36 protein-coding genes and 8 tRNA genes are annotated in these 43,471 nt (G+C 44.7%); 24 read left to right on the forward strand and 20 right to left on the reverse strand.

Features of this window, described 5'->3' with window-relative positions; genetic code table 11:
- Window positions 1–187 precede the first annotated feature (187 nt).
- The 13 genes from BGK61_RS12555 to BGK61_RS12615 all read left to right on the forward strand — a co-directional run bounded on the left by BGK61_RS12555 (window position 188) and on the right by BGK61_RS12615 (window position 6,367).
- On the forward strand, window positions 188–820 hold the full coding sequence (locus BGK61_RS12555) for a 50S ribosomal protein L25/general stress protein Ctc (RefSeq protein ID WP_014976150.1): 633 nt from the start codon (window positions 188–190) through the stop codon (window positions 818–820).
- 5 nt (window positions 821–825) lie between these two features.
- Window positions 826–1,407 carry an aminoacyl-tRNA hydrolase gene (gene pth / locus BGK61_RS12560; RefSeq protein ID WP_014976149.1) on the forward strand — a complete coding sequence of 194 codons (582 nt, stop codon included), beginning with the start codon at window positions 826–828 and terminating at the stop codon, window positions 1,405–1,407.
- A 41-nt stretch (window positions 1,408–1,448) separates the two neighbouring features.
- A complete protein-coding gene (gene ychF, locus BGK61_RS12565; RefSeq protein WP_014949009.1) occupies window positions 1,449–2,540 on the forward strand; it encodes a redox-regulated ATPase YchF in 1,092 nt (363 codons plus the stop codon).
- A 124-nt stretch (window positions 2,541–2,664) separates the two neighbouring features.
- Complete coding sequence (locus BGK61_RS12570; protein ID WP_076011868.1) at window positions 2,665–3,666, forward strand: peptidylprolyl isomerase; 1,002 nt, start codon at window positions 2,665–2,667, stop codon at window positions 3,664–3,666.
- A 171-nt stretch (window positions 3,667–3,837) separates the two neighbouring features.
- Window positions 3,838–3,914, forward strand: a tRNA-Met gene (locus BGK61_RS12575).
- 35 nt (window positions 3,915–3,949) lie between these two features.
- Window positions 3,950–4,034: transfer RNA gene (locus BGK61_RS12580), tRNA-Leu, on the forward strand.
- Between the two features lie 4 nt (window positions 4,035–4,038).
- Window positions 4,039–4,114: transfer RNA gene (locus BGK61_RS12585), tRNA-Gln, on the forward strand.
- 35 nt (window positions 4,115–4,149) lie between these two features.
- Window positions 4,150–4,234 (forward strand) — tRNA-Leu (locus BGK61_RS12590).
- 2 nt (window positions 4,235–4,236) lie between these two features.
- A tRNA-Gln gene (locus BGK61_RS12595) sits at window positions 4,237–4,312 on the forward strand.
- Between the two features lie 52 nt (window positions 4,313–4,364).
- Window positions 4,365–4,441, forward strand: a tRNA-Met gene (locus tag BGK61_RS12600).
- A gap of 34 nt (window positions 4,442–4,475) precedes the next feature.
- A tRNA-Leu gene (locus BGK61_RS12605) sits at window positions 4,476–4,560 on the forward strand.
- A 4-nt stretch (window positions 4,561–4,564) separates the two neighbouring features.
- Window positions 4,565–4,640: transfer RNA gene (locus BGK61_RS12610), tRNA-Gln, on the forward strand.
- 320 nt (window positions 4,641–4,960) lie between these two features.
- A complete protein-coding gene (locus BGK61_RS12615; protein ID WP_076011869.1) occupies window positions 4,961–6,367 on the forward strand; it encodes an alanine/glycine:cation symporter family protein in 1,407 nt (468 codons plus the stop codon).
- 183 nt (window positions 6,368–6,550) lie between these two features.
- Here BGK61_RS12615 and BGK61_RS12620 read toward each other — a convergent pair whose 3' ends face one another.
- Both BGK61_RS12620 and BGK61_RS12625 read right to left on the reverse strand, forming a co-directional pair.
- Complete coding sequence (locus BGK61_RS12620) at window positions 6,551–7,207, reverse strand: cupin domain-containing protein (RefSeq protein WP_076011870.1); 657 nt, start codon at window positions 7,205–7,207, stop codon at window positions 6,551–6,553.
- A gap of 49 nt (window positions 7,208–7,256) precedes the next feature.
- Window positions 7,257–7,877 (reverse strand): flavin reductase family protein, encoded by a 621-nt coding sequence (locus BGK61_RS12625; RefSeq protein ID WP_014997964.1) that lies wholly within the window; start codon window positions 7,875–7,877, stop codon window positions 7,257–7,259.
- A gap of 91 nt (window positions 7,878–7,968) precedes the next feature.
- On the opposite strand from BGK61_RS12625, the gene BGK61_RS12630 reads away from it, so the two are divergent.
- Window positions 7,969–8,526, forward strand: coding sequence for an acyl-CoA thioesterase (locus BGK61_RS12630; protein ID WP_076011871.1), 558 nt, complete (start codon window positions 7,969–7,971; stop codon window positions 8,524–8,526).
- 68 nt (window positions 8,527–8,594) lie between these two features.
- Here the strand turns inward: BGK61_RS12630 and BGK61_RS12635 are convergent, their stop codons facing one another.
- Both BGK61_RS12635 and BGK61_RS19610 read right to left on the reverse strand, forming a co-directional pair.
- Window positions 8,595–11,156, reverse strand: a complete 2,562-nt coding sequence (locus BGK61_RS12635) for a TonB-dependent receptor plug domain-containing protein (RefSeq protein ID WP_076011872.1) — start codon at window positions 11,154–11,156, stop codon at window positions 8,595–8,597.
- A gap of 577 nt (window positions 11,157–11,733) precedes the next feature.
- Complete coding sequence (locus tag BGK61_RS19610) at window positions 11,734–11,931, reverse strand: hypothetical protein (RefSeq protein WP_014997961.1); 198 nt, start codon at window positions 11,929–11,931, stop codon at window positions 11,734–11,736.
- A 181-nt stretch (window positions 11,932–12,112) separates the two neighbouring features.
- On the opposite strand from BGK61_RS19610, the gene BGK61_RS12645 reads away from it, so the two are divergent.
- Window positions 12,113–12,295 carry a hypothetical protein gene (locus tag BGK61_RS12645; RefSeq protein WP_014997960.1) on the forward strand — a complete coding sequence of 61 codons (183 nt, stop codon included), beginning with the start codon at window positions 12,113–12,115 and terminating at the stop codon, window positions 12,293–12,295.
- A gap of 159 nt (window positions 12,296–12,454) precedes the next feature.
- Here the strand turns inward: BGK61_RS12645 and BGK61_RS12650 are convergent, their stop codons facing one another.
- On the reverse strand, window positions 12,455–13,006 hold the full coding sequence (locus BGK61_RS12650; RefSeq protein WP_014997959.1) for a carboxymuconolactone decarboxylase family protein: 552 nt from the start codon (window positions 13,004–13,006) through the stop codon (window positions 12,455–12,457).
- Between the two features lie 148 nt (window positions 13,007–13,154).
- Here BGK61_RS12650 and BGK61_RS12655 point away from each other — a divergent pair, with 148 nt between their 5' ends.
- Complete coding sequence (locus BGK61_RS12655; RefSeq protein ID WP_076011873.1) at window positions 13,155–13,745, forward strand: TetR/AcrR family transcriptional regulator; 591 nt, start codon at window positions 13,155–13,157, stop codon at window positions 13,743–13,745.
- Window positions 13,746–13,756: 11 nt separating this feature from the next.
- Here BGK61_RS12655 and BGK61_RS19615 read toward each other — a convergent pair whose 3' ends face one another.
- A complete protein-coding gene (locus BGK61_RS19615; RefSeq protein ID WP_014997957.1) occupies window positions 13,757–13,933 on the reverse strand; it encodes a hypothetical protein in 177 nt (58 codons plus the stop codon).
- Complete coding sequence (locus tag BGK61_RS12660; protein WP_076011874.1) at window positions 13,933–15,129, reverse strand: FAD-dependent monooxygenase; 1,197 nt, start codon at window positions 15,127–15,129, stop codon at window positions 13,933–13,935. The genes BGK61_RS19615 and BGK61_RS12660 overlap by 1 nt, the downstream gene beginning before the upstream one ends.
- Window positions 15,130–15,436: 307 nt before the next feature.
- On the opposite strand from BGK61_RS12660, the gene miaB reads away from it, so the two are divergent.
- From miaB to BGK61_RS12690, 6 genes are all read left to right on the forward strand, one after another.
- Complete coding sequence (miaB, locus tag BGK61_RS12665) at window positions 15,437–16,870, forward strand: tRNA (N6-isopentenyl adenosine(37)-C2)-methylthiotransferase MiaB (RefSeq protein WP_014948994.1); 1,434 nt, start codon at window positions 15,437–15,439, stop codon at window positions 16,868–16,870.
- A gap of 29 nt (window positions 16,871–16,899) precedes the next feature.
- Entirely contained in the window at window positions 16,900–17,982 is a 1,083-nt protein-coding gene (locus BGK61_RS12670) for a PhoH family protein (RefSeq protein WP_076011875.1), read from the forward strand.
- On the forward strand, window positions 17,979–18,455 hold the full coding sequence (gene ybeY / locus BGK61_RS12675) for an rRNA maturation RNase YbeY (RefSeq protein ID WP_076011876.1): 477 nt from the start codon (window positions 17,979–17,981) through the stop codon (window positions 18,453–18,455). Before BGK61_RS12670 ends, ybeY begins: the two co-directional genes overlap by 4 nt.
- 116 nt (window positions 18,456–18,571) lie before the next feature.
- Window positions 18,572–19,429: a CNNM family magnesium/cobalt transport protein CorC gene (gene corC, locus BGK61_RS12680; RefSeq protein ID WP_014997952.1), complete on the forward strand. Its 858-nt coding sequence runs from the start codon at window positions 18,572–18,574 to the stop codon at window positions 19,427–19,429.
- Window positions 19,430–19,535: 106 nt separating this feature from the next.
- Window positions 19,536–21,047 (forward strand): apolipoprotein N-acyltransferase, encoded by a 1,512-nt coding sequence (lnt, locus tag BGK61_RS12685; protein WP_076011877.1) that lies wholly within the window; start codon window positions 19,536–19,538, stop codon window positions 21,045–21,047.
- A 112-nt stretch (window positions 21,048–21,159) separates the two neighbouring features.
- Window positions 21,160–22,458 (forward strand): Xaa-Pro dipeptidase, encoded by a 1,299-nt coding sequence (locus BGK61_RS12690; RefSeq protein WP_083653883.1) that lies wholly within the window; start codon window positions 21,160–21,162, stop codon window positions 22,456–22,458.
- 219 nt (window positions 22,459–22,677) lie between these two features.
- On the opposite strand, the gene pta is transcribed toward BGK61_RS12690, so the two are convergent.
- Both pta and BGK61_RS12700 read right to left on the reverse strand, forming a co-directional pair.
- Window positions 22,678–24,819, reverse strand: a complete 2,142-nt coding sequence (gene pta / locus BGK61_RS12695) for a phosphate acetyltransferase (RefSeq protein ID WP_014997949.1) — start codon at window positions 24,817–24,819, stop codon at window positions 22,678–22,680.
- Between the two features lie 43 nt (window positions 24,820–24,862).
- The gene (locus BGK61_RS12700) at window positions 24,863–26,044 is read right to left on the reverse strand and encodes an acetate/propionate family kinase (RefSeq protein WP_014997948.1); all 1,182 of its coding nucleotides are present in this window, start codon (window positions 26,042–26,044) and stop codon (window positions 24,863–24,865) included.
- Between the two features lie 394 nt (window positions 26,045–26,438).
- Between BGK61_RS12700 and BGK61_RS12705 the strand changes: the two genes are divergently transcribed.
- The gene (locus BGK61_RS12705) at window positions 26,439–26,888 is read left to right on the forward strand and encodes an Hsp20 family protein (RefSeq protein WP_076012433.1); all 450 of its coding nucleotides are present in this window, start codon (window positions 26,439–26,441) and stop codon (window positions 26,886–26,888) included.
- 101 nt (window positions 26,889–26,989) lie between these two features.
- Here BGK61_RS12705 and BGK61_RS12710 read toward each other — a convergent pair whose 3' ends face one another.
- The 7 genes from BGK61_RS12710 to dapB all read right to left on the reverse strand — a co-directional run bounded on the left by BGK61_RS12710 (window position 26,990) and on the right by dapB (window position 36,227).
- Window positions 26,990–27,382 carry a DUF3224 domain-containing protein gene (locus tag BGK61_RS12710; RefSeq protein ID WP_014997946.1) on the reverse strand — a complete coding sequence of 131 codons (393 nt, stop codon included), beginning with the start codon at window positions 27,380–27,382 and terminating at the stop codon, window positions 26,990–26,992.
- Window positions 27,383–27,473: 91 nt separating this feature from the next.
- Window positions 27,474–28,013: an NUDIX domain-containing protein gene (locus tag BGK61_RS12715; RefSeq protein ID WP_014997945.1), complete on the reverse strand. Its 540-nt coding sequence runs from the start codon at window positions 28,011–28,013 to the stop codon at window positions 27,474–27,476.
- A 9-nt stretch (window positions 28,014–28,022) separates the two neighbouring features.
- Entirely contained in the window at window positions 28,023–29,873 is a 1,851-nt protein-coding gene (locus tag BGK61_RS12720) for a hypothetical protein (RefSeq protein ID WP_014997944.1), read from the reverse strand.
- 220 nt (window positions 29,874–30,093) lie between these two features.
- Window positions 30,094–30,570, reverse strand: coding sequence for a transcription elongation factor GreA (gene greA / locus BGK61_RS12725; RefSeq protein WP_014997943.1), 477 nt, complete (start codon window positions 30,568–30,570; stop codon window positions 30,094–30,096).
- A gap of 116 nt (window positions 30,571–30,686) precedes the next feature.
- Entirely contained in the window at window positions 30,687–33,908 is a 3,222-nt protein-coding gene (carB, locus tag BGK61_RS12730) for a carbamoyl-phosphate synthase large subunit (RefSeq protein WP_076012434.1), read from the reverse strand.
- A 13-nt stretch (window positions 33,909–33,921) separates the two neighbouring features.
- Window positions 33,922–35,052, reverse strand: coding sequence for a glutamine-hydrolyzing carbamoyl-phosphate synthase small subunit (gene carA / locus BGK61_RS12735; protein WP_014997941.1), 1,131 nt, complete (start codon window positions 35,050–35,052; stop codon window positions 33,922–33,924).
- A 371-nt stretch (window positions 35,053–35,423) separates the two neighbouring features.
- Window positions 35,424–36,227, reverse strand: a complete 804-nt coding sequence (gene dapB / locus BGK61_RS12740) for a 4-hydroxy-tetrahydrodipicolinate reductase (protein ID WP_014997940.1) — start codon at window positions 36,225–36,227, stop codon at window positions 35,424–35,426.
- A 316-nt stretch (window positions 36,228–36,543) separates the two neighbouring features.
- Between dapB and BGK61_RS12745 the strand changes: the two genes are divergently transcribed.
- On the forward strand, window positions 36,544–37,227 hold the full coding sequence (locus tag BGK61_RS12745) for a cytochrome b/b6 domain-containing protein (protein ID WP_014997939.1): 684 nt from the start codon (window positions 36,544–36,546) through the stop codon (window positions 37,225–37,227).
- Window positions 37,228–37,350: 123 nt separating this feature from the next.
- On the opposite strand, the gene BGK61_RS12750 is transcribed toward BGK61_RS12745, so the two are convergent.
- From BGK61_RS12750 to BGK61_RS12765, 4 genes are all read right to left on the reverse strand, one after another.
- Window positions 37,351–39,255, reverse strand: a complete 1,905-nt coding sequence (locus BGK61_RS12750) for a propionyl-CoA synthetase (RefSeq protein ID WP_076012435.1) — start codon at window positions 39,253–39,255, stop codon at window positions 37,351–37,353.
- 192 nt (window positions 39,256–39,447) lie between these two features.
- A complete protein-coding gene (locus BGK61_RS12755) occupies window positions 39,448–42,033 on the reverse strand; it encodes a bifunctional diguanylate cyclase/phosphodiesterase (RefSeq protein ID WP_076012436.1) in 2,586 nt (861 codons plus the stop codon).
- A gap of 490 nt (window positions 42,034–42,523) precedes the next feature.
- Window positions 42,524–43,009 (reverse strand): c-type cytochrome, encoded by a 486-nt coding sequence (locus BGK61_RS12760; protein WP_076012437.1) that lies wholly within the window; start codon window positions 43,007–43,009, stop codon window positions 42,524–42,526.
- 249 nt (window positions 43,010–43,258) lie between these two features.
- A partial coding sequence (locus BGK61_RS12765) for an integrase core domain-containing protein (protein WP_157888796.1) occupies window positions 43,259–43,471 on the reverse strand: 213 nt, incomplete at its 5' end.

Genomic DNA, 43,471 nt, shown 5'->3' on the forward strand with positions numbered 1-43,471 from the left:
TGGATATTTTATCTGCCTTTGTAATTGTATGTTTTGGTAGGTGGTGTTAGAATTCGCCGCCCTTGAATTTTGGGTTGGTGTTTTATTGCGCATAGAAAGTTATTTTTAAACGTAATTCACATCATTTTACCGTGGGTTTTGGTCGCAAAAATCCACATCATTAGACTTATATTTTTGGAGACAGACAATGTCTGAAGCAAATTTCAAACTAGACGCTTCTGTTCGTACAGACCTAGGGAAAGGTGCGAGCCGCCGCCTACGTCGCGAAGATAAGCTTCCTGGTATCATCTACGGTGGTGAAGAAGCACCAGTTTCTATCACACTAGATCATAACAAAGTAAACAACTCTGCTGACTTTGAAGCGTTTTATTCTCACGTTCTTGAGATTAACCTTGACGGTAAAGTTGTTGAAGTTCTAGTTAAAGATATGCAACGTCACCCGTTCAAGCCAAAGATCACACATATTGACTTCCAACGTGTAATCGCTGGTCAAGACGTTCACACTAACGTACCACTTCACTTCGTAAATGAAGAGAAATCTGCTGCTGTTAAAGCTGGCGGTATTGCTGAGCACCACGTAACTGAAATCGAAGTTACTTGTCTACCTAAGAACCTTCCTGAGTTCATCGAAGTAGACATGGCTGGTGTTGAAATGGGTCAAACGCTACACCTTTCTGACCTAACTCTTCCAGCTGGCGTTTCTTCAGTTGAACTTGCGAAGAACGACGAAGCTCACGACCTAGCGGTTGTAACTGTTAAGCCTGCTCCTAAAGCGGCTGACGCAGAAGAAGACGGCGAAGAAGCAGCTTCTGAGGAATAATCCTCTTGGCTGATATCCGCCTTATCGTGGGTCTGGGTAATCCAGGCCCCGAATATGAAAATACCCGACACAATGCCGGTGAATGGTTTCTCAACCAACTAGCCGACGCCTACAACGCCCCGCTAAAACCAGAAACCAAATTCTTCGGTAAAACTGCTCGCATTACCATTGCAGGCAAAGATATCCGTTTGCTCTACCCCACTACCTTTATGAATAAAAGTGGACAAGCCGTAGCAGCACTGGCTAACTTTTACCGAATAGAACCAGAACAAATATTAGTAGCGTTTGACGAGTTAGATTTACCCCCAGGTGTTGCAAAATACAAAGTGGGCGGAAGCTCTAGTCAAAATGGCGTACGTGACATTGTGGCTAAAATGGGTAACAACAAGAATTTTTTGCGTTTGCGCATAGGTATTGGTCATCCAGGTCATAAAAGCCGCGTTACCGGCCATGTTCTTGGAAAACCACCAGCAGAAGAAAAAGCAGCCATTGAAAGTGCCATCGATGAAGCGGTACGCTGTACAGAAATTTTGCTGAAAGAAGACCTTAAGCAAGCACAAAACAGGTTACACTCGCACAAAGGGTAAACCTAGCCAGTTATCACTTTTCCAAACTAAGGATCCATACCATGGGTTTTAAATGCGGTATTGTTGGCCTACCAAACGTAGGTAAATCAACACTTTTCAATGCATTAACTAAAGCAGGTATTGAAGCGGCAAACTTCCCGTTTTGTACTATCGAGCCAAACACAGGTGTTGTTCCTGTGCCAGATCTTCGTTTGGACAAGTTGGCTGAAATCGTAAAACCTCAGCGCGTTATTCCTACTACCATGGAATTCGTAGATATTGCTGGCTTGGTTGAAGGTGCTTCTAAAGGTGAAGGTTTAGGAAACAAATTCCTTGCTAACATCCGTGAGACTGACGCTATTGGTCACGTAGTACGCTGTTTTGATGATGAGAACATTGTTCACGTTGCAGGTCGCGTTAGCCCTAAAGACGATATCGATGTTATCAACACCGAGCTTGCACTTGCCGACTTAGAAACAACAGAAAAAGCACTTCACCGTGTTGCTAAGCGCGCAAAAGGTGGCGATGCTGAAGCTAAGTACGAAATGAAAGTGCTTGAGAAGATTAAGCCGCACCTAGACGAAGGCTTGTTACTACGTTCACTTGAGCTGACTAAAGAAGAGCTTGCGGCAATCAGCTACATGAACATGCTTACCCTTAAGCCAACCATGTACATTGCAAACGTGAATGAAGACGGTTTTGAAAACAACCCGTACCTTGATCAGGTTAAAGAAATTGCAGCAGGCGAAAATGCCACTGTAGTTGCAGTGTGCGCGGCAATCGAGTCTGATATTGCTGAGCTTGAAGACGACGAACGCGAAGAGTTTATGCAAGACATGGGTCTAGAAGAACCAGGTCTTAACCGCGTAATTCGAGCGGGTTACAGCCTTCTTACGCTACAAACCTATTTTACTGCAGGCGTAAAAGAAGTACGTGCGTGGACCTTCCCTGAAGGCTCAACTGCACCACAAGCGGCAGGTAAAATTCACACCGACTTCGAAAAAGGCTTTATTCGCGCTGAAATCGTAGGCTACGAGCACTTCGTTGAGTTCAATGGCGAGCAAGGTGCGAAAGACGCAGGTAAATGGCGTTTAGAAGGTAAAGACTATATTGTTAAAGACGGTGACGTTATTCACTTCCGCTTTAACGTGTAATTTCTAAAGTAGAAATTAGCACTGTTTACGAAAGCCACCGCAAGGTGGCTTTTTTGTTTCTTGCGAATAATTGTGAAGCGCACATAGGCCTGATATAACTAGAAAAAAACTAACGGCCTTTGCAATGACTTTTAATCAGTTTACCTCATCGCACTCTTTTACTTTGGCTTGCGGCAAATCACAGCGAGCCAAACGATTTTCAGTACTAAGAACCTCAATTAAAGCGTTATGCTTGTTAAGCCTGGCTAATTTTTCTTTTGCCAGTGAACCTCAAACTAATCCAGTGAATTCACAAATCGGTAGCGATGCTGTTGAAAAAGCACCTGCAATAGCGAGTAACACTGCCAGTTGGTATCAAGTTCCTCAGAGTAATACTGTGACGTTTAAAACTGCATATGGCGATGTGGTTATTGCGCTTCACCCTACCCTTGCACCAAAACATGTGGCCCGGTTTAAAAGTTTAATAGACGCAGGCTTTTACAACGAACAAGCATTTTATCGTGTAGTAGACGGGTTTGTGGCACAGGCAGGCAGCAACGATACTCACGACGCCTCACAATTTTCGCCGACTCTGCTTAAGCCTATTAACGCTGAATTTACCCAACCGCTTAATAGCAATGTAAACGTGGTTGAGAATAAGGATATGTTTGCGCCTAACACCGGATTTTTAGATGGCTTTCCAGTAGGCATTGATAAAAGCCGTAAAGAAATGTGGGGACTTCACTGCCCAGGAGTGGTGGCGTTTGCTCGCAATAGCGAGAAAGATACAGCCAGTACGGAGTTTTATATTGTGATTGGGCAAGCACCACGACACTTAGACAGAAATATGTCGGTCGTTGGTCGCGTACTGCACGGTATGGATGTGCTTCAAAAGTTGCCGCGAGGAAATATGGACAGAGGTGGCGTTCTAGATGATATAACGCAAGAAAGCAAAATTGAGCAGGCTTTTGTGCATGCAGACAACGCGGCACCTTATTTCTTACAAACGCCGCATCATGAAGAATATAAAAAACGAGCGAACACAGGAAGAAACTTAGATAACCCGTTTTTTCATGACAATACCTATGGCCCGCGCCCTATTGACGTATGTTATTACCAAACAAAAACCAGTAACAAAGCGTGGTAAATAGCTAACTTATTTCGTGCAAGTTGTTCAATTTCACGGCTTTTTGCTCGTATTTCGCCCTAATGCGCACACTTAATGAGCATTTAAAAAAAGTTAGTAAAAAAGGGGTTGACGGTTGCCAGTCATATACGCATAATACGCGCCACTTCCTGAGAGGGAAGAGAATAGCAAGGCTACGTAGCTCAGTTGGTTAGAGCACATCACTCATAATGATGGGGTCGCAAGTTCGAATCTCGCCGTAGCCACCAATTCTCACTTATCTCTTTTAGGAAAGTCTAGCTGCGCGGAAGTGGTGGAATTGGTAGACACGCTGGATTTAGGTTCCAGTGCTTCACGGCGTGAGAGTTCAAGTCTCTCCTTCCGCACCACGACTGGGGTATAGCCAAGTTGGTAAGGCAGCGGGTTTTGATCCCGCCATTCATAGGTTCGAGTCCTGTTACCCCAGCCATTCTTTTTTGAATGACTATTATAGCTAGCGTCTACGCGGAAGTGGTGGAATTGGTAGACACGCTGGATTTAGGTTCCAGTGCTTCACGGCGTGAGAGTTCAAGTCTCTCCTTCCGCACCATTTGGGGTATAGCCAAGTTGGTAAGGCAGCGGGTTTTGATCCCGCCATTCATAGGTTCGAGTCCTGTTACCCCAGCCAAATTCTTGAGAAGCCGCTCATTGAGCGGCTTTTTATTGAAGATAAAAGTTTAGGCTACGTAGCTCAGTTGGTTAGAGCACATCACTCATAATGATGGGGTCGCAAGTTCGAATCTCGCCGTAGCCACCAACTTTTACTTATTCCTTAATTGGAAGTCTACATTGCGGAAGTGGTGGAATTGGTAGACACGCTGGATTTAGGTTCCAGTGCTTCACGGCGTGAGAGTTCAAGTCTCTCCTTCCGCACCAATATTGGGGTATAGCCAAGTTGGTAAGGCAGCGGGTTTTGATCCCGCCATTCATAGGTTCGAGTCCTGTTACCCCAGCCATATTCTTGAAAAAGCCGCTCTTTTGAGCGGCTTTTTCGTTTGTACTCATTTTCTGTACTACAAACGCTTTCCCCTTCCCCGTGATTGAATAAATTTGCTATATGCGAGCATAAAACGTCATAGCTTCAGCACGTTTTCATTGTCCAATCATTTAATTGTCGTGCTAGTATTGGTTTTTTATCGATATAGCTCGGCTTATTCTAAGGTTTAGCAAATACGAGTTTGCTTAAGCCGAAGCGTTTGTTCTGACAACGCACCTGTCATGTTCAGTTCATTTCTACACGTCGAGCAACTATTAAAACAATAACGAAGGAAAGTGCGTGATAAACGAATTCGTTTCATTAGTTAACAATATTCTTTGGGGAGACGGTCAGGTACTTATCATTATGCTGCTTGCATGTGGTATTTGGTTTACCGTTAAACTTGGCGGTGTGCAACTTAGGCACTTCGGCCATATGTTCAGCCTATTAAAGGGCAGTAACACTTCTACTAAGGATGGGATCAGTTCATTCCAAGCATTGTGTACCAGCTTATCCGCTCGTGTAGGCACGGGTAACTTAGCGGGCGTAGCGGTTGCTATATCGCTAGGTGGCTCTGGTGCTATTTTTTGGATGTGGATGATTGCTCTTCTAGGTATGGCTACCGGCTTTGCCGAAAGTGTATTAGGTCAGCTTTATAAAGTGCGCGACGAGAACGGTGAGTTTCGTGGTGGCCCAGCTTATTATATCAAGCAGGGTTTGAACAAGACCTGGCTTGCAGTCGCATTTTCTTTATGTTTATTTTTTGGCTACGGCTTTGTGTTTAGCGCCGTTCAAGCCAACACCATTACCGATGCATTAAACAACGCATACTCGTTTCCTAGCGAATACGTGGGCTTAGCTATTATCGCACTTGCAGCGTTAATTGTTATTGGTGGGCTTAGAGGCATTGCCCGCTTTGCCGAGTTTGTTGTGCCATTTATGGGAATCGGCTACGTGCTTGTGGCACTTGCTATAACCTTTATCAATATTTCTGAGCTGCCAGCCATGTTGCTTGATATTGTGAAGTCGGCATTTGGTTTACAAGAAGCTGGCGCTGGTGCACTAGGGGCAGCGATTAAAAATGGTATTCAGCGCGGCCTTTATTCAAACGAAGCGGGCAGCGGCTCTGTACCGCACGCAGCAGCGAGTGCGGTTCCAAACCCTAATCATCCTGTATCACAGGGTTACATTCAGATGCTAGGTGTTTTCTTAGATACTCTCGTCCTGTGTACGTCTACTGCCTTTATCATCTTACTTGCTGGCGGTTCAAGCTCTGACCAAATGGAAGGCATACGCTTAACGCAAGACGCCATGAGCAGTCATTTAGGCGAAGGCGGTACTGACTTCGTGGCAGCCGCTATCAGTTTGTTTGCGTTTACGTCTGTGGTAGCAAACTACGCGTATGGTGAAAGTAACCTACACATGTTCAAGCTAGATAATAAAATAGGCCGTGCGGTTTACACGATTGGTTACTTAGGCATGATTTACTGGGGCGCACAGGCGGCACTACCTCAAGTATGGGCAATGGCCGATATGGCATTAGGCCTAATGACGGTTATAAATATTATCGCTATTGTGTGGATGACCCCAACCATCGTATCTATCAGTAAAGACTACTTTAAGAAAAAAGACAGTGGCGAAAAGGTGGAATACAAAGTTGGCGATTGTGAAATTCAAGGTAGGTCTGAAGATGGTGTGTGGGATTAAGCCCGGCTTTTACTAGGTTAGTGTTTTAAAGTTAGGTGTTTCCACGCTAACTTTGACCAAGTAAGTTCTGGCGTAAGTTTTAGAAAAAGAAAGGCTAACCTCGGGTTAGCCTTTTTCGCTTGTAACAATTGACCGCAAGTAAACCGCTGGTTTTGGTTTACCTGCAACAAACTTAATGGCGGCCTACAACGCCACTGGCAAATGCCCTGTCTTAACCCAAATCACTGTTTCTTCATCAACGTAGGGATGATGCTGGCTCATATGTGGGCTTCTTATCCACGTGCTTTTTGGGTATTCACCATGCTCATCTTTGAATGTACCCGACAGTACGAAAATCTCTTCACCACCAAAGTGCTTATGAGGCTTGAATACCTCACCCACGGGCCACTTAACTAGCGCCACATGTTCGTGCTCAAAGCTGTGAAGCGGCATCACTTGTAAACCGCCCTGCCCTTGCAGCCATTGTGCTTTATTTGTATTTACCCGTACTTCACTCAAATCGCGCTTATCAAACTGATTCAGCTTAACCAGAATCACACAGCCTTCTTTACTGAACGGGCTATGTTTACTGCCTGGCGGGTTACGCAAATAAGTGCCTGCAGGGTAATCACCGTGTTCATCGGAAAACACACCTTCAAGCACCAGAATTTCTTCACCATAGGGATGACTGTGCTGCTTAAAACTCGCTCCTGCTTCGTACTTTACAACGCTAGTTGTATGACCTGACTCTTTTGCTTCACGCTCTAAGGGTTTACGCCATACCGTAGAAGACGGTGACGCTTGCCACTCTTGCATTTGCGTATTAATCGCCAAGCGTTCATCAAAGTTCATATTTAACATTTAGGACACCGATTGATATTCAAGCTTTCTTGCTACTCTACAAAGACCATTACTCTGGTCTTAACATTTCAAAGAAGTTTTCCTGAGAAATTTTGTAATAATCTCCGCGCCCACCACCACGACTAACTGGCGCACTTTTCAGCGTGCTGTAAACGCCGTTTTCTATAAGCGACTTATCAATGTGTACACCCACGACTTCGCCCATAATAAACCAACTGTCCACCGACTCACCTGAGGCCGATTTAAGCTGTACCACATCAGTAAGCTTACACTCCATGCTCACCTTACTCGCTTTTACGCGGGGAACGTTTACTATTTCACTGTCTACAGTGTGAAGTCCAGCGTGGTCGAACTCGCTTTCTTCTGGTGCTAAAGGTTTGCTTGTTGTGTTCATCGCATCAACTAAATCTTCCGATACCAGATTCCAACAAAACTCACCGGTTTCCTGCACGTTTACCAGCGAATCTTTCCTACTGCCTACTACTGAGAAACCAATGATAGGTGGCGTGTAATTTAGAGCATTGAAGAAGCTGTAAGGGGCGAGGTTTAGCACACCCGCTTTTGATTTTGTAGAGATCCATCCGATTGGGCGCGGTGCGATAATCGCATTAAACGGATCGTGAGCCAGACCGTGGCCTTCTTTTGGTTGATAAAAATGCGTTTGTGACAAAACCATTCCTTACTATTTGTGGTAGGGTGAATTATTACTGATATGAACGCTCACATGGCGCTTTTCAAGTGCTAAACATTAAAGGTTGTTTATGACTGCACGTAGTGTCGCTTTTTCAAGAACAAGACTTACTGAGTTGATGGTGCCTTCTTTCGCTAATTTCGGCGGTAAGGTGCATGGTGGAGTCATTCTATCGTTAATGGATAAGGTCGCCTATGCCTGTGCGAGTAAGCACGCGGGGGCATATTGTGTCACCGTTACTGTTGATGGTGTTGAGTTCTTACAGCCCGTGGAAGTCGGTGACCTGCTTCATCTTGATGCTACCGTCCACTATGTCGGCAATACATCCTTAGTGGTAGGGATAAAAGTCACAACGGAAAATATTAAAACCAATGAGGTTAAGCATACCAACAACAGTTTCTTTACCATGGTAGCCAAAGATGACAGAGGCACTCCTGTTACCGTACCTGAACTGGAGCTATCTACTCACCATGAAATGCGCAATTTTATGACCGCTATCCGCCGTAGTAAAATTCGTAAGGAAGCACAAGTTAAGCTACAACGTGATTACGACGCGTTCATTCCCAAGGAAGACGTCGCGCTTTTAGACGAACACCGCTGTGTAGTTACCTTTGAGAAAAATGACTAAGTAACAGGTACAAAAAAGCCAGTTGATTATTAATCAACTGGCCTTCAGCACTCAAGAACCGATGCTACCTAGAAGCGATACGAGACTTTTCCGTAAACAAAACGGCCTGTAAAACCGTAAGGCGAAAAGCCTGAATACGGGAATAAGCGCGAGAACGTAGTTACATCATCCACAAGCTCACGCGTCGTTTCAGGGTACACATCAAAGAGGTTGTTAGCTCCCACAGAAACGGTTAACCCTTCCGTTAACGCAATGCGGACGTCAAGGTCTGTGATCCACTCTGATGGAATGATTTCATTGCGTGCTTCAACTGACGATGGATCTTCCACTTCACCATAACGAGTAGTGCGTAACGTCGTTGTATACCGGTCGTAATTCCACGTAACACCCAAGTTCAGTTTGCTATCAGGCGATGCAGTCTCAAAGCGACGTAGCTCTACGTCATCAAACAAATTGTCTTGATCAAAGCCTGCATTTTGCAATACCTCAGGAGCATCAATAACACTGGTTACTTCGTTATCGTTAAAGTTAGCCCCTGCGTTGAAGTTAAATGCCCCATAATCAGCCGTATTAAGCGTATAGGTAGAAACGATATCAACACCTTGTGTGCGCGAATCTATCGCGTTTAAGAAGAAGCGTGCTTGATTCGCTCCCGTACCTGCAAGTAGCGCTTCTATCCCCTCTCCAGATAAGTTGTTAGACAGCACGATACGATCGTCGATATCAATGCGGTAGAAGTCTACTGTCAGGTTGAAATCTGCTGTTGGCGAGTAGGTAAAACCTGCGCTGTAGTTGTTAGATTCTTCTGCATCTAAGCCTGGGCTACCCAGTGCTTGCGCAACATCGCTTGATGGGGCAAACGTACCAGTCTCTGTCGGTTCGCCATCAACGAATACCGTTGCGATAGACGTAAAGAATTGCTGCTGTAGCGACGGTGCTCTAAATCCGGTTGATACTGACGCTCGAAAAGCAAATGCATCGCTTAACGTTACGCGGTGAGACATTTTCCAATTAAATGTACTGCCAAAATCAGAATAGTCTTCGAAACGCCCTGCTATTGCCACATTCCAGTTCTCAATCACATCCGCTTCTACATCCACGTAAAGGCTATAGTTGTGACGGCTGTTTTCACCTGCAGATTCTGGGGTGAAGCCTGGGAATACTTGCGAGCCAGCGGCACCAAACGGGCCGTCTGCCGGGTCAGTCACTACGCCACCTGGACCAAACGTACCTTGAATGTAGGACCCTTCTTCGCCTGCTGTAATTTCGTAGCTTTCATGACGATATTCGGCGCCCATTGCGAAGTTCATCTCGCTAAAGAAATAGCCTGTGTCTACCAAGCGTGACGCATCGGCGTTCACTATTGTCGTGTTGTATTCAAGCGTACCAGCGTTAAATTCGGTTGGGCTCGTAGGGCCAAGAGAGGTATTTAGTGTATTGATTACGCCGTACTCTAGCTCGTTTCCACCATGGGTTACAGACAAGTCGTAATTCCACACCTCACCATAGCCCTTAATACCCGCTAACAACGACATATCGGTTATGTCTGTTTGAATAGAGGGTAGGAAACCGTCTGGATAAATTTCTACAACGTTTCGCGAATCTTGAGCGCGACGATAAAAACCACCACCTACAGAATCACGGGTGCTGTAGCCTGCGGTGGTATAGAACTCAACACTATCGGTAAGTGCTTTGCCCGCATTGATGAATAAGGCATAGTCTTCCACTTCACCATTGCCGTAAACGTGATTGTAGCGATTAAAAGTAAGCTCACGTGGGTCTAAATTGCCGTCAACGTCACGAGCATAGTTTTCTCGCTGGTCGTAGTCTGAGCGGTTCGCCTGGCCGCGGTCGCGGTATTCACCAGATACATTAACAAAACCATCATCGCCCCATTCGAAGCCTACGTTGCCGCGAAGCGTAAAAGTTTGCCCGTCGGTTACGTCTCTGTCGCTGCCTTCTGTGAATGATAAGTTGCCGTCAGCACCAATGCTCACACTTCCAAGGTTGGGTACACCATCCATTGTGGTAACGTTTGCGCCATACGTTGCCGACACTTCACCGCCTTCTGCAGCATCCTTTAAAACAATATTAATAACACCAGCAATGGCGTCTGAACCGTACTGCGCCGCGGCACCGTCACGCAATACTTCAATACGTTTTATTGCGTTAGCGGGAATAGCATTTAAATCTACTGCCGAAGAACCACGACCCACCGAACCGTTTAGGTTAAGTAGTGCTGATGTATGACGGCGCTTACCGTTAACTAACACCAGTGTATGGTCAGGCGCTAAGCCACGAAGCTGAGCTGGACGTACGTGGTCGGTACCATCGGTAATAGAAGGCTGAGGAAAGTTAAAGCTAGGCAGTAACTGATTTAAGATCATGTTGGTTTCAGTCAGACCCGTCGCTTCTATCGATGAGGCATCAATAATATCGATAGGAACGGGAGAATCGTTAATAGTACGGCCAACGCGACGTGAACCTACAATTTGGATTTGTTCAACATCTTGCTCATCAACTGAGGTTTGCTCCTGTGCAAGCACCGATGAAGAAAAAGACATTCCAGCAATTGCAGAAGCAATTAAGGAAAGCTTGAAAGCAGAAGCGTTAAATTTTGCCTGTTGCATTGTGTTGTTCCTGAATTCTTTTAAATTTTACTTTTCGAAGTGTGTAGTTTTGTATTTTGGCGAAATGAAAACGCTTTAAAATACAATATCTTCTTTCTGAAGTTGGGGTACTGCTAAACGCCAGATTGTCTGATCAGACTTATTATTATTAGAGATGGTAAGCACGCGATGCTTATGGGCTGAGTAAATCACAAAAAGATTCGCTCGCACAATACTAAAGTTGTAATAATTTCTTAATATCGACGACAGGCTGAATTTTAAGGATGAAGCGACGGAATTATCTATTGCAGCGAATTTTGAGGTCTGTTTTGAGAAGCGTTACTCACCGATTTTCAACCTGGTACATCAGCCATAAAAAAACGTTCCTTGAGGAACGCCTCTTACAAACAACTCTACAACGCTACAACTTATGCTTTTTTAAGTTTCTTCTTGAGCTTTTTTAACTTTCCTTCTTGCTTTGAAATCTTAGCCTTAGTTGCTTTAATTTCTTTTTTAAGCTCTTTTTTCTTAGACATAATAGTAATCCTTATCTTGTTTCGTCGCGTTGGCTTCACTCAATTCAAGTATAGCAAAGCCGTTATTGTTCGCCGTGTTTGGCGATAAAATCTCGAATAAAATGCCTAACTTCGCGAGCGGCAGACGTGTCTAATTCTTCACATAAAGTAATAAATTGAGCGCGCTCTTCATCATTTATACGAATAATCATCTGACTATTCTTCTTTTTCTTTTTTTTGTTTTTTTCAGACACGTTGGTTCCTTGCAAACCCACACTCATCCTTTACCTAATCACAAAATGTATAGCTTATGTATATACTGTTCAAGATGTTTTGAACTTTTCACTGCCGTTATTCATAAAAGTATCATGCTGGCGTCATATTAATGCCTTTTGGCTGAGCCAAAGTAATTGCCAGGCAAACAGAATAAACGCATTACGTTTAAATAAAGTGAAGTAAACCATGACACAAACACAATCTATAGCGCATCTATCGTGTTTTATTGAAGCGGTAGCTATCGCAAAACAGAATAAGTGCAGCAATCGTGAAGACTTGAAAGTACTGTTGCAGCAAAAGGGCTATGAAGAGCTAGTTGCCATAGAAACCGTAGAAGAATTGAGTCCTCAGCTGCCTTTAGCATCCTAAAAACTGAATTTTACCTGGATTAGAATAATGTTGGCTGCGCTATTAATTTACACGCTATTTAGCGTTCTGCTGCTCAGTATCTGTGAACTTGCGCGCTTACGCGTGAGCCCGAAGGAAAAAACGGAAGCTTAGCTTCCGTTTGAAAAAATGGGTTAATGCTTATTTCGGCGACCACTCAAACTTCTTGAAAGGCTCGTCAACCGGTGTTTCGGCCAAGTGGTTGGTGTAATTACTCATCACTTTTTGCGCCAAAATAAGAATGATCTCTAAAAGCTGCTGATGCCTGTAACCCGCACTGTAAAATGCATCTAGCTGTGCACTATCAACATTTCCTCGCCCGCGAGTTAAAGCAAGAACGGTGTCTTTTAGTGTATTCAATTTGCTATCAGACAGTGCTTCATCATTACGTAACTCTTCAATCAAGTCATCGCGCACTTTCATACTTTTAGCAATACCCGTGTGCGCAGGCACGCAGTAATGACAGGCATGCTCAACATTCACGGTCTGCCATACAACCGTCAACTCTTCTGCGTTAAACGATGTTTCTTGCGCTAGCTTGTGTAGCACCTGATAACCTTCCAATAGCGTCGGCGCTTCTGCCATTACTGCATGTAGATTTGGAATCATACCAAACGCCGCTTTTGAATTATCAAGTAGAGGCTTCGCTGCTGCTGGCGCCGTCTCTTTCGTATGTAAAGTAAAATCGCTCATATGACTCTCCTATTGATGTGAACTGAAACTGTGAGTATTGCTATGCGCCCCTCACCTCGTGTTAGTAACAATAATAGGTTTACTTGAACGATCGTTCAAGCGACAATTGAACACATGTTCAAAATATTGACATATAAGGTATGCAGCAATGAAATATGACCACGATGACATTATAGAGAGAGCAACAACGCTTTTTTGGCAGCGGGGCTTTCAGGCTGCAGGTATGCGCGATATCCAGCAAGCTTTGGACATGCGCCCCGGAAGTATTTACGCCCGCTTCCAGAGTAAAGAAGGTTTATTCAAACTTGTTGTTGAACATTATGCTGAAAACAGTGCGAGGCGCCTAAAACAAGTGGCGCAGGCTGATTCCCCCTTTACTGCGCTAAGAAGCTTTTTCGAAGCTGCCTTAACTGGGCCTGATGAGCAGCGCTATATGCGCCAGTGCTTGCTAGTTAAGTCTATTGCAGAATTAGAACTCATTGGTGATATTGCCAAAAAAGCGGTACTTGAGAGCATGCAAACCCTCAAGGCTGGTTTTAACAATATTATTGAAGCCTGTATCGAAAAAGGTGAGCTGCCAGAATATACGCCAACGTCAACAGCCGCAGAGTGGCTTCAAAATCAGTTCGTTGGCTTACGAGCGTTTGCCCTACTGCAAGACGAAAATCAAGCAACTATTCAGATGATTGACAAAGTAATGATTGACTTAAAAGGGCAATGGCCACAACAAACGCATTAGTTTATTTACGGTTAAGAGAACATCAAACGCAACAACTGTGCGATAAGTAAAATCCCCATTAAAGGCCAAATCCACTTAGCCCATTTCGCTGCATCTTCATTGCTGATACGCATTTTAGAGCGTTCAATCAGCGGTACAATTAAGGCTAAAGCACCAAACAACACCGCTAGTAAAATTAACACTTCCATTATCGCAACCCTATCGCATATTTAAGCACTTCTTGTTTGGCAGGCTCTATGCGCTGCGCCACAGAAAGAAGTTGGTTTCTAATCCATTTTATGGGGGCAACGTCATTACTAAACAAGGTATAGAAGCCATCCATTGCAGTCATCATCATCAAGTTATCTCGCTTTCGAGGCCTTTCATAATTACTGAAAAGCATGTGAGAAAATGCACCGTCAGTTAGCAAATCGTTTGCTGTAGAGTTGGTTTTGAAATTAGAAGAAACAGAAAGGAATGCTTCTACGTCTTTAAAGCCTAAATTAACGCCCTGCCCGGCAAGCGGGTTGATGGTGTGTGCTGCATCACCAATTAACACGCAACAGCCTTTAACATAGTGAATAGCATGAGAACGCGTAAGCGGAAAAATCGCTTTATCGATAACCGAAAAGCTATTTTTGCCTTTGGTTAATTCCTCGGGGAACGTTTTAAGTATTTCGCTTTCAAGCTGACTAGGTTTTAAGCTTTTTATTCGCTTAAGTTCATCGGGCGTGTCGTACCACACAAGTGAGGCGTAATTGTCGAACATTGGCAGAAACGCTTTCGGGCCGCTCGATGTAAATTGCTGCCATGTTATAGGTTCAACGGCGTTCTCCATTTTAATGGTGATGCCCATCGCCTGCTGTGCATATTGCCAACCCGTTGTGCCTATTCCTGCAGCTTTTCTTACCTGAGAGTTTGCGCCGTCTGCGCCTACGAGCCATTTAGCTTCTAAAGTTCTGCCGTTCGAGAGGTTGACGTTAGCAGTAGTGGTTAAACGAATACCTTCAACCTTTTGACCACTGATGATCTCAACATTATCAAACCGCGTTAACGCCTTGTGGCACCCCAGTTGCAACAATCGATTTTCCACAAAGTAGCCTAATTGGGGCATGTCGATACTGTGTGCGGTAAAGTCTGTTCGATGGGAAGGATCGTCCCATACACTAAGGCCGGTGTAAGGTTTAACGCGCATGGCGGCAATGTGTTCCCAAGCACCAAGCGCTTTTAACAGCGTCACCGATGCTTCGCTGATAGCTGAAACCCTTAAGTCCGGGCCATCCTCAGGCTTAAAAGGTGCCGGTAAATAAGGCTCAATGACGGCGACCTTGAATTGCTGCTGAGCAAGCCCCAGCGCTAATGTAGCCCCCACCATTCCGCCGCCATTTATACAAAAATCGAACATTTATTCTCCTTAAAACACGCACTTGCATTATGTCTTAAAATGCGAAGCGCTGTGAAGTAAAACGTATAAGTGGCTTGCCCCAGATCAATTATTAACGAATCGTCGTAAGATACTGGGAATATGTTTGCATAACAGGTAAAATATGCGGCTATTTTGAACATCTTCCTGTAACTGACATTTCCAGTGATTTTTGCGCGGGGCAATTTAAGTGCCGCAGGCAAAATAACACTCTGGCGGTCACCTTTCACAAACGAAGGTAATACTGCTCTCACTTACAGGAACATTAACAGGTTATCGAATAGTTGTTATGACTAAAAAGCTGTATATCAAAACCTGGGGCTGCCAAATGAACGAGTACGACTCGGAAAAAATGGCAGACTTACTAGACTCAACGCATGGCTACAGTGCTGCAGAAAGTGCTGAAGAAGCCGATGTTATCTTGCTTAACACATGCTCAATTCGTGAAAAAGCACAGGAAAAGGTGTTCCACCAGCTAGGCCGTTGGAAGACACTTAAGCAAGATAAGCCTGAACTTATAATCGGTGTAGGCGGCTGTGTAGCCTCTCAAGAAGGCGACACTATTCGTCAGCGCGCGCCGTTTGTAGACTTAGTATTTGGCCCACAAACACTGCATCGTTTACCTGAAATGATTAATCAACTTCAGGGCGGCGCAAAATCAGTGATTGACGTGAGCTTCCCGGAAATTGAAAAGTTTGATCGCCTGCCTGAGCCTCGTGCTGAAGGCCCAACGGCGTTTGTTTCAATCATGGAGGGCTGTTCAAAATACTGTACTTTCTGCGTAGTGCCTTACACTCGTGGTGAAGAAGTAAGCCGTCCTGTTGACGACGTATTGCTTGAAATTGCGCAGCTTGCAGGTCAAGGCGTACGTGAAGTAAACCTTCTAGGTCAAAACGTTAACGCGTACCGCGGTGAGAATTACGACGGTACGATTTGTCGCTTCTCTGAGCTGCTTGAATTGGTTGCCGCCATCGACGGCATCGATAGGATTCGTTACACCACTTCTCATCCGGTTGAATTTACTGACGATATCATAGAAGCATACGCGTCTATCCCAGAGCTAGTGGACCACCTTCACCTACCTGTTCAAAGCGGCTCTGACCGTATTTTGAACCTGATGAAACGTGGGCATACGGCAATTGAATACAAGTCTAAAATGCGTAAGTTGAAGAAAATTCGTCCAAACATTAGTTTGTCGAGCGACTTCATCATTGGTTTCCCAGGTGAGACCGATGCCGATTTTGAAGCCACTATGGATTTAATTCAGGCTGTTGATTACGACCTAAGCTTCAGCTTTATTTATAGTGCTCGCCCCGGTACACCGGCTGCCGACGCAGTAGATGATGTAAGCGAAGAAACGAAGAAGCAGCGTCTTCACCTTCTGCAGCAGCGTATTACGCAACAAGCACTGCGTATTGCTCGTCACATGGTTGGTACAGAGCAGCGAATTTTGGTTGAAGGTCCGTCAAAGAAAAACCCAATGGAGCTTTCTGGACGTACTGAAAATAACCGTGTGGTGAACTTCGAAGGTACGCCCGACATGATTGGCGAATTCGTTGACGTAAACATCACAGATGTGTTTACCAACTCACTACGTGGTGAAGTTGTGAGAAGAGAAAGTGAAATGGGCTTGCGTGTAGCCGTTTCGCCCCAATCTATCATGGCAAAGCATCAGGCAGATTTGCCAGATGAACTTGGTGTGGGTCAATTTAACCCAGCCTAAATACATTTTTAAGCGAGGAAAAAAGCAGCTTGAGTACATTGGTTAGTAACGAATTTGATTTAGAACCGGCAGATAGCAAACGTTTGTCGAGTTTATGTGGCCCTTTCGACGACAACATTAAGCAAATTGAACGCAGGTTAGGGGTAGAAATTACCTACCGAAGCAACGCGTTCAAGGTGTTGGGCGAACCGCAGCAAATAAAAAGCGCTAGCGAATTACTTAAGCTTCTTTATATAGAAACTCAGCCTATCAAAGGCCGCATTCCTGAGCTTGAAGCAGAACAAGTTCACCTTGCCATCCAAGAAGCCCGCGTCATCGAGAAAGACGCAACTGGCGGCTATGGTAAAGAAGTGAATATTAAGACCAAGCGTGGTGTTATTAAGCCTCGTAACCCTAACCAAGCGCAATATGTGGCAAACATTGTAAACCACGATATTACGTTTGGGATTGGGCCTGCCGGTACAGGGAAAACTTACCTCGCCGTAGCGGCTGCTGTCGATGCACTAGAGCGTCAAGAAATTCGCCGTATATTGCTTACCCGCCCCGCGGTAGAAGCCGGCGAAAAGCTAGGTTTCCTGCCAGGGGATCTTTCGCAAAAAGTTGACCCTTACTTGCGTCCGCTTTACGACGCTCTTTTTGAAATGTTGGGCTTCGAGAAAGTAGAAAAGCTTATGGAACGCAACGTCATTGAAGTTGCGCCGCTTGCCTATATGCGCGGTCGGACGCTGAACGACGCCTTTATTATTCTGGATGAAAGTCAAAACACTACAGTAGAGCAAATGAAAATGTTCTTGACCCGTATTGGCTTTAATTCAAAAGCGGTGATCACCGGTGACATCACGCAGGTAGACTTACCTCGCGGTGCAAAATCAGGTCTTCGTCATGCTATTGAAGTGTTAAGTGAAGTGGACGACATTTCATTTAACTTCTTTAACGCTGAAGACGTGGTCCGCCACCCTGTGGTTGCGCGTATTGTAAGAGCATACGAAGTGCACGATGCTGAACAAGAGCGTCTTCGCAAAGCACGTAAAGAAGAAGCGTTGCGACTTCAACGTGAACAGGCTTCGCAAGACGATAACGCGACACAAACGAAAGACGACAACGCATCGTGAGCGCCATAATTGATGTACAGCAAGCGTTTGAAGGTGACGAGGCTATTTTGTCGGCCATTCCCTCACCTTCAGAGCTTGAGCTTTGGGCTAACGCCGTGCTCACGTACGAAGGGTTAACAGAGCAAGAAGTGACCATTCGCTTTACTGATGAAGCAGAAAGTCAGAGCCTTAACCGTGAATACCGAGGAAAAGATAAACCGACGAACGTTTTGTCGTTTCCTTTTGAAGCACCTCCAGGCATAGATATTAACTTGTTAGGCGATTTGGTTATTTGCGCCCCCGTAATTAGCCGTGAAGCAAATGAGCAGCAAAAAGAAGTGAGCGATCACTATGCTCACATGACTGTCCATGGGCTATTGCATTTAATGGGTTACGACCATATTGATGATGTGGAAGCCGAGGAAATGGAGGGTAAAGAAATCGATATACTTGCGACCCTTGGCATTGCGAACCCCTACGAAGTTAACGATTAACAATTCACTATAAACAGTTGTTATATAAGAACTTTAACACTTAATAACAATAAAACATTGACGACCAGCAAGAACCATTTTAACGTTGGCGTTGAACTAACAATTAAACGGACATTATGAGCGACGATAATCCTCACTCTACCAACGGCTCATCAGGCAAGAGTTGGTTAGATAAACTAAAAAATTCAATTTCTGGCGAGCCGAGAAGTAAAGAAGAGTTAGTATCGGTTATTACTGATGCTGAACAGAACGAAATCATAGACCCACAAACCCGCGAAATGATTGAAGGGGTAATTGGGGTAAATGAAATGAAAGTAAGGGATATCATGATCCCTCGCGCTCAAATGACCACCATTGATGTAGAGCAAAAGGTAGAAGAATTTTTACCCGTTATGCTTGAATCAGCCCACTCCCGCTTTCCCGTTATCAGCGAAGATAAAGACCACATTGAAGGTATCTTATTAGCAAAAGACCTTTTGGCTTTTGCATTTAACGCGGAAAAAGAATTTAACCTTCGCGATATTCTTCGCCCAGCGGTCATTGTTCCAGAAAGTAAACGCGTGGACGTTCTGCTCAAAGAATTTCGCCAGCAACGCTACCATATGGCCATTGTTGTGGACGAATACGGCGGTGTGTCTGGTCTGGTTACCATCGAAGATATCCTTGAAATTATCGTGGGTGAAATTGAAGACGAATATGATACGGAAGAAGATGGTACCGATGATATTCGCCCGTTAAATAAGTCGACTTACTCTGTCAAAGCCTTAACGCCAGTTGACGATTTTAACGAATTCTTTGAAACCAAGTTTAGCGAAGAGGAAGCCGACACCATTGGCGGCATCGTGCTAAAAGCATTTGGTCATATGCCTGAAACCAATGATGAAATCACCATTGGCGACATTCAGTTTAAAGTGACTAACTGTGATAAACGCCGACTTATACAGCTTAAAGTTTCAGTGCCTTCACTAGAATAGTGAATTAGCCAACAAGACTTCTGTTTCAGCACAGGGCGGCGCGGGTTTGAACCTGCTCCCCCTGTGTTGTCATAACAATCCTATTAACCACGATCAGATGACTCCTATGCTGAAACGGTTTATTCCCCACCTACTCCTTTTGTTAAGCGGCGCAAGTTTAACGCTAGCTTTCGCTCCCTTTAACATGTGGCTTTTAACTATTCCTGCGGTAGCACTGGCTATACGTCAGGTCATAAAGCTTAAACATCGCCCATTTCTAGGGGGATGGTTATTTGGTGCGGGATGGTTTGGAGCAGGAATAAGCTGGGTTCATGTGAGCATTGCCGATTTTGGCGGGCTTCCCATTGCAGCATCTATCGGAGTTATGGCGTTACTATGCGGCTATTTATCGCTCTATCCTGCGCTAGCAACCAAGCTAACTGCCAAGTATTTCTCCCCCCATTTGTGGCCAATGACACTGCCTCTTTTCTGGGTTGCAGCTGAATGGCTAAGAAGCTGGATGCTAACCGGCTTTCCATGGTTATCTTTAGGCTATAGTCAGCTAGAAAGTCCGCTGTCTGGCTTTGCGCCAATCATCGGGGAAACGGGAATAAGCGCCCTTATCGTCGTTAGCGCCAGCTTGTTTGCACTAATACACAACAAGCGCACTTTTGCGAACGCCATATTGGTGGCGCTGTGTTTATTTACCAGCGGTTACCTTCTTAAGCAACACACTTGGGTTACGCCTAAAACAACCTACTCCATAGGGATGGCCCAGGGCAATATCGCGCAAAGTTTGCGATGGGTGCCAGAGCAAGATGGTCCTACCATGGACACCTACTGGAAATTAACTGAAAGCTTATGGGATAACGACCTTATCATTTGGCCTGAAGCCGCCGTTCCCAAGTTAGAACCATTGGCCCAACCTTATCTTGCTAAAGTCAACGAAAGAGCCTTCCAAGAAAACACCGCCCTTATTACCGGTATTGTTAACTATAACTGGGAAACAGACGAAGCGTGGAACAATCTTATTGTACTTGGCAAGCGCACGCCAGATGCCGCTTATCCCGACTATCAATATTTCCACAATAACCGATTTTCTAAGCACCACCTTTTGCCTGTGGGCGAATTTGTGCCTTTTGAAGACTGGCTTCGCCCGCTCGCTCCCTTGTTCGACCTCCCGATGTCATCCTTTTCTCGTGGTGATTATCAACAGGCAAACCTTGAAGCTAATGGCATTCACCTTGCGCCCGCTATCTGTTTCGAGATTGCGTTTCCTCACCAAGTGATGGCAAATGTATATGAAAATACCGACATGATCATAACCGTGAGTAATGATGCGTGGTTTGGTCACTCACATGGGCCTGCTCAGCATTTGCAGATTGCACAAATGCGCGCCCTTGAGTTAGGGCGCCCTGTCGTTAGAGCAACAAACAACGGGATTACTGCCTTCATAGACCACAAAGGTGTGATTACAACTCGTCTGCCTCAATTCATGGAAGGCAACATTTCAGCGCCAGTTATCGCAACCAGCGGGTTTACACCGTATTACCATCTTCAAGAGTTGGGCGTTTGGTTTATAGTAATTATGCTATTTATTTGTGCGTTGTATCTTAAGCGGAATCAAAAATACCAGTAAAAGGTCAGCGTACTCTTAACATAACACTTAATAATAATACTAACTCAATGTAGGTCGTATTGACTTCACTGCTTAAGCAAATGGTCAATGCGCCCTAGTTAAGGAAATGCTTGTGAACTGGGTTTCTCTTTTTTCAAAAAAACTACTCACCTTCTCTATTACCGCCATTGTTTGCTCTACTGCTGTTGTAGCAGAGACAACCGTAATAACTGCTGACCGTATGATAGATGTCACTAACGGAAAAGTTGTACAGCAGGCGGCTGTTATTGTGACAGACAATGTTATTACCGCTTCAGGTCGACTTAAAGACCTTGCGCTACCAAATGAAGCAACACGTATAGACTTAGGCAATGCCACGTTAATGCCTGGCTTAATGGATATGCACGTACATTTAACCAGCGATGCAACACGTCACGGGTACAAGCGTTTAGAGGTATCACTGCCCCGCGCGGCTATTACAGGTGTTAAGCACGCTAAAGCAACGTTAGATGCAGGCTTTACCACTGTGCGCAATGTGGGTGCGCCTGGTTTTGCTGACGTTGCGTTAAGAGACGCCATCAACGCAGGCGATGTCGAAGGACCGCGCATGTTTGTAGCTGGGCCAAGCCTAGGCGTAACTGGCGGCCATTGTGACAGCAATCTTTTACCCTATGAGTATGACAATTACAGCGAAGGTGTTGCCGATGGCCCGTGGGAAGTGCGCAAAAAAGTACGTCGAAATATTAAGTACGGCGCTACCGTAATCAAATTCTGTGCTACAGGTGGCGTTTTGTCTAAAGGCACAAAAGTAGGTGCACAGCAGTACACATTCGAAGAAATGAAAGCCCTTATTGATGAAGCCCATTTGCGTGGTTTGACTGTAGCGACTCATGCTCATGGCACTAATGGCATTAAAGCAGCAATTAAAGCCGGTGTAGATTCAGTAGAGCACGTAAGTTTGCTTGATGACGAAGCAATAGAGTTAGCGAAAAAGAACGGCACCTACTTCTCTATGGATATTTACGTAACTGAATATATTCTGGGCGAAGGTGAGAAAGCCGGTATTTTAGAGGAAAGCCTGAATAAAGAACGTATTGTGGGCAAAACTCAGCGGGAAAACTTTGAGAAGGCAGTGAAAGCCGGAGTGAATATGGTATTTGGTTCTGATGCAGGGGTTTACCCACACGGTGATAATCCTAAGCAGTTTGCCAGAATGGTGAAATTCGGTATGACCCCCATTCAGGCTATTCAAGCTGCTACAATTAACCCTGCCCGCTTACTGAAACAAGAAGCTACGCTTGGCAGTTTGGATAAAGGTAAGCTGGCAGATATCGTCGCAGTGCCCGGCAACCCACTGGATGATATGAGCCTGATGGAGAAAGTGGGCTTTGTTATGAAAGATGGACAGATTGTGAAGCAGTACGCCATGTAATGAATGGTCGCTACAAATATTTTAGCTTGTAGTTCATAGATTGTAGCTTGCAGCACAGAGCAGAGGATAATTACTTCGCGAGGTTAATAGCTTAACAATACTTCACACTACATCAGACTCAGAAATAAAAAACGGCGCTAACTTCGTGTGAAATAGCGCCGTTTTATTAACAGTAACTACCTTACCACTGACAGGTAGGTTACCCCGTTAAATTGCACGTTATACATTGCCTGCAGCTTGTATTGCTGTAAGCGCAATCGTAAATACAATATCGTCAACCAATGCGCCACGACTCAAATCGTTAACGGGCTTTCTCATACCTTGCAGCATTGGGCCAATACACACTAAATCGAAACTACGCTGTACCGCTTTGTAAGTGGTATTTCCGGTATTGAGGTCTGGAAAAACAAATACGTTTGCTTTGCCTGCAACAGGGCTATTAGGCGCTTTGCTCTTACCCACACTTTCAATAGCCGCAGCATCGTATTGAAGTGGCCCATCAATAAGTAAATCAGGGCGAAGGCTCTGCGCAATTTTGGTCGCTTCTCTCACCTTTTCTACGTCACTGCCTGCACCTGACGAACCAGTGCTGTAGCTAATCATCGCAACCCTCGGTTCAATGCCAAACATTTGTGCAGATTCCGCAGATTGAATAGCAATATCTGCCAGCTGTTTCGCGTCCGGGTCAGGGTTAATCGCACAGTCGCCATAAACCAAAACCTGATCGGGCAATAGCATGAAAAATACAGAAGACACCAAAGACGCATTCTCGGCTGTCTTTATTAGCTGTAGCGCCGGGCGTATAGTATTAGCAGTTGTATTTACCGCGCCCGATACTAATCCATCTACATCGCCTTGTTGAAGCATCATAGTGCCAAGGGTGACATTGTCTTCTAATAACTCTCGGGCGACCACTTCAGTAACACCTTTGTGGCCACGAAGCGCTACCAAACCTTCAACATAATCCTTTTTAATGGCTGATGGCGATAGAATTTCAACGCCCTCACTTAATACTACCCCTTGCTGCTCGGCTACTCGTCTAATTTCGGTCTCGTCACCTAGCAGTACAGGTCGTGCAAGTCCACGCTTAGCGCAGATAGAGGCGGCTACCACAGTTCTAGGCTCGTTGCCTTCAGGAAGAACTATGCGCTTGTTAACCTGTCGTGCACGATTTGTCAGGTAAAAACGAAAGGCTGATGGAGAAAGCTTTTTCTGACGTGTTACTTTTTGGGTAAGTGAATTTACCCAGCTCGCATCTAAACTTTCCGCGGTGTGAACCATCACCTTTTCAATGCGCTGACTGTCGTCCACTGGCACTTCTTGGTTAAATGCGTGGAGCGCTTGAGCTGTCTGCCAGGTATTGGAGTTTACCAACATAACTGGTAAGCCCGTTTCCATGGCTTGGCGACATAACGCCATGATGTTTTCATCCGGCTGATAGCCACCAGTAAGCAAAAGCGCACCTAATTTGGTTCCGTTTAACGCGGCCAAACAGCACGAAACAAACACGTCGCCGCGATCACCCGACATTACCAGTAGTGCACCTGGCTTTAGGGTATGCGTCATATTGTGAATTTCTCGCGCACAAAACGTCACGCTGCTTAAGCGCCTCTCAGCCAATTCGCCTTCATTGATTAAGCTAGCATTGAGATGCTTCGCTACATCGGTCGCGCGGGGAGACACTAAATCAGCACTCCAGTCGATGTTGCCTAGGAGGCTCAATCCCTTCTTAAAAATAGGAAGTCCGCGTAACGCCTGTGTTCGCTCTTCGTCGTGTTCAGGGGCTTCAATTGCGCCGATATCCGCTCGAAGACGACCATGCTCATCGAAAGGCGCATTAACCTTGTTAAAGATACAGCCCACTACTTTCTGACTTTTATGACCACCATAGGTATCTACAACAATTTCAAGGCGATGGTTTATATCTGTCGTCGAGTCGTTACCCGGCACAGCCACGAAGACGATGTCGGCGTCAAGTGCCCGGCTAATTTCTAAATTCAGACGCTCAGCATAAGGATGATGACGGGTTGTCACCAACCCTTCAATAACGGTCACCGCCTCTTGAACGCTATTTTTTTCAAACCGTTCGATAATTTCCTCTAACAGTTCATCGGTGTTGTCATTGCTGATCATCCGCTCTACGTATTCAAGACCGAAAGGCGTGATGGGCGTAACACTGGCATGATGGGAAATAATTGCCGTAGAGCGCTCTTCACCATTGTCGCCTCTTCGCGGCTGTGCCACAGGCTTGTAAAAGTTGAGCTTTATACCTTGTTCTTCAATAGCACGAACAAGGCCCATGCTGACCGTAGTTAGGCCCACACTGGTGCCCACGGGGATCAACATAATTCTGCGAGACATAGATACTCCTGCTTTTGCTAACGCTTGGCGTTACTAGTTCAATTTACGCGAAAGTTGCAGCTTCTGCGGCAATTACCCATTCTTCATTGGTCGGAACAACATAAACAGCCGTTGACGCTGTATCAGTAGAAATCTTTCCACCTTGACCAAAACGCGCGTCGGTGTTTCTTTGCTCATCCAGGCGAATACCAAAGTGAGCGAAGTATCCCATAGTCGTTTCTCGAATAAGCGACGAGTTTTCACCAATTCCGCCAGTGAAAACAATAGCGTCTAAAGTAGGAACCGATACCATATAACCTGCAATGTATTTAGCTAAGCGATAGCAAAAAATCTCAATAGCCAATAATGCACCTTCGTGACCTTCACCTGCAGCATCTTCAAGAGTTCTACAATCGTTGCTTAATTCAGAAATACCAAGAAGTCCCGACTGTTTATTTAGTAAATCGCTTATCTCATCAACGGTTTTGCCAAGCTTCTTCTGTAAGGTACCCGGTAGACTTGGATCTAAGTCTCCGCATCGAGTGCCCATAACTAAACCTTCTAATGGAATAAAACCAAGACTCGTATCTACTGCTTGTCCTTTTTCAATTGCTGACACACTACAGCCATTACCTAAATGGGCGCTGATGATGCTGGTCTCTGAAACTGGTTTTTCGAGGATTTTCGCCATGCTATCAAGGATGAATTTATGGCTGGTACCGTGAAATCCGTAGCGTCTTATCCCGTGCTCGCGATAAAGGGACATGGGTAAAGCATAAATAAATGCTTTTTTTGGTAAAGTTTGGAAGAAAGAGGTGTCAAAAACCGCTACATGAGGCAGGTCTGGATACGCCTCTTGCGCCGTTATAATTCCTTTTAAGTTAGCCATGTTGTGCAGCGGAGCCATGCTCGCATAATCTTCGATTGCTTTTAACACGCTTTCGTCGACAAGTGCCGCTTGTTTAAATTTTTCGCCCCCGTGTACTACGCGATGCCCGATAGCTATTGGCTGTACACCAGTGCTAGCAATAACCTCTGATATAGCATTTAATGCTTCGGTGTGTCCTGCCTTCACAGGTAATGCGCGCTTTTCTTTATTGCCATTTAACTTAAAAGACAAACTTGCATCACTATTACCTAATGCTTCAGCGATACCAGACAGGCCAGTTTCACCTGTTTCGGCATCAATTATCGCGAACTTTACTGATGAGCTGCCGCAGTTTAGAACTATAACTTCTTTCTTCATGTTTGAAATTTTACAAATAAAAGTGGTAAGACATTTGTTGACAATAATTGTAGCATTTATAAACAATTGAATTGGTTAAACAATTGCTAAATGTTTTATAAAAAACATCGCATACACGTATAGTTTGCAAGGTTTTTTGCATTGTCCTTTCGCGGTGGCTACTCCCAACCACTCTTTTTTAAGAAAATTTTTATCGCATAAAACAAATAACAATCAAATACTTACAAAAAATACTCATTTTTTTTGAAGAAAAATGAAATTTCTTTCTTGAAAAGTATTTGTGCCATTCCTATATCTGTTTTGTCGGCGCTGAAAGGTCAGGTCGACAAAACCGCCGCCGCAAAGTCGGGGCATTTAAATTTTAAACATATTGCTTAATTTTGAGGATATGACTATGCGTACTATCGATCTATCTCCACTTTACCGTTCATTCATTGGTTCTGATCACCTAGCATCACTAATTGATGCAGCATCTCGTGCAGAAAAGCAAAGCACTTATCCGCCGTACAACATCGAGTTACTTGGCGATGATAAATATCGCGTAACCATGGCGATAGCGGGCTTCAGTAAAGACGATGTCTCAATTCAGGTTGAAGAGAACACATTGACAATTACTGGTACGAAAAAAGCGGAAGCAGAAAATAAAGAGAGTGAAGAGCGTAAGTTCTTACATAAAGGCATCTCAGAGCGCAACTTTGAGCGTAAATTCCAACTTGGCGACCATGTAAAAGTGTTAGCTGCAGATATGGAAAACGGCCTGTTACATATCGATATGGAGCGAGTCATTCCTGAATCCAAGAAGCCTCGTCAAATAGAAATTGGTTCTCGTCTACTTGAGAATTAATAATTAGTTTCTTGGTTTGTTTCCCAACTTTTAACGGCGCCTCCGGCGCCGTTTTTTTTACTTACAGAAACAACCTTTGCAAACAAAGGCGTAATGGCTGTTTAGCGTGAGACGACTTCTATTATGTAATCCGCTTTTCCCGACTCACCTGATGTGAAGCTACCTCGAAGTAATTTGCCCGCCAATTCCCCTGTAGCCGCCCCGTCAATGGAAACGAATTCACTACTAGCGATACCGCTTTCGAATTTACCATCATGTTGAAAAGTAACGGTGCCACGCATGCCATCTACCACACCGATGAAAGTTTCAAACCCCGTAAACTTAGCTGACATCTGAGATTGATAGGACATCAAAAACTCGACGCTCGACTCACCACTCATATCACCAGTGTATGTTTGTTTTATGCTGGCGTGAGAAACCTTAATTCCCTCTGATCTTTCACTGAGAGTGTCTTCGTCCCATTGAGTAATGGTAAAACTTCCTTTGAACGCCATGAATATCTCTTTAAAAAATGAATAATAGTTAGGACTGTAAACCCTATCTTGTCAGAAAGAAAAAAACAGTTAGCAAATTGTAACAGGGTGTTTAAATAAACCCTTTTAACATGGCTAAACCCACTGCGTTACACGTGCTTGCGTCTTTTATCTCTCCGTTTATTATTTTCTCTTTTAATTCATCCAATTGAAGTGGTATGACCCGTAAATCTTCCTCTTCAATATCTAATTTTTGCTTGCCCTGTGTTAATCCTTTAGCTACGTAGATGTGATAACCCTGATTGCAAAAGCCATACGCTAAGTATTGAAAACCCACGTACTCCATCGTACTGGCAGTTAGCCCTGTTTCTTCCTTAAGTTCACCTTTTGCAAGTTCCATAGGATCGGCATCTGGGCTACTCTCCCAAGCGCCTTGAGGCAGCTCAAGCTGTCTCTCTTTTATGGTGTAGCGATATTGCTCGACCATGAAAACCGTATTACCTTCGATAGGTAAAATAATGGCAAAGTCCGGCTTTTCCACTACACCATAAATACCTTCGTTTCCGCTGCTGCGTCGTATTTTATCTTCTCTTACACGCAGCCATTTATTCTCGTAGACCACGTTTGAATCAAGCGTTTCAATTTCTGCCATGCTTTACCCTCACTCTTTGTCCTTTTCGTTTCGCAAAAAGCCTGCACTTTCCTCAGTTTCTTTAAGGGTAAGACGTTCGTCGGAATTTTGATTGAATGCACGAGTTTGTTGATTTACTTGATGAATGGTACTCGCATTGGCTAAGTCTGATTCATTGGTAATAGACGCGATGGTTTCTCTACCACGCAAGAACGCTTTGATTTCATCGACAATTTCCTTCAACTCTCCGTCGTTTTTATTCATTCCCATAACAAAGCGCGGCGCTTCCAAGTTGTTCATACCACTAGTGGCAAAAATCGACGTATTAATTCGACTAGTTATGATCCAAGGAGTAATACTGCTTCTTACCACAACATTTTCTGAGCGGGTGGAATCGTGAATTGCCATCCCTGTCGAAACTCTCGACTCGGTATAAGTACCTTCGGTTTTCATGTACATCAGCAAGGAGTTAAAGTTTAGCTCGCCCCAAAACATGTGAGAGGCATTGTTCAAAATACTGCCCGCCGCTCTGAAAGTAAGCCAGGCAAAGATCAACATGAGTAAATTGTTTACCATTGAAAAGGCATTGTTCAGCAGTGCGCTGTTATCTACACCGATGTTAATAACCAAGTGAAGAAGCTCAGCAAGCTGTACGCCGGATGAATAAAACAATACCGCTGCAGCAACCACTGCAACTTGTGCGATAGCACTTAACGTTACTTTAGCGCCTTTGGGTAAAGCCACCCCCTCACTGAGCGTTGGCTGAGTTTCTATCAGTAATTCCCCTTCAAAACTCCCCTTCCCTTCAGCCTGCTCTTTAAGCTTAGGAACAAAGTCTGCGTATATTCTGTTTGGGACTTCCTTGTAACGGCGATTGGCAAGCACGATGTTTTCTATATTGATAAAAATCTCATTGGGATGAACAGACTCTTGCATGTTTGCTCGAAATTCACTAACTTCGGTTTGTGGTGTCACTAAATCCATACGCTTTTTAAGTAGCGGAAACACAAGACCTATTACTACCCCAATACTTATAAACAAATACACGAAATTTAACCAAGCGCTAAAAAAGGCATGTTCTTCTGACCAGGTCTTAAGCTCATCGATATTGCTTCCTACTACGCCGTCAAGGAACACACCCGCACCTAGGGGAACGACGAGAGCCAAACCAATAATCACACCAATCGATAACCCACCTGCCTTGGCAAGTTGAGAGTTTCCTTCGTTGTGTATACCTTTTGCGGTGGATGTCCAATTGGCGACAAAATAGATAAGCAATACCAAAGAAAGAACAGGCATAACGACAATTTTCGCAACTTCGCCAGCAAACCCGTTGCTTACTAGAAAATAAACGATTGCGTAAGTAACTAACCCCACGATAAGAGTTGCCCCCATGGCCAAAATCTCTTGGGCAAGATGACGTAACGGATAAGGTAAGAAAACAAGCTTTGGAAAAATGCTGTGAACTAGACGCGCCAGCCACCCTTTTGGCTCTTCAAATGTCGTATTTCTTCTGCCCATGAGCATAGAATGTAAAGACTCTTTTGAATAAAGCAGAGATTTTTTTTCTGCCTGAGCAGCGTCCTGTTCAGATTTAGAAAAATTGTAGGCTAGTGAAGTGGGCACCGTTCGCCCCACAAAAAAGCGCATAAGCTGCAATATACCCACAGCGGTATGGCGTATACCGGATACGACTAAGATAAAGCCTACCGCAAGTAGTGTGTAGCCTTTTACTTTGTTCGCCTCAAATATCGCTGGTACAGTGAAAACAACATAAACCGCCAACAGTAATGTTAAAACACCGCCAAGTGTCCTAAGCGTCCCTTCTGTTTTAAATGGGTTCTTTATCCCTAACGTCTGGGAACCAAAATCATAAGCCATGATGCATCCTTTCGAAAACAAAAGGAAAAATCATACTTAGACATTACGACATGAGCAATCATTACTTAACGTCTGTCTATATGCACCATAAATCAGAAGATAAGCTATGGATAAAATGAGTTAATAATAAGTGGGAGCGTACAAGAGTAAAAAGAAAGAGAATAGCTGGAAAGTGTGGGGCTGGAGATAGCCAGCAGAAAGGCTCTGCTGGCTGGAGTAATTAAATATACTCTACTTCAATGATCTCTACTTCAACTGCGCCAGCAGGCGTTTGAATAGTAACCGTATCATCTAATTCTTTGCCGATTAAACCACGAGCAATAGGAGAATTTACCGAAATTAAGTTATTCTTAATATCAGCCTCATCATCGCCAACAATGCGATAGGTAGTTTCTTCCTCGGTATCGACATTGAGAATGGTCACCGTTGTGCCGAAAATTACCTTACCGGTATTTTCCATCTTAGTAACGTCGATAATCTGCGCATTCGATAGCTTGCCTTCAATATCTTGAATACGGCCTTCACAGAAGCTTTGCTGCTCACGGGCTGCGTGATATTCAGCGTTCTCTTTTAAGTCACCATGCTCACGTGCTTCGGCAATAGACTCGATAATACGTGGGCGTGTTTTGGTTTTTAGCTCATTTAATTCGTCACGCAGCATTTGAGCGCCGCGCGCTGTCATTGGATACTGACTCATGAATACGTCTCACTTAGCTAGTAATTTAAACAGAAAAGTGCGCCGCGAAGGCGCACTTTTTATTCGTTCACACAAATGTAATAGAGCTAGGATACCTCGTATCCTAGCGTATGTCATTAGTGTTTAAGTCTAGCGTGTAGTTCTTGAACTGACGCCACTTTGTTACGGTCATCAGCAGATTTTGCGCGAATTGTCGCAAACGCTGCATTCATCGTTGTGGTATACGTTACCTTGTTCACCAAGGCTTCACGACGAATGTAAACTGAATCGGTAATGGCTTGACGGCCTTCTGTTGTGTTAATCAAATACGCGTACTCGCCGTTTTTGATAGCATCAACAATATTAGGACGCCCTTCAGATAACTTGTTCACCACCGTGCTCATGATACCAGCATCGTATAACGCAGTGGCTGTACCACGGGTTGCTTCAATACTGAAGCCTGCGGCGACAAGTGCTTTAGCAAGCTCAATAATTTTTGGCTTATCAGTTTCACGTACAGAGATAAGCGCTTTACCTTGCTTAGGTAGCGGAGCTCCAGCACCCAAGTTTGCCTTGGCATACGCTTCTTCAAAGGTATCACCAACACCCATTACCTCACCGGTAGAGCGCATTTCTGGGCCTAACAGTGGGTCAACGCCTTGGAACTTAGCAAATGGAAGCACAACTTCTTTCACAGAGTAGAAAGGAGGAATTACTTCTTCGGTAACGCCCTGCTCAGCAAGGCTCACACCTGCCATCGCACGCGCTGCGACTTTAGCAAGAGGTACACCCGTTGCTTTAGACACAAACGGAACCGTGCGCGCTGCACGAGGGTTAACCTCGATTAGGTATACTTCGCCGTCTTTAATCGCAAACTGCGTATTCATCAGACCAACTACGCCAAGCTCAAGCGCCATTGCACGAACCTGCTCACGCATTACGTCTTGAATCTCTTTAGATAGAGAGTGCGGAGGCAGTGAACAGGCAGAGTCACCAGAGTGAACACCGGCTTGTTCGATATGTTCCATAATACCGCCAATCACAACCTCTTTACCGTCGCAGATAGCATCAATATCTACTTCGATTGCATCATCTAGGAAACGGTCTAACAACACTGGCGCGTCGTTTGACACTTTAACCGCTTCGTTTAGGTAACGCTTAAGGTCTTTAAGGTCATATACGATTTCCATCGCACGACCACCTAATACGTAACTGGGGCGAACAACCAGCGGGAAGCCAATTTCTTCGGCCATGGTGAGCGCTTGCTCAACATTCGTTACCGTAGCATTTGCCGGCTGCTTAAGGTTAAGCTTGTTCACCATTTGCTGGAAACGCTCACGGTCTTCAGCACGATCGATAGCCTCTGGTGACGTACCCATAATTGGAACGCCAGCAGCTTCTAGGGCGCGAGCAAGCTTCAGTGGTGTTTGACCACCATACTGCACGATAACGCCTTTTGGCTTTTCTTTTTCTACAATCTCAAGTACGTCTTCCAGCGTTACTGGTTCGAAGTACAGTCGATCTGAAGTATCGTAATCAGTAGACACTGTCTCAGGGTTACAGTTAACCATAATGGTCTCGTAACCGTCTTCACGCATTGAAAGCGCGGCGTGAACACAGCAGTAATCAAACTCGATACCTTGACCGATTCGGTTAGGACCACCGCCCAGTACCATAATCTTATCTTTGTCAGTTGGCGCTGCTTCACACTCTTCGTCATACGTTGAGTACATGTAAGCTGTACTGGTAGAGAACTCTGCGGCACAGGTGTCTACACGCTTATAGACAGGAGAGATTCCAAAACCACGGCGAGTTTCGCGAATATCGCTTTCCGCTACTTTGGTTAGCTCAGCAAGACGCGCATCTGAGAAGCCTTTACGCTTAAGTGCACGCATAAAGTCAGCATCAATACCCGGCAAACCAAGCTCTGCCACTTTAGCTTCAAGAAGGATAAGGTCTTCAAGCTGCACAAGGTACCAGCGGTCGATATTAGTAAGGTTAAATACTTCTTCAACTGTCATCCCCATACGGAATGCATCACCGATGTACCAAATGCGCTCTGCACCAGGTTGGCGAAGTTCGTATACTACCTTATTGCGCGATTCCGGATCTTCAAGGTCAACCATAGAGTTAAGGCCTGAAGCTCCCACTTCAAGACCGCGAAGGGCTTTTTGAAGTGACTCTTGCTGGTTACGGCCTATTGCCATCACTTCACCCACAGATTTCATCTGGGTAGTAAGACGGTCGTTTGCACCGGCGAACTTCTCGAAGTTAAAGCGTGGGATCTTAGTAACTACGTAATCGATAGATGGCTCGAACGACGCAGGCGTTAATCCACCTGTTATATCGTTAGCCAGTTCATCTAGTGTGTAACCTACCGCAAGTTTCGCTGCCACTTTAGCAATTGGGAAGCCTGTGGCTTTTGACGCTAGCGCAGATGAACGCGATACACGTGGGTTCATTTCGATAATAACCATACGACCAGTTTTAGGGTCAACACCGAACTGAACGTTTGAACCACCGGTTTCAACACCAATTTCACGCAGTACAGCCATTGCGGCATTACGCATTAGCTGGAATTCTTTGTCGGTCAGGGTTTGTGCAGGAGCGACGGTGATTGAATCACCCGTGTGCACACCCATTGGGTCGAAGTTTTCGATAGTACATACAATAATGCAGTTATCTGCTTTATCGCGTACTACTTCCATTTCGTACTCTTTCCAACCTAGTAGCGACTCATCGATTAGAAGTTCGTTAGTAGGAGAAAGGTCTAGACCGCGGGTACAAATTTCATTGAATTCATCAATGTTGTACGCAATACCACCGCCGGTTCCACCCATGGTGAAAGACGGACGAATGATACACGGGAAGCCAATACGGCTTAACACATCGTGCGCTTCATCCATGCTGTGCGCGATTTCCGCACGAGGACATTCAAGGCCGATGTTTTTCATTGCTTTGTCAAAGCGTTCGCGGTTTTCTGCTTTATCAATGGCATCTGCTGTTGCACCAATAAGCTCACAACCGAACTCTTCAAGTACGCCGTGCTTATCTAACTCTAGTGCGCAGTTAAGTGCAGTTTGTCCACCCATTGTAGGCAGGATGGCATCTGGACGTTCTTTTTCGATAATTTTGCGAACCACTTCCCAGTGAATAGGCTCGATGTAGGTTGCATCTGCCATTTCTGGGTCGGTCATGATGGTTGCTGGGTTAGAGTTAACCAAAATAACACGGTAGCCTTCTTCGCGAAGGGCTTTACACGCTTGAGCGCCTGAATAATCGAATTCACAAGCCTGGCCGATAACAATAGGGCCAGCGCCAATGATAAGAATACTTTGTATGTCGGTACGTTTTGGCATAGCGGGCTAATTCCTACTGCTTGTGTTGTTCAATAAGTTCGATGAAGTGGTCAAATAACGGTGCCGCTTCATGAGGACCTGGACTCGCTTCGGGGTGTCCCTGGAAGCTAAACGCAGGTTTGTCGGTGCGGTGAATACCCTGCAGCGACTTGTCGAACAACGAAATGTGAGTTACTTCTAGGTTATCTGGCAAGCTAGACTCATCAACGGCAAAACCGTGGTTTTGACTGGTGATCATAACTACATTGCGCTTAAGGTCTTTAACCGGGTGGTTTGCACCGTGGTGACCAAACTTCATCTTAACTGTCTTTGCACCGCTGGCAATTGCAAGTAATTGGTGGCCAAGACAGATACCGAATACCGGCACACCGGTGTCGACGATCGTTTTGATTGCTGTCACCGCATAGTCACATGGCTCAGGGTCGCCCGGACCATTCGACAAAAACACACCGTCAGGATTCATGGCTAATACGTCTTCTGCAGGCGTTTGCGCTGGTACTAGTGTAACTTTACAACCACGGTCAGCTAACATGCGAAGGATGTTGTTTTTAACGCCGTAATCATAAGCAACAACATGGTACTTTGTTTCACTTGGCGTAACGTAGCCTTTACCAAGTTCCCAACTACCTTCTGTCCATGTTTTCGGCTCAGTAATACTTACTACTTTTGCCAAATCCATGCCTTTAAGGCCTGGGAAAGCTTTTGCTTGCGCTAGTGCGCTAGACTCGTCTAATTCATCAGAGCAAATAATGCAGCCGTTTTGTGCACCTTTGTCTCGCAAGATACGCGTTAAGCGACGTGTATCAATGTCGGCAATACCCACAACGCCTTTCGCTTTAAGGTATTCAGACAAAGTTTGCTGTTGACGAAAGTTACTAGCAACAAGAGGTAGATCACGGATGATTAGACCTTTCGACCAGATTTTATCTGCTTCGACGTCTTCTTCGTTAGTGCCGGTGTTGCCAATGTGTGGATAAGTAAGGGTGATGAGTTGTTCAGCGTAGGATGGGTCGGTGAGAATTTCTTGATAGCCGGTCATGGAAGTATTAAAAACAACTTCCCCAACGGCGGAGCCTGTAGCGCCTATCGCCGTACCTTTAAAAACAGAACCATCCTCTAACACCAAAAGGGCAGAATTAGCCAAGTCAACCTCCAGATTAAGGATAACTATGTGTTTGTGCAGTTTTCTGCACAAACCCCACAAAAAACGGGAGTTATTGATGACAATACATCCCGTTTTACGATCTTTGCAGCTAATAAAACCGCACTCTTCAGCCTATTTTAAGGCTTCAGAATACGAAATTCTGGCAAATTCCGGCGAGTATACATTACTGACCGAAAATGGCAAATTTATTTGTAATAATTTACTAAAATAACGCTTATACCACCTTTTTTGCACAGAACCACCGAAAGTACGGCTTATTGCTCATTAAAAGTGCAACTTTAGTTTAACACTTTGATAACGCCCTAAAGTCAGCAAGCATTTAAGCTACAGCATGCTGACATCCAAAACGCCTACAGCTTTAAATCAAGTACATCAACCATGGAGTATAGACCAGGTTCTTTTCCATACAACCACTTTGCCGCGTGCACTGCACCTTTAGCGAAAGTAAGGCGACTTGACGCCTTGTGCGTAATCTCAAGACGCTCACCAATATCTGCAAATAAGGCGGTGTGCTCACCTACAATATCTCCAGCTCGAATGGTTGCAAAACCAATGGTACCTTGGTCGCGCTCAGGTTCTTTCCCTTTCCTGCCATAGACTGCACAAGTTTTTAAGTCACGACCTAATTCGTCGGCAATGGCTTCGCCAATAGCCATAGCGGTACCTGATGGCGCATCTTGCTTAAATCTATGATGCGCTTCTGTGATTTCGATGTCAGCTGTGTTACCTAGTACACTTGCAGCTTGTCGAACTAAGGAAAGCATAAGGTTTACACCAACGCTATAGTTCGCTGCAAATACAATAGGAATATGCTTTGCAGCTTCATCGAGTGCAGCTAGCTGCGCTTCGTTTAACCCAGTAGTACCAATAACCACAGGCATGTTGTTCTTTACACACCACGCAAGGTTACTTTCAATAACAGAAGGCAGGGTAAAGTCGATCATTACGTCTGCATCGTTGCCGCTTAAATCTGATAGCGCGGTGCAATCGACCTCTTTTTTACCAATGCCGGCAAGTTCACCGACATTAAGACCAACCCAAGGCGAGTCATCGCGCACTGTGGCAACGCTAAGCTCTGCGTCTTCACTTAAATCTAGCGCTTCAACCAAAACACGTCCCATGCGCCCATTGGCACCAAACAATCCTACTTTCATTTTTCGCTTTACACTTTTATTAACCTTCAACTATCAGGCATTTTGCCAAATGCCGACACTATTGCAATGTGAGATTCATATTAAATACGCATAATAAGGAACGGGTTAAATTTTAACTTTGTCGTGGCTGCTGTTTTTGCGCGTTTTTATCCGAGTTAGGGTTATGGTTAGGGTATATTAAATCAATGGGCATGGTGGACTGGGAGCTCGTTAAGATAAATAGAAGTTTTGTCCCGATGGGCTTACTTGTTTTATACAATGAGTTAAGCGACGCTATAGCAAATAATAATTCGATAATTTTTACGTGAAAATCACTATGCAAAAAACGCTTATATGGGATTTACCTACCCGCCTATTTCACTGGCTACTTGTTGCGAGCCTTTTTGCCCAATACGCAACGGTAGAATGGCTTGAAAACAAAGTTCAGTGGCATTTTTATATAGGGTACTTCACCCTATTTCTTGTGGTTTTCCGCATTTTATGGGGGGTATTTGGCACGCAACACGCCAAGTTCAGTAGTTTTGTCACTGGCCCTCAAACCGTTTTTAGCTATGTAAAAACCTTATTCAACAGACATTCTGAGCCTGCAATTGGCCATAATCCATTAGGCGGATGGTTTGTAATTGTTATGCTTGTGCTGGTTGCTGTCCAAGCCATATCTGGCCTGTTTATGACAGACGATATTTTTTTGGATGGCCCTTACCGCCAGTTAGTAGGCGAACAGACATTAGAGATAATGAATAGTCTACACCACCTAGCCTTTGATGTGCTGCTTTATGTAATTGCGCTTCATGTGGGTGCCGTCATTTTTTACAGCTTATATAAAAAGCAAAAATTAGTGCCTGCTATGGTGCATGGTAACAAGGTGACTAATACAGTGGGGATCACCGACTCTCGAATTTTTCGCGCTCTTATTGTGGCGCTGATCGCCGCGGCAGCAGTATATGTGGCCATTGAAGTATATCCGCCTGCTCCACAGGTAGATGAATATTACTACTAATATAATAGAGCACTGAATTAAACGCAGGTGCCAACTTAAGCGCGCTATGTTGGATGCGTCGCTATATATAAGAAAGGGGCTAACGCCCCTTTCTTTAATCTATTGCGAATTTCCCCTTTTACATTAAACGGTGGTGGGCTCGTTAACTAACCCCTTCTCTCGCATCAGCGACTCAATCTCCCTTACGCTTGATGGGTCGTCAATGGTTGAAGGTACAGCAACGGATTCGTTAGCAGCAATTTGGCGCAGCAGTTTTCTAAGTATTTTCCCCGACCGAGTTTTTGGCAAACGGTTCACAACTATGGCGCGTTTGAAGCATGCCACTGGCCCGATTTTATCGCGAACGCGTTGAATTAAATCTTGCTCTAACTCTTTCTCGTCAACGGTCACGCCATCTTTAAGTAACACTAACCCAACGGGTAATTGCCCTTTAAGCGCATCGTTGATCCCGATAACGCTGCATTCAGCAATAGCAGGATGGGCTGCCAGTACTTCTTCCATTTCACCGGTAGATAAACGATGCCCAGCTACATTTATAACGTCGTCGGTACGTCCCATAATAAATACATAGCCGTCATCGTCTACGTAGCCGTTATCGCCAGTGCTGTAGTACCCATCAAACTCTCGTAAATAACCATCAATGAACCGTTGATGGTCTTGCCAGATTGTCGTCAAACAGCCTGGGGGAAGCGGTAGCTTAATCGCAATAGCACCTTTTTCCCCCGTAGATTGCTCTACATCAGCACCTTGCAGCACTTTTACATTAAAGCCGGGAGTGGGGACACTTGACGAGCCTGGCTTGGTCTTCAATGGTTCAATGCCCATAGGGTTTGAGCAGATTGGCCAACCTGTCTCAGTTTGCCACCAATGATCGATAACAGGTACGCCAACCTTCTCGCTGGCCCAGTAGTAGGTAGGCGGGTCTAGACGCTCACCGGCCATAAACAGCGTGCGCAAACTCGACGTGTCATATTTAGAAAGGAATTCAGCGTCAGGATCGGCTTTTCGTATTGCACGGAACGCCGTAGGTGCGGCAAAAAGCACATTAACTCTGTGCGATTCAATCATGCGCCAAAACGCCCCAGCGTCAGGAGTACCGATAGGCTTTCCTTCATACAACACCGTGGTAGCCCCTTTTATTAGTGGACCGTAAACTATATAGGAATGCCCCACCACCCAACCAACGTCCGACGCTGCCCAAAATACATCATCTTCACTGATACCATAAATTGAGCCCATTGAATAATTTAGTGCAACGGCGTGCCCCCCGTTATCACGAACTACGCCTTTAGGTTTGCCCGTGGTGCCCGACGTGTAAAGTACGTAAAGAGGATCAGTTGCATCAACAGCAATAGCAGAAGCTGGTTCACTGGATTCAACCAGAGTTTGCCAATCATGATCGGTCTTGTCGTTCAATTCAGCAGTAAGTTGAGCACGTTGAAATAATACACACGCCTGTGGCTTGTGCTCTGCTATTGATATTGCTTCGTCGACAAGAGGCTTGTACGGTAAGAGTTTGCTGCCTTCGATACCGCAAGAAGCAGTAACAATAACGCTAGGCTTTGCATCATCAATTCGAACGGCAAGTTCATTTGCAGCAAAGCCGCCAAACACAACGGAATGCACTGCTCCCAACCGAGCACAAGCAAGCATTGCAATTGCAGCTTGCGGGATCATCGGCATGTAAATAATGACCCGGTCGCCTTTTGTTACGCCCAAGCGAGATAAGCCCCCGGCAAATTTAGCCACATCAGCAAGCAACTCATTGTAGGTAAATTGCTGAGTTGTTCGGGTGACCGGTGAGTCGTAAATAAGCGCAGTTTTGTCTCCGCGACCACGTTTAACATGATGGTCCAGCGCTAAATAACTGGTATTGAGTTGCCCGCCTCTAAACCAGTCATAGTACCCGTTTTCCGTTTGTTGGCATCCCTTTTGTGGTGCTTGAAACCACGCAATCTTACTTGCTTGTTCTAACCAAAACTCGTCGGGGTGTTCTATTGAGGTAACGTATTCATTCTTGTAAGTCATAACCATGTCCTGAGTAGGGTTTATCTTCACCCTACGACAGTTACAACCAGTCTGCGAATAAGACTTCAGGCGTAGATTCCCTAACAAATTGATTTACATAAATTTAAACATTGAGCAACACGAGGTGAAAGACGAAGTAAAACCTTTTGCGACAAGCGTATTTTCAAGACCAATTCTGTAAGCCATCTAATATCAACCCTCTTCCCCCTGCGGCTGAGCAATTTTCAGTCTCCAATCTTCTATACTCATAGGCTTATCTAGAAAATAGCCTTGAAATGCACTGCAACCACAAGCCTTAGCTTGATCTAGCTGTCCGGTAGTTTCTATACCCTCAGCCACAGTATTAAGGTGTAGCGCTTTAGCCATATTACAAATACTAGTGACTAATAAGGTCTTCTGCTGTGACCCCTCTATAGCTTCTATAAATACTCGGTCTACTTTCAGTTCAGTGATAGGCAAGTCTTGAAGGTAATTTAAATTTGAATCACCAATACCAAAGTCATCGATAGATAAGCTAAATCCGTGCTCTGCTAGCTCTCTCACGCGGCGTTGAATGATACTCACTCCTCGTATCAAAGCTCCCTCGGTAAGCTCTAGGGTCAATTCTTTATGGGGCACTCGCCACCTGTTTACGGTGGCCACAAACTTACTAACAAAGTCAGCGCGCGCTAGATGTTTAGCGCTAATATTCACCGACAATTTGGTCTTAATTTTCAGCGACTGGCATTCGCTTAACAGTTTGCACGCTTCGTTACACACCCATAACCCAAGTTCGGAGATAAAATCATTTTCTTCCGCGATAGGAATAAATTCAGCAGGATTGACCGAACCTAAATGAGGATGCTTCCATCTCAGTAAAACCTCTGAGCTTATTACGGTATTGTTTACATCGTATTGAGGCTGAAGTTCAACAAACAGTTCGTTATTGGAAATTGCTCTGCTAAGAGAGTGTTTTATGTAGTTGTATCTCTCAATGTCACTAGCATTAACATGGAAGTACTCATGCCCTGTAGGTAATGCAGATCGACTTTTCGTGTCTCTTAAGGGTTTTCTAGACAGTAACTCTTTTATCTTCTTAAACGAGAAGTGTTTAGTTGGGACCGTGCAACTAATAATTTGCGTTTCGATACTCAAGAGGCTGTTGTGCAGTGTTATTGGCGCTAAAACATGGTCGTGAATAAGGTTCGCACAGTCGCGAGCCGCATTCGACGATAGCACCTCTTCGCTGACGTATTGGTGAAGGTGGATGTAAAATGCGCCTCGTTCACACTTAAATACGCTGGCTGAATTACGTTGAGTGACTTCGAAAATCCGAATAAAGCGACTGGCTAAAATCCGAAGAATGTAGTCAATAGTTGGCTCACCGAATGCGTTTTCGTATTCTTTCACATTGCAGATGGCAACCCGCAAAAAGGTCGCGAATGGCTTAGATGACCTATCAACATGGGGGTTTTCACTAAGGTAACGCTCGAACTGATTTAAGTTTGGTAGGCCTGTCACCAAATCAGTTAACGCAAGTTGCTTATAATGATCAACCTCATGATTGTGAACGGTTACGTCACGCACCGTAGCTACGATCAGTTGCTGGTTGTGTACTGAGCACTTGGATAAATTAACCTCGCAAGCAATGCGTTTTCCATTTTTGTGGCGAAGACATTCGTTCACCGGACCTTTTTCACTACATAACGCTAATCCTTCTGCTAAGTTCAGAAAACAAGAAGGCACGTTACTGTTTTGCAATTTCGTGGAAATTAATTTTATATCCTGCCCTATCAACTCTTCGGGTTCGAAGCCCAGAATAGGATAGACGCGTTCGTTTGCTGTTAAAATGGTGCCATGCTCATCAATACTCAGCACTACACTATCAACATTATTCAGTAAGCTTGTGAGGTAGTCGCTGTAATTGTGTTGTGAATCAGATAGGCGTTGAATCTCCGTTTCATCCTGCACCGCTCCATATAGCCGGGTAAGCTTAATACCATTAAAAGCGCCTTGTTGAACCTGCAAGAACACCGTGAGTTTAATACTTCTTTTACGGCCTTGTTTGTCGTGGAAATCGAAATGCTTTACGAACTGCCGATCATTCCTAAGTGCTTTGAAAACTCGCTGCTTGAGGTTCTCTCTATCGCTAGGTTTTAGCAAGTCGAGTACATCGTGCAAACTGACATTTTTTACCCGAGGTAGGCCTATTAGCGCTTTCATCACCTCAGTGAGCGTAAGCACGCCAGAAAACCTATCGATCTCCCACGCTCCCACTTTAGAAATTGAACTCACTTCTTCTAACAAGGAAAGTTGTTCAGAAAGCTTGTCCGAATAGGGGTGGCGTGCTAATTCGTACTGATAATTAAGCTCGACTTTCTGGCGAGCAATATCAATTAATGTATGCTGCAAAGGGGTTAAAACGGACTGACGCACAAAAGTGAGTACAACCCCCATCACTTCATTTTGCATATCACGTACTGTGGCAACTACTACGTAACTTTCAGCATAGTGCACTAAAGAAGGGGGAAACGAAAATTCTTTACAAGGAATGGGAGCGCTTAAATTTGTCAGCGGAAGCATAAGCAGCACATGGGAAGGGAAAACAACACTTTGTGCTTCTAATGCTGAGTGGTTCTCGTCGCAAGAAACAACAGTTGCCCTACCATTATTTGGGTTTACCGAGGCAAGTAAAACGCACAGCGCCTCTGTTTTCGTCCGACTTTCATTGAGCAAAACAGAAATGTCCTGCTGTGTTGTACGCATGGTTGATAACATGCGTTCACTGCGTAAATCCATCTAAGCAAACCTTTTAATATCTCTTCGAATTCAGCACAAACGAAAGCGACACGACACTGTAAAGAAGAGAAGTCATGTCGTGCTTTTAATAGCTTAATGAATTTTGCTGCGTACACAGTCGACGAGTTGTTTTTATATTATCAAGTTAGAAACCGCTACCAATTAGGAATTCCAAGGGCAGTTTCCAACGATGAGGAGAAAAACGTCAACTATTCTTATTAACATAGCCAATGATTGTACAAATTTCCAGCAAAACCACCATATCACCTTAACGAAATTCAAGGTCTTTATATCTACGATTTCGCTGTTAAAGGTCTGGGATAGTAATTGGAAGGTCGCTTATCTGAGGCAGAATTAAAGGTACTGTAGTAGTACGCCTTAAATAAGTCTTCGAAGGTAAAGTGATATTAGTCAATAATTTGGGGTCAGCAAAAGGCACTATTGCCGACCCATGTTCAGAGTGTTTTATGGGTATAAAAACAGGCTCTGGTTAGTCTTTTTTATAGTCATCGTGACATGATTTACAGCTTGCGCCGATTTTACCAATAGCACCTCTATATGCGCTTTCATCACCGGCTTTAACAGCAGCTTGTAGGCCTTGTGCTGCCGTTTTAAGCGCCATCACCTTGCTTTCTACATCCGAGAAATTTTCCCAGATTTCATTTTTGGCGCCAGTTTCCACGTCATACTTACGGGTATCGACAGATAAGTAATCGCCCATCATGTCAGCGAGTTGTTCTAGACGTACGGCATTTGTTTCCATTACGCTTTCGTCAAAAGGTAACGCACCTTTCGCCATTCCACCTAATGGCCCCATATTGCTGCGGACCAATTGAAAAACAGCCTGACGGTATTGCGTCGCCGCGGCTGCATGCTTTTCTGATGTTGCTTCTGTCACCTCAGCAGCCAATACAGAGCCCGATAAGATTGCGCCTGCCGTGGCAGCTACCACTAGTGATTTACCTGAAAATTTCATGCCTGTTCCCTATTTGAGTAACTATTATTTTTCGGTTGTCGACAACTGAACAAGCGCAACATTGCGCTTCTCCACATCGTCTTAGATTTCTCAGGTTATCGTGACGAATAGTCGAGTGAAGCGCAAGATTTTTAGCGGTAAAAGTAAGTAAAGAAAAGACTAAGACCCCTTACTTGCTCTCTTTTAGCCGTCTAAATCAAACTGACCAACACAATGACTAGTCCTGAAATAGGTTGACACTTATTTCGGTTAAAACGCCCGATGTATTTCATCGGGCGTTTTGTATTTAAGGGCCAGATGTGGCCTCCTACCATTATAGATAGCTACTGACTCTGCAACCATCTTTCTCGCTTCTTCTAAATCTCTTGGCTTATGGAGTAAGTATTCATTTTTAAGAATACCGTTTATCCGCTCTGCAAGGGCGTTTTGATAGCAGTCGTAGCCATCTGTCATTGAGCACTG

It is taken from the genome of Alteromonas abrolhosensis (genome assembly GCF_001953635.1).
Lineage (GTDB): Bacteria > Pseudomonadota > Gammaproteobacteria > Enterobacterales > Alteromonadaceae > Alteromonas > Alteromonas abrolhosensis.

Coding starts and splice junctions, on each gene's coding strand:
- BGK61_RS12650 (WP_014997959.1), bottom strand. CDS start 13,006: ATGAGCGATTTTACTTTACATACGAAAGAGACGGCGCCAGCAGCAGCG.
- BGK61_RS12645 (WP_014997960.1), top strand. CDS start 12,113: ATGACACAAACACAATCTATAGCGCATCTATCGTGTTTTATTGAAGCG.
- BGK61_RS19615 (WP_014997957.1), bottom strand. CDS start 13,933: ATGGAAGTGTTAATTTTACTAGCGGTGTTGTTTGGTGCTTTAGCCTTA.
- miaB (WP_014948994.1), top strand. CDS start 15,437: ATGACTAAAAAGCTGTATATCAAAACCTGGGGCTGCCAAATGAACGAG.
- BGK61_RS12760 (WP_076012437.1), bottom strand. CDS start 43,009: ATGAAATTTTCAGGTAAATCACTAGTGGTAGCTGCCACGGCAGGCGCA.
- BGK61_RS12555 (WP_014976150.1), top strand. CDS start 188: ATGTCTGAAGCAAATTTCAAACTAGACGCTTCTGTTCGTACAGACCTA.
- BGK61_RS12620 (WP_076011870.1), bottom strand. CDS start 7,207: ATGTTAAATATGAACTTTGATGAACGCTTGGCGATTAATACGCAAATG.
- greA (WP_014997943.1), bottom strand. CDS start 30,570: ATGAGTCAGTATCCAATGACAGCGCGCGGCGCTCAAATGCTGCGTGAC.
- BGK61_RS12720 (WP_014997944.1), bottom strand. CDS start 29,873: ATGGCTTATGATTTTGGTTCCCAGACGTTAGGGATAAAGAACCCATTT.
- lnt (WP_076011877.1), top strand. CDS start 19,536: ATGCTGAAACGGTTTATTCCCCACCTACTCCTTTTGTTAAGCGGCGCA.
- BGK61_RS12715 (WP_014997945.1), bottom strand. CDS start 28,013: ATGGCAGAAATTGAAACGCTTGATTCAAACGTGGTCTACGAGAATAAA.
- BGK61_RS12635 (WP_076011872.1), bottom strand. CDS start 11,156: ATGCAACAGGCAAAATTTAACGCTTCTGCTTTCAAGCTTTCCTTAATT.
- BGK61_RS12655 (WP_076011873.1), top strand. CDS start 13,155: ATGAAATATGACCACGATGACATTATAGAGAGAGCAACAACGCTTTTT.
- BGK61_RS12660 (WP_076011874.1), bottom strand. CDS start 15,129: ATGTTCGATTTTTGTATAAATGGCGGCGGAATGGTGGGGGCTACATTA.
- BGK61_RS12755 (WP_076012436.1), bottom strand. CDS start 42,033: ATGGATTTACGCAGTGAACGCATGTTATCAACCATGCGTACAACACAG.
- BGK61_RS12705 (WP_076012433.1), top strand. CDS start 26,439: ATGCGTACTATCGATCTATCTCCACTTTACCGTTCATTCATTGGTTCT.
- pta (WP_014997949.1), bottom strand. CDS start 24,819: ATGTCTCGCAGAATTATGTTGATCCCCGTGGGCACCAGTGTGGGCCTA.
- BGK61_RS19610 (WP_014997961.1), bottom strand. CDS start 11,931: ATGAGTGTGGGTTTGCAAGGAACCAACGTGTCTGAAAAAAACAAAAAA.
- BGK61_RS12745 (WP_014997939.1), top strand. CDS start 36,544: ATGCAAAAAACGCTTATATGGGATTTACCTACCCGCCTATTTCACTGG.
- dapB (WP_014997940.1), bottom strand. CDS start 36,227: ATGAAAGTAGGATTGTTTGGTGCCAATGGGCGCATGGGACGTGTTTTG.
- BGK61_RS12630 (WP_076011871.1), top strand. CDS start 7,969: ATGACTGCACGTAGTGTCGCTTTTTCAAGAACAAGACTTACTGAGTTG.
- BGK61_RS12700 (WP_014997948.1), bottom strand. CDS start 26,044: ATGAAGAAAGAAGTTATAGTTCTAAACTGCGGCAGCTCATCAGTAAAG.
- BGK61_RS12750 (WP_076012435.1), bottom strand. CDS start 39,255: ATGACTTACAAGAATGAATACGTTACCTCAATAGAACACCCCGACGAG.
- corC (WP_014997952.1), top strand. CDS start 18,572: ATGAGCGACGATAATCCTCACTCTACCAACGGCTCATCAGGCAAGAGT.
- BGK61_RS12570 (WP_076011868.1), top strand. CDS start 2,665: ATGACTTTTAATCAGTTTACCTCATCGCACTCTTTTACTTTGGCTTGC.
- ychF (WP_014949009.1), top strand. CDS start 1,449: ATGGGTTTTAAATGCGGTATTGTTGGCCTACCAAACGTAGGTAAATCA.
- BGK61_RS12710 (WP_014997946.1), bottom strand. CDS start 27,382: ATGGCGTTCAAAGGAAGTTTTACCATTACTCAATGGGACGAAGACACT.
- carB (WP_076012434.1), bottom strand. CDS start 33,908: ATGCCAAAACGTACCGACATACAAAGTATTCTTATCATTGGCGCTGGC.